The following is a 57,671-nucleotide window of genomic DNA, read 5'->3' as shown; positions in this document are numbered from 1 at the left end:
TTTTTTCCTCCGTCACTACCTCCTTTCCCCCCGGGCTCGCCTTTTGGCCCTCTTTCGGGAACACGACCCTCTACACCAATTGGATCATGAAATTCATGACTTTGTCCACCATTATTTTCTTTGGTAGTCACATCGTGTTGCGCTGACATATATATAGGTGTTACAAAAATAAACACCAAAATCAAGAATATTTTCATAATTAATTGGTTTTTAATCACATAAATGTATGATAATAAATTTTAACACCAAAATTCTAACCAAAAAAATATGCAGTTTTTCTAGGTTCAAAAAAGCAAGTATCTTAAAATAAAACCCAGTTCTGTCTCATTTAAGAAAAACTTTTTTCTTTAAAGACTAAAAAAATATCAGATAAACATTAAAGGTGATTGTTGTCCTAAAACTGTAGTTTTTCAGGTTGCGTATTTCAAATTACGATTTACCCTAAGTTATAGAGATGTAGAAGAGATAATGAAAATGCAGGTTGTTTATGTTGAGTTTACTATCCCAACATGTTAAAATTAAAAAAGCCTACTTAATATAAGTAGGCTTTTTTGTGGAGTCGATGAGGCTACAATCGAACACCTTATACCAATCTTAAACTTTCTTGACAGTCTAGAATAACAGATTTATATATTCCTTTTTAGAACTCAAGTAGTTTATTCCATCATATAATTCCAAACTTTCATTAATTACTTTTATCATTTTTTATATTTTATGTTTACATCAATAGTAAATTTTAGCCACGAGGAGATACCAGAATTCCAGTAATGAAAGATTTTACTTTAATTTATATTAAAAGAAATCTCCGAAAAAATGCAATCTAATTAAACCAATAAAATATACTGGCAAATTTAAATTAGCCTAACTTTGTTAAAAGTAATTGAAATATGATTATTTAATATTATGGAAACAAATAAAAGATTAATTTACCTTGACAATAATTCTACCACTCCTGTTGACCAACGAGTTTTCGATGTCATGGTGCCTTTTTTTACAAGCAATTTTGCAAATGCAAGTAGTACTCATCAATTTGGAGTTGGTGCTTATGAGTCGGTTAAAACAGCTCGTAAACAAGTCGCAGAATTAATTGGGGCAGAAACTAATGAAATTGTTTTTACAAGTGGTGCTACAGAAGCAATTAATATTGCTATAAAAGGTATTGTTGAAAATTATTCTGACAAAGGAAAACATATTGTAACAGTTCTTACTGAGCACAGTGCAATTTTAGATACATGTAAATATCTTGAAAAGAAAGGTTATGAGATTACTTATCTTAAGGTCATGTCAGACGGTTTAATCGATTTAAATGAGTTAAAAAATTCTTTGAGGGACGATACAGTTCTAGTTTCTGTAATGTATGTAAACAATGAAACCGGAGTTATACAACCAATAAAGGAAATATCAAATTTAGCTCACAGCTATAATGCTTTCTTTATGACAGATGCTACCCAAGCTGTTGGGAAAATTGAAGTAAATGTTGATGAGCTGGGTATTGATTTACTTTGTTTTAGTGGTCATAAAATTTATGCTCCAAAAGGAGTGGGTGCACTTTATGTGCGCCAACGACAAAATAGAATAAAAATCCCTGCCTTATTTCATGGTGGTGGACATGAGAGAGGATTGAGGAGTGGAACCTTAAATGTACCAGGTATAGTTGCTCTTGGAAAAGCTTGTGAATTATCTCAAGAAGAAATGAAATGTAATTTTGAATTTATTAAATTGATGAGAGATCATATCGAGTCACAATTACTTTTGATATCAGATACATTTGTCAATGGCAACATCTCTCATCGTTTATATAATGTTACTAATCTTTGTTTCGTAGGGGCAGATAGTGAAGCTTTAATTATGGGACTTAGTAATTTAGAAAATAATTCACCTCTTATTGCTATAAGTAACGGAAGTGCTTGTACATCTGCCAGTATAGAACCATCGCACGTATTAATAGCAATGGGTTTAGATGAAAATAAAGCGTTTAATAGTATTCGTATTTCGTTAGGAAAATACAACACTATTGAAGAATTAGATATTGTGATTAATGAAATTAAAAATGTTGTTGAAAGTTTAAGATTAATGATATTTTGAGATTAATAAATCTTCTTTTTTCATAAGACTGTGTAAAAGTTAAAGTTAAAAAAAAATGATGGGGATTTTAAACCCCATCATTTTTTAATTTACGTAGATATTGAAACACTACCTAAAATTTCAATTATAGCTTCATCAATTTTTCATTTTTTACAAACCTATTTTATCTTTTAAATCGGTGTAAAGAATTTTTATAGATCTACTTGTGAAGGGATATCTTTTTTCTTCTCCGTTATCTTCCCAATTTATATCTTTTGCTTTCTTTAAAAGCTCAATATATGTATTTTTGTCATCTTTTTTATCCTCTGGTATAATTGATAAAATATCAATAAGAATTTTCATTAAAGCCTGATAACCTACGTTTGTTTGTAAGACATTTGTTTCGTTCGTACTATCAATATCCCAATATGAAACTCCATCATTATTCGTAAATGTAGACCTAACAGCACTAAAGAAAGAATACATTATTCTAATAATCATTTTGTCATTGTTATTCGCATAATAAAGACGGAATTTTAAATTATTTGGGTTATTTTTTAAGTCTTTCCTTTCTTTGTTTCTTTCAATTTCTGAATCTCTTTGATTTTTGGAGATGTTATAAAGAATTGATTTTACCATCGTTGCTTGTGATAATGGAATATTTTCATTTCGTTTGTAATTGCCCCCAACTAATTTTATTCTATTGTAAAAAGGAGATTTTACGATACCATTTAAAGCTAATACAACTTCTAAAGAAGTCTTTTGAGGCGTATCGTCCTTGGTCAGTCCAAATAAACTAAATACTAAATTTTCAGGTACCTTAGTCTGCGTCTTATTAATTGTTGAAAAAATCATTGCTTGATATTCAAGAATTGGATCAATAAAAAATGTAACTATTAGTTCTAAATTAAGTAGTCTTTTTAAAATTGCTTTATTACTTTCAAATTCTAAAGTTTTTTCTACATTATCAGGAGATTTATACTCATTAATAGACTCATTTAATCGTTCAATTGCTCTCTCAATACCTTTGATTCTATGTTGCCCATCAATAATTGTTAGAAAAACATCTCCATTCTCTTTTTCCAATTCTTCTTTTACTATAGAGTTTAGAACTATTATAGTATCATTATTTTCATCTTCAATTTTACTATCAATTACTTCAAGAGGTATGGCAATAACAATATTTGTTGGAAACATTGCTGAAGGGTCTGTAATTAAGAAATCTGCAATTTTTTCAACCTTTAGATTGTTAGTCTTTCTTTGTATTTGCGGGTTATAATCGGGCAATATTTGAGTTTGATCAGAATAAATTCTGTCTTCTTCCTCTACTTCCTTGAAACCAACAATTAAGCGTTCTGTATATTTAGTGAAATTTTGAACTTGGCTAATTTTAAAAATACCAAGAAGAAATTCTTGATTATTTTGAACAACTTTTTTAGCTTTGATTTTATTTTCCATAATGTTAAAGATCATTCACAGCGTTTTTCATTTCCTTTACCTTATCAGTCATTTGATTAAAATAACTTTCATCTGACAGCTTTCCATTGTCAGAATTAGCCAAGACCCAAATAAGTAATGCTATCAAATATCCTGGGACAGCTGCAATTAAACTATAAGATCCAGTAACATTAAAAGAAAGTATTAAAAGAAAAATTGAAATACCAAAAAAGGCAATACTATTTATAATTAAACTAGGAACATTTTTTAGATTAAACGATAAATTTAAATCAACTAAACTGGCCGAAATTATTGCTATAGCTGTTGTTGCAATACATTTAGAAATAACAGTTACATCTAGATTCGATTTGTTTGACTCTTCATAGATTGTCAACCAAATACCAATACCTCCAAAACCAATAATAATCCAATAAAAATAATAGTTAAAAGCGGAATTCTTCCAAGGAGCTTTAAATCGCTCAAATTGTTCTTCGATAAAGTTTTTATTCATAATTAATGTTGATTACGCCTTGAATAATTCCCCAATTTTAAACTCTTTAAGGTTAGATACTAATTGATATTTCTGAATTTTCTCCATACTTGTTTTCAACTTAGAGGCTTCCTTTTCACCAATTCCCATGAACTTTTGCATCATCTTTAAATTGGTTTTATCTTTGATATCAAATAAGAATGCTGTTTCACACATACTGCTAAAATCAAAAGACGGCTGATTAAACTCTTCTATTCCTTGACTTAATAAAATAACTGAAACTCCTTTAGAACGTATTTCGCGTAGTATTTTTTCTAACAAGTCTTGTGATTTCTTTTCCTTAAATATTGTATGAGCCTCGTCAATTAATAATACATAACGCATCCCCTGAAAGTCACCTTCTATTGGTGCATTATCCATATTCATAAATGTATTATAAATGTAGTTAATTATCAAAAAAACGGATGTAAAACGAACATTTTTAGGTAAATCACCAGATAAACTTAAATAATAATTACTGTTTAAAAAATTATTTTTAAGGTCAACGGTAGTTTCAAATAAATCCAATTCACTCAAATCTTCCAAAATTTGTCTTAAAGTACTAGCCTTGTCTCCTTCGTAATCCAAGACCTTTTCATAAATTTGTTTGAATGAAGGATATTGCCCACCTTTCATATCAGCAAAAACATCTTTAGTGGCATCTTTTAACGTTTGTTGCTGATTTTTACCAATATTACTATAACTCGTAATAATATCAACAAATTTATTAATACCCATAATTTTATTTTTTTCATTGATATTATCAATAAAAGAAAGAGGGTTTACAGGAAATGGTTTGTGTGGTGCTTTGATTAGTTCACAATTTGTAGCATTGAAAAATTCGCTATTTTTCTTTTCATCTTCTTCAGTTATTCCTTTAAAATCTAAAAAAATAAAATTTACTTGCTCCTTACTTTCCTTTACTACTTGTTTTAAAATGCTATTAGCAAAATAAGTTTTTCCAGTTCCAGAATTTCCAGCTACAGCAATATGTGCATTATTATGAATTGAAGTGTCATTTAATTTGAAATAAATATCTTCATCGTCAAAAGATTTCCCAACCAATAATTTAATACTCTCAGCAAAATACTTTTTGTTAACTATTCTGTTTTGTCTTGTGTACTCATCGTAAATGATTGGATCATTAGAAATTTCATTTTCTTCAAGTTTCTCAATACCAGTCTCAATATTTTCTAAAAGGAAATCAAGTCCCGAATAATTTTTGTTTTCCTCAAATATTTTATTCATTATGGTCAAACCATGATCAATATGCATTTTGATATACTTGCCAATATCCTTATCCGTTTTATAAAGACTATAATGCTGACAAATCAAAGCAATATAATAATCACGGTATTTTCCAAATAAAATATCATCTTTATATTCTTTACCTTTACTATCAAACAAGTCTTTTTCTAAGTTAAGTTTAATATTTTTTGATAACGAAAATGAAAAGGCTATTCTTGACACGACATTTTCAGCACCTAAATTGAGACGTCTTGTTAATTCTTGGACAATTATTTTATTTGCCTCAGATGTTCTTATATTAATCAGCATTATTATACATTTTATTGTATGTTGAAATAAAGTCTTTTGGTTCTAATGGCATAAATTCACTTTTATCTTCATGAATGTTATTAATCAAAAAAGTTTTAGCAATATTATTTGATAAAATATTGTATTCTCGTTCTGTCAATTCTTTATTGATTAATGGGAAAATTACTACTTGATCTGAAATATTTGGATAAAAATACTTAACAATGTTTTCTGCATGCTGTTCATCAAATTTTTGCATAGGAGAATCAATAAATACTGGGAATTGAATATCACTTCCTTCAACTAAAGCACGAAGTAAAGCGGTAGCATACATTTGTTGTTCTCCTTTACTTAACGATTCTTTTTTAATTTCTTCACCACGAACATTTTTCAAAATAATATCTATGGTTTCACCAATGATTTCAACTTCTACTTTCTTTACAAATCCTTTTTTGTGTAGTAATGTTTCTAATCCTTCTAAGATTTGTTCTTCCAAAGACTCTTTCTTTTTACTTTTGAATTTTTCAATAAAGTCTCTTAAGTTACCAATGTTTCTTGTTATGATTTCATCTTTAACCTTATTTTTTTTAGAAACATTAAGTTTTTTGGAAAGCTCTTCGATACGTTTCCCTTTCTGAATTTTTTCATTATGAAATTCGCCAATTTCACGATTTAAAGAGTCAATAGTTTCGTCTATTCTAATAATTTCTTTATCTAAATCTTCTTTCTGTTTTCTGAACTCCGCAATCATTGGACTCTCTTGATTAGTTTCAGCATCCCTTATTTTTTTTCTAATCGAATTGAGCTCATTCCTTGCTAAATTATATTCAGAAGTAATTCTTTTAAATGATTCTTTAAAGGAATATCTAATGTTATTGAATAAAGCTTGAAGTTCATTCTGTTCCAAATCAGAAAATTCTTGAAGCATCTGAAAATCTTCGGGTAGTTCCGGAGCATCTGAAAAGAAATGTTTACGAATTAATTTCTCAAATGTTTCCGCAAAATGTTTTTCTATTTGGTAGTCAATGACCAAATCATTTGGTTTTGGCTCTTTAATTAAATCCGTTAATATTTTATTAGTAACTCCTCTTACATTTTCATCTTTAAATTTAGCCGCTTTAAAATTTGCTTCATTTACTAGTTGATTATTTACTTCTAAAAACTTCTCACCAGCAATAGCAAATGGAATAATATCATAGGAATCTTTTAATTCATTCTGAAGTTCGGCAAGTTTTTTGGTTAACCCTTCTTCTTGAGTCCTTATTTCTTGAAGTTCTTCAACAGTTATTAAGCTTCCAGACTTAATAAGCTTTTCTTGAATATCACGAGAACCTTTATTTTTTTCACTTCTCTTTTCTCTTAAATCTTGAATTACAGCTTCATTGTCTTTAATCTTGTCGTCACAATTATCAAATTCAGCCTCTAACAATCTTAGTTGACTTTTTTCTGAAGCACTTGCAGAGTCTTGTCTTATTTTCAGTTGCAGCCCTTCAAGTTCACTTTTTATATCTTCATACTTTTTGATTCCTAAAACTTCTGAATAAGCTTTGCTTAATCTTCTTTTTTGCTCAGGAGTATTTACTTCGGCAAGGCTTACTATTTTTTCTGCATCAAAAAAGAAAAATTTAGCAATTTCGATAGGCATGATAAACTCGCGAATAAATATTTCTTGTCCAACTTCCTTTGCTAATTCACTAGGATAGCCATCAATTAAAACTTCTACTTCTTCCGATGTACTTGTTTTTGTATTATAACTTCTTTTTATTACTATTTCTTTACAAGGTACTTCAGGGATATTTAAATTATGAAATGTAATAGATACATGGAATTTATAATCTCCTTCAGATTTTGATAATCTATTTAGTGAGTTTGCAATATACTTACTATAGCCACCTTGATCGTCGATTTCTTTTTTATAAATATCATCAACTTCTTGCATTTGCCTTCCATACAAACACCAAACAAGAGACATTAGAAAAGTAGTTTTTCCAAAACCATTTCTTCCACTTACGACAAAAATATTTTTATCTACATGATTCGAAAAATCAATAGGATTAGAATTTTTATAAATTCTAAAGTTATATAATTCAATTTCTTTTATCGTCATCTTTAATTGTTCACTTTTTTAGTTGCATCTATATATTGATCAAGACGATTTTCTATATCAGCTTGTAAACCTCTTTTTCTAATCATTAAAGTTTTAGTCTTCTGGAGGGCTAAAAGGTCTTGAATTAATTCTACATCATTAACATCATTTTTACAAGACTGTTTTAACAAGTCAGATTCTTGTTTGAATTTTTCTTCTTGTTTACTCATATCAATTTTAGTTTTATAAATAGAGTTGTAAATATCGGAAACCTTTGTTTTAAAATAACAATCTCTAAACCAGTAATATTGTATCATAACTAGTTCTTGGTGTGTTATTAATTCAATGCCTTCTTCACGTTGAATATCTCTTTGTGCCCTCAATATTCTAGTTAAAATTTTAACTCTAGTGTCAAAAGTATAAGGGCCCCATAAGTTTTCTGTAACAGTTTTATTCCTTCTTTCTTTTTGTCTATATTTTTCAGGATTATCTCTTGTGACGACTAAAAAATTTCTAATATCCATTAATGGAGTCATCCATTCTTCACCATTTTCTATCAAGCCTTCCATACTCTTGTCTTTACTAACAACAGTACAAGTCCAACAACCAAATCGACTATTTCCACAACTTGGTGTCGTCTCATCTATTACAAGAGGGCAATCTCCAGCGTTTGCATTCCTATATAGAGTTATTAGTTCTTTATTTGTCCCACCCCAAGGAGGAGAAACTTGATTTAAATACTGCCAAAGTTCATTTGTAGAAACATCTTTTATTGGAGCATAAACATAGGAATTTGGTAATTGATGTTTTCTTAATCGTTGTCCCTTTATTTCATGTTTTTTTATAGATTTAGCCCTATTTGCACTTTCAGCACTTCTAGTTCCCAAGAGAATTATGGCTTCGCCATTTTCATGAATTTTCTCAGTTATGAATTTAGTCGTTGGATTGATTTTTAAGCGTTCAGTACACCACCTATAAAACTTGTTTGGAGCGGGATAACCCAAACCAATAAGTTTAACCCAAAAACTCTCTTCTAATTGGGGGGTCGTTTGATGGACAGTTATAGGCAGTTCATATTGAATTGCTGCTTCCTGTATTTTTGCTAAGGTTGAGTTTATAAATTTTACGATTCTAGGATTTTCTACTAATGTATCATTACAGACCACGTAAATTCTTCTTGTTTGCCTTAGAAAAGGGTCTATTTTCAAAAGTGAACGCCATACTACTTGTAATAACATTGTACTATCTTTCCCTCCACTGAATCCTATAATCCATGGTCTTTTTGAATCATCAAATAAAAATTGATCAATTATTTCATTCTCTAAATGATTTAAGTCTAACGACATATTTTTTTTACTTAGTGTAGTTTTTATTAAAAATTCTGTAACTGACAAAGTAACAAAATATAAAAAGTTTTTTTGCATTTAATCTTAATAAAATTCATTTTTCATTTTTTTTCGTTTTAAATTTTACTTAATAGATTCATTAAGATTAAGTGAATAGTTTTTATAAAAGCAATATTTATATATAATCAGAATATACAATTCCATTGTTTACTGTCGCGAAATCAACTTATAAACATTTCATGTCAAGCAGTATAAACACTAAAAAGATATGAATATCATAGTAGTTAGATGTAATCTAAAATGTTTTTTTTAACAAAAACAGACTTAGTTGAGTAAATTAATCTAAAAAAAGAAGAAAAACTTCGCGCCCGCTTGCATGAACTGCCAATAAAGGCATGTTCTGTGCAAGCGGGCGTATCCGATAAAACGCCCCGCAATTGTCCCGACGAAGGAAGTGCAATTGCGGGGCGGCGGGCATCAGCCCACCAGTATCGGTTCTGACCTGAAATTAGCCAAATTCAAAAAGAATCCCCTTTGGGTTGTCATGCCCTCACGGAATAGCTTCCAAAGTAAAGAAGCGCCCATACTGGCTAGTGTAGCATTAATAAACAAATCCTGTTTTTCGAGTGCCTCGGCAAGCGAACAACTCGGTTCATTGTTTTCGGTCTGTGTTTCTATCAATTCCCTAAATTCATCGGTAACCATTGGAAGATTTGCCACAGTCCTATATAGATTGGAATTGGGTTGTCTGATTTCGCCAATAGTAGACAACAGCGCCTGTCCTGTATTTCGGGAATTACCAAGGTCAAGCCAATAGAGTGATTTGTTGCGTTCCCAACTGCTGTTTTCTGTGCAGTCCTGTAAAGCCTTTGCAATGTCAAATCGTGCCGATACGGTATCTACACAACTGATATACATATTTGCTTTCCCACGGTTGGGCAAGGATTTAAGATTTGCCGTAGAAAACTGCTCTGTTATGGCTTTCCAATTCGTACCGAAAAAACGATTGGTTCGGTTAATGAGTGCCACCGATTTATATAGTCCTACCTCTGCATCGGCAAAAAGCTGTCGCCCCTGATTGGCTTGAGTTATCCTATCATCATCGTATAGATTGACTTGTAATCCTGTATGCCCTAAAGCCATAAGGCTGTGGTTCATTCTTGCGAGTTCTGTAAGCATTCTGCTGCCTGTCCCTCCTGCACCAATAAGATTTATTGTAATTGGATTGGTTGGGTTTATCAGGTAATTATCGGTGTAATGCATTGGTTTTAATGTGTTCATGACAGTAGTTTTTTAAGGGTTAGACCATTTTTTATTAGTACTTTCATAGGGAACTTTTTTCGGGTATTAATAAGACTCTGCCACAATTGAATGATGTTTCCTTTCACAGGACTTTTTTCGCTAATGAGATGACTGAAATAACTATTAAAAAAATACTGCTCCCACAAGCAAATAAATTCTTCTAATCCGCAATCTGTTTTAATATTGATTGAAACGGTTCCCATACAAACCCTACCATCGGGGTATAGATTAAAGTAGGGGGCATGGTGTAAAGGGGTCGTTTCTGTAATGGCTGTAGTTGCGTCCAAAGCATATATCCAAAGTGTATTTTTAGAGGCTTTCCAAAGCAAAGCAGGTATTGACGCTTTGCCGTTTGGAATGCCTAAATTCTCGACAAAAAACAAATCTACCTTCTGGGATGGGGTATGCCAAATGGCATAAACGTCATGGTCGGGATTAATGTACAATACATTTTTAGGGAGCAGTCCTAAAGGTTTCAAAAAGTTGCGACCCAGTTCGTCAGAAGTATCTAAAGCATTGGCAAGTTGTGTACTTTCCTTTAGGCTTAAGGGATGGGCGTTGGTTGGATAACCATTTTTGTCCATGTCGTAGCTTTCCACATAAATGGTCTTGTCAGACGTATTTTTCTGATATACTACAAGAGCTTTTACAGGAGTGTACAATGTCCCGAATGTTGCTGTTATATCTTTCATGGTATATGGTTTAAAAGGGTACATAGTTCATTAATCAAAGGGAAAATTCGGTATTCAAAATCAAGCGCTTGTTTTGATGGGTTGTTTTCACTATCATAGATTTGCTGTAGTGTAGGTTCTTCGATTTCCCCACATTCATTAAATTCATCATTCACAACACGGGCAATATTCTCATACAGCATACCATCGCTATCGGCAATAAAAGAGATGTATTGTTCTGCGTGTATGATGCTATCATCTTCATCAAGTTCCTGATTTAGGGTGTTTCTAAAAATGCTGGCATCGGGATAATCACTTAACAGGGCAAAGGCTTTTTGTGCAACATTTAGGCAATCCCGACCAAAAGAAGACGTTGGCTTGTAGGTATCGATTCGCTGTTTAAAAACATTCAGATGATAAGGATTGTATATTTTTTGTAGCATTATATCCCCGTAGTAGTTTGCCTCGTTAAATTCTGAAAATTCACGGTTCGCATCTTCATTATTGCAATTTTCCAAATCATCTATCAACCATTCTTCCATACATTCATACTGATAAAATAGATAGGTATGATTCTCCCTGTAGTAGGGAATCCCTGCAATATGATAGAGATAGCTAAACACCGACAGCAGAAGTTCGGCAGTTCGTTTCTGTTTTTTGTCCTGTAACAATCTGTACAAAGGAAGCACCGGAATGTAATACAGGGTTGTACCTGTATTATAACTATGGTTGGTTGTCAATTTTACGACTCCATCATCATCCTGCATAATGACAAGTTCAATATCCTGACCTGATTTTTCAAGTTGTCTTTGAGCGTACTTATGTGCCAACAAGATATTGTACGGATAGGGTTTGCGCTCTACTTCTATCTGTTCGAATCCATATAATCCTGTCAGGATGCTCAACGAATCAAAAAATCCTTTTTCAGTTTCTTTAGAATTTGGTATTTCTTCGCCCTGTTCAAATAGTGGCAGAAACTGGTGTTTTAGAAAACCATCGGTAAGAGTTCCAAGGGTACTGACGTGGGTTTGTTGTTTTTGATTTCCTGCGCATCGGGCAAGCGGTTGGTGTTTTCTGCCCAAGCGCCTAACTGTTGGTATAGTTTCCATTGCTTTTTCGTTTTAGGCAATCTGATACTGCCTGTTATGGATTTCGTTTTCATGGTTTATCCTTTTGTTCCAATTTGTGATACAAATCTGTATTGTACGGCATCGTCATTTATTACAGGTCCTTCGATAGTTGCTGTTGTTAGTATGGGATAGGTCTGCGCATAAAAGTTCAATACCGCTTCGGGACTGAATGAGGCGCACGGATCGGCAAGTTTAATATCCTGTTCTTTATCCTTAAAGGAAAAGACTCTTTCTAATAGTGTGGCTGTTAACATGGTTCTTCAGTATTAGGGTCGTTAAAAAGGTCAATGGGAAACTTATCTGAAAGTTCTGCTTTGCGTTTGTGGATGATGTCCTTATGTTCAGGATATAGGTTGGCTTGTGGTACTTTCATCCATGCTTCCTTGAATTTGCCCAGTCCTTCGAGTTCATCAGCTTTCTTCATGGCTTCTTCGTATTTCTTCTGCATTTCAGTTTTTTCCTTGCCCATTTTAAGGATGTTGTCCTTTTCCATTTGCGAGCTGATTTTTGCCTGTGCTGCTTCTTTTAAGAACTGTTCCATATTGGCAAATAGCTGTGCCGTATCTTTTACAGTTTGTGCAATAGCTTCAAAAAATCCTGCATCCAATTCCTCGGCTGTGCCTTTAAGCAGTATGGGCGGTACTTTTTTACGCGCTTCGTCGCCAATAGTATCATTGAAAAACAATACCGATACGATAAGCCTGTCGGCAGTTTCTTTGACTATGTTTATTTTCCAGTCGCCCGCAACCTGCAAGGCGATTAGGGATTGAAAGAAATTCATAATGTTGCGTTTTAAGTGGATAAAAAATAGGTACAGGCAGGTTGTGCCTGTACCTATTGGATTAGTTTAGTAATAATGCATCTGTGCCTTTTCTCGCAAAATCCATACACAAATTGAATGCAGACTGTGTGCGTAGCTGTCCTGTTCCTCCCATTAAAAGAGAAGTTAATTTGGCTTCATCGTCTTTATAGTTTCGGACATTCTGAAAGTAACCCGTTACGGCATTGTATGCCCCGAATACCGTCCCTTTGGTGGTGTCCATGAGTTGTGCAGGGTCACTCATTGCATACTCAAAAGCGCTATCCACCATATTGGTAAAACAGGTAGAAAGTTCATGTTCTTTACCGTCCTGTATGGATTTTAAAACCTCCTTGTTGGGAACAAGAGCGAACGAAATGAGTTTTTTAACCTCTTTATCTGTGATGCGTACTTTTGTCCAATCGTTGAAAATGGATTCCATTTGTGACGATAGCATATCGGATATGCCCATTACCTTATGTGCCTGTTCCAAACGTTGTTTGGCATTAGACGTATGACGAATGCGTACCGTATTGGTTTTACTTTGCATAGCGGCATTAAGGGTATTGGCGCATACAATTCGTATAGGCGTAAAAGCGGCTGTTATGCTTCCGCTTCCGTCGTGCGAGGTGGTAAGAAACAAGTACTTTTCAATAAGGTCGTCATTGCCGACCCTAATGTAATCAGGTAGTTTAGCGGTTATAAAAATGCGTTCTCCTTTACCCAAAGCCCCTGCAGTTTCGTATAAGATGCCGTCACCGCCAACGATGCTATCGAAAAAAGAAAAAGCATCCCTATTTTGTACAATTTGATAGTCCTTACCCACTACACCCAAAACGGCATTGTTATCAGTACGTACCGTGCTGAAATAATTTGGTACTTCGATTTTATTGTGGGTGGTTTCATTATTTACAATAATTTCCTGAGAACAGGGTGTAAATAGCTTGCGTTTTTCGACTTCGTAATCTAATCCTGCATGCGCAATAGCTTCTGCGCTTGTTGGGTAGTCTGAAATTATCTGCCCTAAATTGTGCCATGCTTTTTCTTTTACGCTGAAAAAACTGTGTTTTTGACTTTGCTCGTTGTAATTTATATGATGTGCCATGATATTTAAATTTAGAATGTTACTGTTAGAATGGATTAAAAAGGCAGGTCGTCTGCGGGTTCTTGTTTTACTCCCTTGTTGGATTGGGGCGGCATTTCGGTTTGGGTCTGTTCTGTTTTTTTGGCAAAAGCCAAAATTTTAATGCTGTTGGTATGAAACGTAAGGCTACCCAAAGGTTTACCATCGCTACTGCTGTACACATTCAGACCGATACGCCCGAATAGTTGTACGAGTGCGCCTTTTTTAAGCCACTGGGCAGTCTTTGCGCTTAACCAGTACGAACAATCGATATAGGTTGTGATTTCCTTTACCTCGGAACTGTTTTTGGGTTTGTAACTGTCATTGATGACAATTGAAAAATTAACCACCTCTTTGTCACTCTTCACTTTGTAAATTGTGGCATCTTTTGTAATGCGTCCTGTGATTTCCATGATGTAAAATTTTAATGATTACTACTGTTTTGATTTCTCCCCCAATCCCTATAAAAAATTGTTTTCAAAAGAAAAAACGGGAAAAAAGAAAGCAAGAATCAAGTGACCGGTTAACGGATGCGGAGTGCTATAAGTCCCGAAGGGTGGCGCAGCCATTATGCGCATGCAGCATACGGCGGGCACTATCTTGGCTGCCCTTTTAGTCCGTTTCGAATTGGAATTCAATTCAAATTATATCACAAATTTTCAGGACGCTCTTGGGAAAGACTCCTTGCGTTGTAGCCATACTGTAAAGAATGCTTAAAGGAATATGCCTGAAGTTATTGAAGAGAAAAAGCATCAGTGATTGCAATGGAAATCCTTTTCATTGTAGAAAAGATTGGAATGAAAAGCGCGACCTGAACAGGGATGCCCAAACAGGCTAATTACTACAATTAACTATACAAAAAAGACCAGCCGTTATGCGCTGGTCTCAGGGGATGTGGTATTCGGCAATTATGATTGTGATTTTTTCCTTTATTCAAACCACCACAGTATATTTTTTTTTTGTAGGATACTGGTAAAAGTGAGTATGGTAAATATAGTAAATACTTCAGTATATAGTAAGAGAAGAAAGTAAGTAGTATTTTTATCACAAAATAAAATGTCGAAATTTGAATCTTCTCAAACAACTTAACAATTAATGGATTAGATTTATTCTACAGTTCTCTTTAAAAATCATACAGATTAGATTACAATTTTAAAAATTTGAATAATGAATATTCTTATCGTAGATGACCATCCTATGAATGTAGAATTATATGAAAATGTACTTCTACAAGATTTTGCATCCTACAAGCCTCTTGTTATTACAAAAGCATTTGACTGCAAAGGAGGTTATATAGCGACTGAGTATGCTAAGTTAAATCATGAACTATTTTTTGATTTAGCAATTCTGGATTATTCTTTACCAACTTATCAAGAGAAAAATATTTTATCCGGAGCTGACCTGGCGAACTTAATTAGAAAATATTTTGAAAACTGTAAAATCATAATTATAACATCACATACACAAAAGCTTTTAGTGTATGATATTATAAGGAAAATCAAACCCGAAGGAATTGCTATAAAATCGGATGTAACTACTTCAAGTTTTAGCGATATGATTACCCATGTTTTAGAAGGTAATCTGTATCAAAGTGTATTGGTAAAAGAATATGTTAGCGAAATTTGGAAAAAGGAGTTAATGGTAGAAGACACCAACAGACAAATTCTTTTTTACTTAGCTAAAGGCTACAGAGTTAAAGAGCTGGAAGAAGTAATACCATTAGCTGCCAGCACGATTCAAAGACGCATTGTAGACTTAAAGAAAATCTTTGGAGTACTAGATGACAGTAACCTTGTAAAAGAAGTAATTAAGCAGGGATTTTTATAATTGTTAAAATAATTAACACAAATGGGGGTTCTACTATCTCATTTGTTAATTCTGTATTTGTAGTAATTATCTGTATGGGTTTTCTTTTTACATTCGACCCTATAATATCGTAAAAATACTTTTAAATTTTAATTGAATTACTATCATTATTATTATATGATAGCGTTTTGTGTTGTTTTTTAATAAAAATGAAGCTGTTTTATGTAGTGATAAAAGTTCAAACCAATATAAAAATATTTAGTCGCGATAGATTGCGGTCTTACCTTTTATTAGACCAAAGAAAAAATGAAATAAAGGAAGCGCTAAACCCATGTGCGTTTAAGGGATTAATCAACCATTTTTAATCTATTAATTATGCAATTAGAAACATTAAAATCTACAAGATTTGAACCACTTACTAAAGAACAATTGAAAAATGTTACAGGTGGTGCAGAGAGAGAAGGAAGCAGCCAATCACCTCGAGAAGGTCAACCTATGCTGTTTGTTCATAAAGGAGTTAAGTACTATGTAAAAGCTGACAAATTTACTCAAGATTTGGATACAGGAGAATATACCTGCCTGGAGTTGCAAGACATGAAAGGCAATTGGGTTACAATAGTTTAATCTATTTTTATTAAACTGTTTATTTTTTGATTTTGGAATGGTACTTAAACTAATTAAGTATCATTCCATTTCATATTATTCAATACTATATTATTCCATATCATAAATCAATATGAAAAGACACTTTTATATATTTATTTGTTGTTTAAATCTGACTCTAAATTGCTATGCCCAGAGTGAAACCTTACTAAGAGATTACTACTATACTATAAATTTGGCGGAACTTTCAATAATTGATAATAAACTACCTGAGGCAAAAAAAAATTATGAAAAAGCATTTGGAACGGGCTATTCTTTTCCTTCCGATAAATTTAACGCGTTTGCCGTTTCTTATTTTATGAAAGATACAATAAAGTCTATCCAATACTTTAACGATCTTGCAGCACTCGGTCAGGATAAAGAAAAATTCATTAAATACTTTTTACACTCTGACCCTAAACCGAATCCATACATTGATTTTGTTACAAAAGATTATAAAAATATCCATGAGAAAGTAATGAAGAGTGAAATGCCCTTATTAGCAAAAAAAATGGATGCAATCTTCAAGATGGATCAAGACTGCAGAAATAATGGCTCCGAAGATAATCTCTTAAGTTGTGATCGAAACGTACGAGAACAATTATATGCTTTTATCGCTACTTATGGTTTTCCCAGTTATAAAAAAGTTGGTGTGCTGGAGGAAGGTGTAATTCAAGCTACCAATGTAGGTAATTTTGATATGATGCTTTGGCATGCACGTGGATTTACAGAGGAAGAAATATATAGTATAGGACTTGAAAATGTGAAAAAGGGGGTCTATGATGCCCGAAGATTCGCAATGGGATTTTTTTACCAAGGCAGTGATTATCCTGTAGCTGTTCCCTATGATCCAATTACTAAAGAGGAACTAGATGCTATCAATAAAAAAAGAGCCGAAATTTATCTAGAGCCTATCGAAGACTATATTCGTAAAGTTGCCTATCATACTAAAAATGAGCTATACTATAGAGGCGATTATTGTTTTTTAGATCCATTCCTTTGCATTTATTCGTTGAATCAACCATTGGTTATAAAAGAATGATTGTTATACAAAGCATTCGTGATGACTTTTCAACGAATGACGTTTTGGATTGGCTATATTTTTCCAAGAGTGGTCCGGTCTTACGATTAAATGACTCCATTGCTGTCGAGAGTATTAGTATCGATGAGAAAGTTCTATTTAGCTTTGAAAATACTCAATTGGATCTTGAAGAAATAAGTTCGTATTGGTACAGAAGAGGAAATTTACGCACTCCTAAAAACAAGCTAAAAAACCTTACTTATTTGGCTCAGAAACTTAGTATACCTTTATCTAAAGAGATTGATTCTGCCTATGCTAAAGTGGATTTGGCCTCAGGGAAGAATGCTATAGGTAAATACACTGATAATACAATTGACAAGATACAGATGCTGGTTCTGGCAGTGCGTTCAGGCTTAAAGGTACCTAAAAGCATTGTCACTGGGAAAACGAAAAAATTAAATGAATTTATGGCATTGTGTCCTTCGAAGATAATAACCAAAGCTATAGATATTGACCTTATGACTCTTGAAAACTATCCAGGATTTAATTGCTCATTGACTTTAGCAACTACGATTATTACTCCCGAAAGTTTTAAAAACAATAACATTGAAAACTGTACACCGGCATTATTTCAACAATATATTGAAAAAAAATATGAATTGCGGGTGTTTTATTTAAGAGGTAAATTTTATTCAATGGCTATTTTTTCACAACGAAATGAAAAAACCAAAATAGATTTTAGGAATTACGATAAAGATATGCCCAACAGAACTGTTCCCTATACGTTACCATATGAGATACAACGCAAGATTACGGCCTTTATGCAGTGTATAGGTTTAGACACAGGCTCTTTGGATTTAATCTACTCTACAGATAATGAATATGTCTTCTTGGAAGTTAATCCAATTGGACAGTACCAATGGCTGGAGAAAAATTGCAATTATCCAATAAGCAAAGAAATTGCAGAAGATTTAATGTATTATGGATAAAGACAAAATAACTTCTGAAATAAGAGAATGGATAAATGCCAATAAAGAAATACTCCCCCTTAATGTTGACTATTGGGATATTAATGTATATGAAAATAACGCAATAGAAATAACCGTAAGAGAAATGTCTTTTGGTAAATATAATTCCATCGACCTGAGTACAAATAAATTTTACAAACCCATTTCCCGAATAGTGAAACTAAAATAGAAATGTATATTAAAATATTCAGTTGTTGTACTATTACAAAAGGCAGTAGCAGAGCTGCTGTTGTAGACATACAGAGAGAACAAATTTTCTTTATTCCATTATCCCTTTATGATCTCATAGATCAACAGGTATATGCCATTAATGTGCTGAAAACAAAGCAAATTATTGAGGAAAAACATTATCCAATCTTAGATGAATATATAGAATTTTTAATCGACAATGAATTAGGTTTCTATTGCGATAGTGATGAATTAGCAATTTTCCCAAAGATGTCTGAAGAATGGCGTTTTCCTGCCCATATTACAAATTGTATAATCGATAGCAATGGTACTATTGAATTTCTTAACGAGCATTTTTTCCTGCAGCTCGAGGAACTTTGCTGCAATCATATTCAGTTACGTTTTTTTTCTCCAGTCGAGCAAGAAGATTTGGATGTAGTTCTAACGTTAATAAATGAGAATCAGATTAAATCTCTGGAAATAGTACTTCCCATAAATAATTATTTAAGAGACGAAAAAAATATTGTTCATTTTTTAGAATTCAATCGTAAGGTGAAGAATTTAATTATTACTTCAGCGGATGAATATAAAATACTACAACCAGATGATTTCTCAGGAACTGCGGTATTAACGGATAAGAATATTACAAACAATTTGCATTGTGGTTTAGTACAGTTAGAGCAATTTTCAATTAACGTTTTGCATTATACAGAATCATTAAATTCTAATACGTGTTTAAACCGTAAAATCGCGATAGATACAGAGGGCAATATTAAAAACTGTCCATCGATGAAAGAAAGTTATGGAAATATTCGAGATACAACTTTAAAAGAAGCTTTGGCTAATCCCGATTTTAAAAAATACTGGAATATAACAAAGGATCAAATCACGAAATGTCAGGACTGCGAATTTCGACATATCTGTACCGATTGCAGAGCATTTATCGACGTGCCGGATGATATTTATTCAGCTCCATTAAAATGTGGTTATAACCCTTATACCTGTGAGTGGGAAGAATGGAGTACGAATCCTTTAAAAGAAAAAGGAATCTCTCACTATGGCTTACAGGAATTAATCAAAAATCAATAAGTATTGTAAACTATAACCGGGTTATAAAATCAAAATTTAATTTTAATTTCCTTAATTATCTACCAAATTGAAATACGTTTTTTATAAACAATTGGACAAAATGGATTGTGGTGCTACCTGTTTAAGAATGGTAGCTAAACAATATGGAAAAGAGTACAGTATAAACAAATTAAGACGAATCTGTGAAACAGGTAAGCAAGGTGTTAATATGTATTACATTAGCAATGCTGCTGAACAAATAGGATTTAATACACTAGGAGTAAAAGTTAGCATTGAAGATTTAAAGGACATCCCTCTGCCTTCTATACTGCATTGGAAAAGCAGTCATTTTGTGGTATTACATAAAATAACCAATACCAAATCCAGTCCTAAAAATTGGAATTTTCTAGTTGCAGATCCCGCCACAGATGGTCTTTTGACTATTGAGGGGGACACATTTAAACAGATGTGGTTAGGAGATACTCAACATAAAGGAATTGCTTTGCTTCTGGAACCATCACTTGAATTCAATAACAGTGAAGACGAGTTTGGTCATGAAAAGCAGGTAAATAAGAAACTCTCATGGGGTAAATTATCAGGCTATTTATTTCAACACAAAGGATACTTTTTTCAGATCATCTTAGGTTTATTGGTAGCGAGTGTTCTTCAGTTAATGATACCATTTCTAACACAAAGTATCGTAGACAAAGGGATAAATACACAAGATATTAATTTTATATATATTGTCCTTGTTGCGCAATTCGTATTAATGCTGGGAAGAGCAATCGTAGAATTTTCCAGACAAGGACTACTCTTATTTATCAGTACAAGGATTAATCTTTCACTACTTACTGATTTTTGGAAAAAATTAATGCGTTTACCTATTTCATATTTTGATACCAAGCAGACTGGCGATATTATGCAGAGGATTGGTGATCAACATAAAATAGAGCGGTTTCTTACCGGAAACAGCATCAATATTCTTTTCTCATTAATGAATCTAGTGGTTTACTCATTTGTAATGCTACTCTATAGTTTTCAGGTGTTTTTAATATTTATCATTGGAAGTGCATTATATATCTTTTGGGTTACGTTATTTTTAAAACAAAGAAGAAAGCTTAATTATAAACAGTTTGCTTTAGCATCCAGAGAAAATAGCGCCACATTGGAAATGGTGCAAGGGATGCAGGAGATTAAAATGCACAATGCAGAGAAACCTTTTCGATGGAAATGGGAAAATATGCAAAGAGGGCTATTCAGTATTGGCTTTAAAAATCTATCTCTTAATCAGGCACAAACTGCAGGTGCTTTATTTATAAATGAAGGAAAAAATCTTCTTGTTACAGCAATAGTTGCTACATCCGTAATTAAGGGTGATCTAACCTTAGGAGCGATGTTAGCTATTCAATATATTCTGGGAGCGCTAAATAGTCCCATCCAGCAATTCATCAGTTTTATTCAGGAATTCCAGGATGCAAATATTGCATTAGAACGACTAAATGAAATACATCAGGAAGAAGATGAACCCGAAGGTCCCGTTTCAGGCTCAAAAACAGAAAATGCACAAATTGGTATATCAATCAAAAACTTAACATTCGGCTATTTTTCTGGCGAAGATGAACAAGTACTAAAAAATATTGATTTAGAGATTCCGGCTGGAAAAGTCACTGCTATTGTAGGGATGAGCGGAAGTGGAAAAACAACAATTTTGAAAATTCTACAAAAATTTTATGACGATAAATATAAGGGTAGTATTAGAATTTGGGAAGCACAAAATGAGCTACTATTAGCCGCCGAAAAAGAACTACTATCTAAAAATCAGGAATTAAAGATGATCATTCCTGAACACTGGAGGTCCAGAATTGGAAGTGTGATGCAGGATGGTTATATTTTCAGTGAGACTGTAAGTGGCAATATTGCTGTAGGGGTTGAAGAACCCGATAGAGCCCGTTTAGAATATGCGGCTACTGTGGCAAATATCCTGCCTTTTATTGAGACATTACCTTTAGGTTTTCTTACTAAGATTGGAATGGAAGGAAATGGAATTAGTGCGGGACAAAAACAAAGAATTCTAATAGCCCGTGCGGTGTATAAAAACCCTGATATATTATTGTTTGACGAAGCCACCAATTCTCTTGATGCCAATAATGAAAAAGTAATTCTTGAAAATCTGGAGTCTTTCTTTAAGGGAAGAACCGTCGTAGTTGTCGCTCATCGATTAAGCACGGTAAAAAACGCTGATAAAATTGTAGTACTTGAACAAGGCAAAATTGTTGAAGAAGGAACGCATTCAAAGCTAACCGCACTAAAGGGTAAATATTTTGAACTAGTAAAAAATCAATTGGAATTAGGTAATTAATTATATAGAAATGGACAACATCAAACCCAACATTTTAAGCAGATATGGAACTCCGATTACTTTTGGGATTTTATTGTTTATAGGGATTTTAACATGGTTTATTCAATATCCGGAAACAGTTTCCTCAAAAGCAAAATTGACAGGTAGTAATGCACCCAAGCCAATTATGGCAAAACAAGCCGCCAGATTAATTTCATTGGATAAAAAAAACGGTTCATTAGTAAATAAAGGTGATATTATTGGTAGCCTTGAATCAACCGCCCAGGTAGATGAGGTATTGCAATTCTCAAAATTCATTGATGAGGTTTATACACTGTTACAAGAACATAACCCTCAAACTATGAAGCTATTAATGAAAAGTGAGTTTAGTCATTTAGGAGAATTACAAGGTGACTATCAAGTATTTATGCAAGCTTATATCCCTTACCGTGATTATGTTTTAGGCGACTACTCGAACAAAAAGAAAAATCTTCTGAACAAAGACCTAAATAATGCCCACCAATCACGAAATGTGCTAAATGAGCAAAAGGAATTGTATAATGCCGATTTGCAGTTAAACTTAACTACGCTGGAAAAGAATAAGCAATTACTAAAGGAAAATATTATATCTGAACAAGAATTTAGAGAATTAACAAGCCAAAACATTGGAAAAAAGATGTCCCAACCACAAATGAAATCCAATTATATAAACAACTCTTCAGAATTAAACGGAATTCAAAAAGAGATTGTGGAATTGGACAAGGAAATTGTTTCGCAACAAGCTTTATTTCAGCAAGTAGTTTATAATCTTAAAAGTAAAATAGATGATTGGAAAAACAGGTATCTTTTAGTAGCAACTGAAAAAGGGAAGTTAGTTTTTACTTCATTTTTGCAGGAAAACCAAATAGTACAAGCCGGTAAAATAATAGCGTATATCATTCCAGAAAATAGTGAAATCTATGTTGAAAGTCTTGTGCCTCAGGGAAATTTTGGTAAGGTAAAAGAGGGACAAAAAGTATTCCTGAAATTTAATGCTTACCCTTCTCATGAATATGGTAAGGTAACCGGTAAAGTAGAATACATCAGTCCAATTCCTGCCGACAGTGGCTATTATTTGGTCAAAGTAATACTTCCAGATCACCTGAAGACAAATTATAATAAAGAGATTCCTTTTATCGAAGGACTTACAGTACAGTCTGATATTGTTACCAAGGATATGCGACTGGCAGAGAGCTTGTATTATGATGTTATAAAACAGATGAAAAAATAAAGCTAGCTTATCTAACTATGAAAACTTTCAAAATTAAAATTTAACTAAATTAAAATTTAACCACCTCTTGAAAAGGATATTATTACTATTTATTCTCTGTTATTTTGGACTATGCCAAGCTTATGCACAAGATTCTATCTGGACCTTGTCCAAATGTATTGAACATGCTCAAATAAACAATTTGTCGATTAAACAAGATGAATTGGATGCCAGAGCAGCGAAAATGATTTATCAATCCAGTAAATACAGTCATATTCCAAGTTTAAACTTATCCTCAAATTATGGAACTAGCTTTGGACGTTCAATAAATCCAACAACAAACCAGTTTGAAAATACAAAATTTTCCTCTTTAGGATTATCCGCTGGATCAAGTGTATTACTCTTTGGATGGTTTCAAAAAAGGTATGCTATACAGAGTAATGAATTAAAATATAAAATAGCACAAGAGAGCATGGAACAATTAAAAAATGATCTTTTGCTTAATGTTGCAACAGCCTACCTCAGAGCGCTATTAGCCAAAGAACAAATTACTAATGTATTGTATCAAATTGAGATAAGTACTGATAATCAGACCCGAATTGAAAAACTTACAACAGCCGGGAGAAGTAATATCTTAGAGCTTTCCCAAGCCAAAACACAATTTTACAATGACAAAGGAATATACTTAGAAGCACTACTAAACTATGAGCAATCTTTAATTGATCTCAAGGTTATACTAAATATTGATTTGCAACAAAAAATTGTACCTGTTCCTAATTTAAATGAAAGTGTATTTTTATCAGTTGAAGAAATAGACCCTGAGGCTATTTATAATAGTGCATTAACCTATATCCATTCGATTAAAAGTAGCACCTATAATGTACAAGTAGCAGAAAAAGATATCCAACTGACCAAGGCGAAAGAACTGCCTCAATTGAGTTTAAATTTTTCATCAGGTACAAACTATTCCTCTTCATACTATGAGGTACTGCCTTCAGGTGATCGTCAATTAATTTCATTCGGAAAACAGTTTAACAATAACCTATCCCACTTTGTTGGATTAGGACTTAATATTCCTATTTTTAATAATTTTTCTTCCAGAGATGCTATCAGAAGTGCTAAAATTGGTTTGGAAAAAGCTAGAATAACCGATGAAGAAAATAGACAAAAATTAAAGCAGGAAATATATAAATCCTGTATTGAGTATAAAAGAACCTTACAACAATACAATTCTTCCCTAAGTGCATTAGAGAATGCAGGAATAGCATTGAAGGCAGCAACAATAAGACAAGAAAAAGGTTTTATTTCTTATTTCGAATATCTAACAGAAAAAAATAATTTTCTTAAAATTCAAAATGAAACCACAGCATTAAAATATGAACTACAATTTAAAAAAATAACTGTTGAATATTTTCAGGGCAAATTCGTAATTTAAAACTCAAAGCTGATGATTCAACGATAAAAAATCAAGTACTAATGTATTTACAGTTATACCTGAAAATGAAAATAATTATATTGGAAAAATTAAAATTGGATCAGCAGTAAATATAAGGCTGGCTAACTTTCCTTTTTCATACCGTGAACTTTACCTGGATGTTTTTCCGTATAAGCATAGATTAACTGCATGATATAATGATTGCTTTTATAAGGCGTAATATAATCCTTAATCTCCGCTGGTTCGGTAATTCCAATATCCGAAGCGATATAGCCCATCCCATAAAAGTGTCCGTTTTCAATCCATATGCAACTATGCTCCTCTGTGGTTCGACCTTTATCGATAATAAAGAAGCTTGACCTGTTCTTTAAAACATAATCAATGGCATTTTCTATTTGCTGATTATGATGCTCAATCTCAGGCAGATTTGTGAGGTCATGTTGTTGAGGACCTTCTGCTTTTGTCGAGGTGCAGTACTTACAAAACCTGTAGTCGATCTCAAACTTTTCTGCCAAACTCTGTAGTACGTTTATGCCATCATACATTGTATTGAAAACCTCAATACAGTTCTGAAATTTATTCATCTTGCCAATTGCCAGATACTTGTAGCCATTACGTGCTTCATATTGGTAAAGCCCAAATTTTGCTTCAAAGCGTTTCAATGCCTTGTTATATATTGGCCAAAGTTTCTTAATCTCAGTACACTCTAGCAGCAGTGCCATCAACTCAGTGGCACATATCTCAAAAGAAATAGCGTATATATCCCTTAAGAAATGCTGTCTTTGGGGTGTAATTTTGTGCCCACTAAAATGTGAAGCGACACGTTTTTTTAAATTGACAGCCTTACCTACATAAATGACTTTATTAGCCTGATTATAAAAATAATATACGCCAGGTTTTTCAGGTAATTGCTCAAAGTCTCCAGGAGGCAGATTTGGAGGTAGACGCTGATCTTGTGCGGTCATCTTTACCATTTTGCCAATTTCGTCCTCTTCATCCCATTGTAGTAATCGGGAAAACAATATAGTAGTAGCATCCGCATCACCACCAGCACGATGTTGATTCTCCAAAGGTATATCCAGTGAATGACAAAGTTTCCCCAGACTATAAGAGCTTAGCCCAGGTCTTATTTTTCTTGCTGCCCGAACGGTGCATAATTTTCTTGCTGTCCATTTAAACCCAGATTGCTCCAATTCATGACGAACGAACGAATAATCGAAGTTAACATTATGAGCAACGAAGATACGCCCCGTAAGCATCTCTAATACCTTCTCCGATATGTCATCGAATATCGGCGCATTTTTTACCATTTCATTGTTTATGCCGGTCAATGCAAAAATGGGAAGAGGTATTTCCTTTTGCGGATTTACAAGTGTTTCGAAGCGGTCAATTACGTTTGTACCATCATGGATTACAATTGCAATTTCCGTAATACAACTGCCACTGGCATTACCGCCTGTGGTTTCTATATCTACTATGGCATATTCCAGTTTTTTCATCTATTATAAAACGTGATTTTTATTGCGTTCTTGCTAATGGAACAATGTGAAATATCTTATTTTTACTGTCCCATTTTATGCCGTGGCATGTTGTATTCATGCTCTTGTGGGTATGGGGCACGATGTGTCATACTCACGTCTTCCCGAATATGCTCATGTACTTTAAATTGCCTGTCGTTAGTATTAGAATAACGTGGATCCGGTATAAAGGGCATCTTAGCCATTTTAGTAACGGTTATTGTTGGAAAATGATAATCAACCTCAACATTTCCTAATAATAAATAACAGCCACCACCTTGAAAAGGATATTTTTCCAGTGAATCTGTAAAATGTGCTGTATCGAAATATTCACCCTCTACGTCAATCCAAGTACCAAAGTACATTGTTCCTCTTTTGGTAGGGACATGTTTTCTAGAAATAAGATAAGCGAGCATTTTTACCGATTTCTTATGGTTCTTTACCAAATCTTTAGCCATTACAGCACCTCTGTATGTCGTTTGCAAGAGATCGAAAGGAGAACAAGACACAGGAAAACTCAATAACTCTATTTCATCAAAGGCATCTTCAAAAGAAGAGCGTTCCAATACAGGTAGTTTATATTCTTTAACAGGTTCCTGAATGAGCATCAGATTTCTGTTTTCCGGCTTAAAATTCACCAGTATTAGTCTGGCAATTACCAGTAACTGATTTTTAGTTTTACCAGTAAAGTGAAATGCACCAATAAAAATCAAAATTTGGATGCCTTCAATTCCTATGGGAATGCGATTGATAAAATCTTCCAGAGATTTAAACTCCCCATGCATATCCCTTTCTTTGACTATAAACTGTGCTATTTTGGTTTCCAAACCTTCCAGATGCATCAAACCAAGATAAATATCAATGCCATACAAATTTGTTTCATATTCACTTTTGTTCACACAAGGATTATGCACAATAGCACCTGACATTCGCGCCTCATGAATGTATACCTCCGTACGATAAAAGCCTCCCTGATTGTTTATAACAGCTACCATAAACTCTATTGGATAGTGTACCTTCAGGTATAAACTTTGATAACTTTCTACTGCATAAGATGCCGAATGTGCTTTACAGAAAGAATACCCTGCAAAGGATTCAATTTGTCGATATATTTCTTCGCTTAACTTTATGGGATGTCCTTTTTGCTGACAGGAGGCAAAAAAGTTGTCCTTTACTTTTTGTAAAGCTTCTTTTGAACGCCCCTTGCCGCTCATGGCACGACGCAAGATATCTCCATCGGCCGCTGGCAGACCTCCATAATACAAAGCAATTTTAATCACGTCCTCCTGATATACCATAATCCCATAGGTTTCTCCTAACTGCTCTTTGAATACGTCATGAAAATATTCAAACTTATCAGGATAATTGTGACGGAATATATACTCTTTCATCATTCCTGATTGAGCTACCCCTGGGCGGATTATGGATGAAGCTGCCACCAGCGTTTTATAATTATCACATTTTAGGCGGCGTAGTAATCCACGCATGGCTGGACTTTCAATATAAAAGCATCCAATTGTTTTTCCGCGTTCTAAATATAGATTGGCATTAGCTTCATTTTTAGATAACGAAGTATTGCGTATATCTACTTTAATACCACGATTTTTTTCGATTAGTTTCACACTGTCGTCAATATGTCCGATACCACGTTGGCTAAGGATATCAAACTTTTCAAAACCTATATCTTCTGCAATATGCATGTCAAACAATACAATCGAAAAGCCTTTGGGTGGCATTTCCAGCACTGTATAGTTCGTGAGTGGCTCTTCCGAAATTATTATCCCACAAGAATGCATACTGCGTTGATTAGGGTATTTTTCAAGCATCATCCCATATTCCTGTACATACTTTACCACCGAGTTTCCATCATGCAAAGCCATTGGATTTTTAGCCAGCATATCCAGTTCTTCTTTGGGTAAACCAAAGACTTTACCGACTTCCCGAAATATAGACCGATATTTAAATTCCACATTTGTTCCACAAAATGCCACGTGATCAGCTCCATACCTATTGAAAATATATTCCAATATGGTATCACGTTCCTTCCACGACCAATCAATATCAAAATCAGGAGGGCTTTTACGGTTTAAATTCAAGAAGCGTTCAAAGTACAAATCGAGTTCTATTGGACAGATATCAGTAATGCCCAGACAATAACTTACGATGCTATTGGCTCCACTTCCACGTCCAATATGCAAAAAACCGCAACTATTACTATAGCGTATAATATCCCAGGTTATTAAAAAATAGCCACTGAATTCCAGTTCTTCAATTACTTTTAATTCCTTTTCGACACGTGCTATAGCCTGAGCGTTAGTAGCACCATATCTCCAGAGAAGACCTTGCTTAGCGAGGCTGGTAAGTAAAGCCATATCACTGGCTCTACTGTTGGTATAGTACTTTTTGTTTTTCGGGGTTTTAAAATCAAATTCGAAATTACACTGGTCTATAATTTCTTGTGTATTGCCAATAATCTGAGGATAATCGCTGAATTTTGAAATCAGTTCTTCAAGTGGTAGCATCACTTCAGAGGTTTTGCAATAATCATTCAGGGTAAGCTTCGATAGAATAACATTTGTATCAATAGCTCTTAGGATCTTATGCAGATTAAATTCTTTTTTAACCCGGAAAGTAACAGGTTGAAAAATGACCATTTTATCAAGTCTTTGTTTCCACTGGGAACCAAATAATTTAGGAAGCTCTTCGGGACGAATACCGATATACTCGTATTCTTTCAAAGTTGTCGGAGCATTCTCAAAAGAATAAATTATAAAGACCTCTTTGAATTCAGGCGCTTCTAAAGGTAAAACTGTATTGTCGAAATTATGCTTGGTCAAAAAATGATTCATTTCTGCAAGACCTTCAGCATTCTTGGCTAGCCCAATATAACGCAATTCATTATTGCAGCGAAATTCGATACCAACAAGCGGTTTAATAGCTACTGCTTTACATGCTTTGATAAAATCATAAATACCTGTAACTGTATTTATGTCCGTGAGTGCTATAGCTTTCACATTGCATTGCACAGCTTGCTGCACCAAGTCAGTCAAGGGTATCGTACCGTAACGCAGCGAATGGAAAGAGTGACAATTGAGGTACATGGTACGTTAGTGTTTACGTTTTAAAATTTCTGCTTTGTTGTTGGGTTTGAATGTAGCACCGGCACAACGCATCACGGCATCGAAACCATAGCGGCTTTTCATTTTATCCATTGCCTGATATAATGCTAACATTTCTTCTGTATCCTCAAAGAGATTGATTTGATAGGTGCCACGAACCAGTCCACTAAAACGAATTCCTATCAATCTGAGACGCATACGGCGTTGGTATAGTTTATCGAATAAATCGGTAATACTTTTGGTTAATATATGATCGGCAGAAGTATATTGTATCCTGCATTGTTTGGTTTCTGTATCGAAATTAGAGTACCGTATTTTAATAACTACAGTAGAAGTCAACCACTGCTCAGATCGCAATTGAAATGCCAGTTTTTCCACCATACCCACTAATATTGATTTGAGTCTTTGAATGTCGATTGTATCCTGGGTGAAAGTATGTTCTGTTGAAATTGATTTACGCTCTGTATAAGGTTCAACAGGGTTATTATCTATACCGTTGGCTTTCTTCCATAGCTCAACACCATTTTTACCGATCATTCGCTGTAATACCTCAGCAGGCATTTCTGAAAGGGTCTGGATTGTTCGAATACCAATTCTGGATAATAATTGAAAAGTAACATCACCAACCATAGGGATTTTCTTAATTGATAGTGGATTTAAGAAGGGCTGAACCATTTTTTCGGTTATCTCCAGATTCCCTTTCGGTTTTCCCTCTCCAGTAGCAATTTTAGAAACGGTTTTGTTTATAGATAAAGCGAAACTTATTGGTAGACCTGTTTCTTTAGTAATTGACTGAGCTAACTCATTGGTCCATTTATAACCTCCATAGAATTTATCCATCCCACTAATATCAAGATAGAACTCATCAATACTTGCCTTTTCCATAACTGGGGCTTTCTCTTCGATAACCTGGGTAACATCATGGGATAATTTAGAATACAATTCCATGTCACCTTTCATCACTCTTGCTTGTGGACAAAGTCGAAGCGCCATTTTAATAGGCATGGCGGAACGCACTCCAAATGTGCGTGCTTCGTAAGAGCAAGATGCTACCACTCCACGGTCGCCACCTCCAATAATCAAAGGAATTCCTTCTAGTTTTGAGTTCCCCAGTCTTTCACAGGACACAAAAAAAGTATCTAAATCCATATGTACAATTGCTCTTTCCATCGTCGTCTCATTTTATACATGACAAAATTAGTACAGATTATAACAAAATGATTTACATTTGTTGTTACAAATTATAACAAAATCGACATGTCTTTATTTTCCGACAACATCAGAAGCCTTAGACTGAAAAAGAAGATTTCACAGGAAAAAGTCGCTGAAAGCCTTCTAATAACGCGAGGGAGATACGTTAAATATGAAGATGGTAGCTCTGAAGCTCCCTATGAAATATTAAAGAAAATTGCCCATTATTATCATATTAGTATCGACCTGTTACTTTCTGTAGATGTTCGGAAAATCCCCATTGATGATCTATTGAAATTGGAAGGTAATCGTTTAGTGCTTCCCATTACAGTAGATAAGGAAGGAGAAAGTTTTATTGAAGTCGTGACCCAAAAAGTAAAAGCTGGATATTTAAATGGTTATGCAGATCCGGAATATATTGAAAACCTACAACAGATTTCATTGCCTTTTTTAGGACCGGGAAAGCATAGAGGGTTTCCTGTTGAAGGCGATTCAATGCCTCCACATGAAGAAGGTTCTATCATAGTTGGCCGCTATGTAGAAAGGCTGGGAGAAGTTCTTGATGGCAAAACGTATATCTTAATTACAAAAAGTGACGGTATGGTATATAAACGACTCAATAAAAATAAAAAAAACATACTCGTTTTAGAATCAGATAATAACTTTTATCCACCATATGAAGTAAAAGCTTCTGACATTCTTGAGATATGGGAATATGAATGTAATATTGGACGTTCAGATAAAAAACAAGCACCGACAGAGACAGAAAGTCTAAGAGAATTAGTTATGGAACTAAAAAGAGATGTAGTAAAAATAAAAGACTCATTACTTTAGATATACTTTTGATTTACTTTCGTTAAATTTTTTAACTCTCAATTTATACATTATGATGACTGAGGAGGGAGTTCGTTTTCAAGGTTATATTCCTTAGCCAATTCTCTATACTTTTCCATTGAATTTTTCTTTTCTGCTACAATTGAACTTATACTACCTTTCAAACTTACTGCAGGGGAATTTATAACATCAAACATTCTATGGGTTAAGTTTAAAAGCTTACCCAAAAACAATATTATTTCTTTTGCTAAATCTAAAAAAAGAGTAATTGTTGTAAGAGGTATTAAATTACTAATATTATCACTGCCATCTTCATGCACATAGATTTTATCACGCTGTAGTTTTAAATTGTCTATTGATTGCTTTTGTTCCTCTAATACTATTTCCCACTTTTCAATTTGTAAAGAAGGTACTTTGAGTTCACTATATTCACCATCTTTTTTCAGTTTTTGAATAATACTATATAAACTGAATTTTTCTTTTTCTTTCAATAATTTGGCTAATTCTATTATCGTCATTTGCCAGTAAATAACTCGAGAATAATAGAAAAAAGTATTCATTTGTTTTTCATACATAACATCTTGATCGATTTCATTTTCTTGCAAATACTTAACTATTAAATAAGCTTCCTGAGCTTTGATTGTAATATTATTAATGATTGTGATTTCTTTTTCTAGATTACTTCTTCTTTGAATATTCATATTATTTGGTATATTAACTTATTATTGAAGTCGTTTAAGTGGATTTTAATATGGAATTTAAAGGTAAAAAAATGCTAATAATGCTTCAATTCCTTTGGAATTAAATTATAGAAATTCTTCATATTCATTTCCATTACACTCAAAACAAATACCATCCATGTAGTAATGATATTGAGGTATATATCCACTACCATTACATCTATTACATTTTTTTAAACTCAATTCTGTTTGCATTAAATCATTTAAATAAACTGGAATATTTTCGGTATCGTGAATTTTTTGGTGACAATTTTTACATAAGCTAATTAGTGCTTCTGAGGGATAATCCCATGGCAGCCTATTTTTTATATAATATTTATGATGAACATGTAGAAATATTGGCTGATAATCAATATGCAATGGATTTTCAATTCTATCAGGTATTGGAGCTACTAGATTCATTTCTTCAAATAATTTTTTCACACCTTCTTTGACTTTTTGAATAAATTCTTCTTCTTCCTCTTTTGTATAATTAATGTAAGATTGCCCGTTAATGTATTTAGATTGTCTGGCATTACACTTAACACACATTTGATTATCACGTTCAATTATCTCAGAACGTTTTTTTTGCCATTCACTTGTATTAAGCTTCTCTACATAAGTTATGTATTCTTCATTTAGTTTTTTTTCATAAACTAGTGTATTATAATCGATATATGACCTTTCCATATTGACAAGTTTTTATTATCCTAAACTTTAATATAATCTGCTAATGTATTGAATATTAATGACTGTTAAAGAAGCTTTTTGTCTATGCTATTTCTAAGCCTTATTTTTTCTTAATTACCAAATAGACCTGTCTAGGATCATTAAGTAATCGCTCCATTTCAGAATGAATTATATCCTGAATGTCCTGTTTTATTTGCAGGTAATTGCGCTGGATCATTGCGTTGTCCAATTTGCGCACCGGAGGTATTTCTTTATAGCTTTCTTCTTCTTTTTTAATTGTCTCATGGTCATTTACAATTTCGCAGTGGAAGGTTTTTAGATCAATTTTACAATCAGGATCGTCGGCGACCATCCCCACAAATTCACCAGAACTAAGACCGGAAATTTTGGAAGGTGGTACTGCCGATTCCAATTGTTTTGAACGACTGATTGAAGTATCCCCGCTATTGATTGATAGGCTTTCCCTGTCTTGCATAATCTTTCCAAAACGTTCCGATAATTGCTTGGAAGTATCTCCAGTTACCTGTCCACTAATGATATTTCCGGTAATGTTCATAATTACATCAGCCTGTTCCCGACCATAGTCTTTTCGCAACTGACTAAAGTCCTGAATTCCCAAACAAGTTGCTACTTTATTACTCCGTGCGGTGGCAATCAGGCTATCTACATTGTTCAGGTAAATGGTAGGAAATTCATCAAAGATGAGGCTGGATTTCATTTTACCTTTTTTGTTGACCAGCTTCACAAGTCGGTTTACATACAGCGATAAAACAGCTCCGTAAATTTGTATTTTCTGAGGGTTATTCCCCATGCATACAATCTTAGGTTCCTGCGGATTATTGATGTCTAAAGTAAAGTCATTTCCCGATAGTACATAATACAGTTGCGGTGATGAAAGCCTTGCCATTGCTACCTTTGCTGAAGCAATTTGTCCTTCCAATTGCTCCATAACATCATTAAGGTATGCATTCACAAAGGGATTAATGAGAACCTCAATTTCTTTTTCGCTTCTAAGCAATGTAAAGAGGCTATCATAGTCGACCTGCATGAGTTCAATTACATGAGGCAGGGTACAAAATGCTCCATCTTTATATCTTCTGAGATACCATATAATAGCAGATAAAAAGTTAATAGGTGATTCCACAAAAAAGTCCCCTTGCCGTTTGATCCATTCTCTGTTAAGCCCCATTAAGATCGTTCGCGCAGACTCGGAAGCATCGGTAATATCTTCCATACTCTGAGGATCTAAGGGATTACAACGGTGCATGATTTTATCAAAATTTATAAAATAACATTTGGGCAATACTTTATAAACATGCTTGTATTTTTCAAAGGTATTATAGACTATTTTGGATAAATCATCGTACTTAAAATCATAGACGAACATACTGAATCCTTTTTTGATATGCTGAGTAATCACATGTCGAATTACAAAATAGGATTTCCCTGAGCCAGGAGTCCCCAGAACCATCAATGCCCTGAAGGGATTAATAATGTTTATCCAACTGCTGCGTATTTTATCTTTTAAATGGTAACGAGCTGGCAGGTTAATGGAATATTCATTTTCCAGGAGCCGCTCTTCCTGAGGAAAGGTCTCATTTTCTTTATTAAAAATATCCTTCTGGTTAAGTCTATTTTTTATAATTCGGGAAAGTAAAGTACCTCCTGAAAGCATCAAAAGAAATCCTATTATGGTCATGCCCATATAAATCGTAGCAGCAGGTACAATTTCAATTTTTAAAAGCAAGGAAAGATAACTGATGAAATAAACCAACAACCCCGTAATTATATAAGCAAAAGCTGTTTTATAATTGAGTTTTTCATCCTTACGTCCTTTAGCACCAATGAGTGAAATAATTAAAAAGCCTAAGGCAAATAGTTTGGATTTATGAAAATTACTGAATAATCTGGTGTTGTATATATTGCCTAGAATTTTATCACTGAATGCACTAACAAGATGCCACTCTCTAAAAGCGGCATAACAATAGTAATAAAAGTGTATGCTTAAAATAATGATACTGATGAGTCTTGTCATATCCAAGATCTTTCGTAGCGCCTGTTCATTTTCTCCTGTCTGCATCGCCATGATTTCAATTTTTATTGATTATCAGATTGTCCTCTTCTTTTTTTCTTTTTTTTCTTCCCTTTAAGCTGATTGGGAATGTAGTTTGCTGTCTGCTGGGATTCTGTAAGTATATCTGCGAGTTGTCCCATTAAGCTATTGGATCCAACGTATTTATTATTTTGGAAATCACTACCAAACAGCGTTGCCATAATTTCCGAATTAGGTGTTTCAAATGTGATACTTTGCAATTTTTCAATATTGGTTTCAGTTGTTTTTTGTTCTACCAAACGAATTGATGTACAACGTTCCTGTATAGCTTTAGCACTATATTCTTTACCTAGTGCACTGCCATTAAAAACACATTTGGTGGTATGATCTACATAGGTAATTCCGTAAAGTAATCCTTCTGTATTCTTTCTAAAAACCATATTGATTCCCTCTTTTTGTAATAGACCCTCCAATTCAGTCAGTGACGTTTTTGTTCTTAAAAATGCCTTGTCAATAGCATTTTTTATTCTGCTCTTATCCGAAGTTTTAGTAGTAGCATTTGATGTGAATGTTTTCTCCAAAAACTTTAAAGTTGGTTTGTTGTAAAAGAGACTAGCTTTTATGGGTACTCCAATAGGTTTACCTTTTTCATCCAGTATCCGATACATCAATCCTCCAGTTTTAAATACCTTTGAATTTTCATCACCCCGGTCTGCTAAAACATTATATTGTTGTAAGACGGCATTGAGTTCTGCAAGGCTGGTATATTTATAAGTAGCGAGCACTTCTCCTAGCACATTGTTTATTGCCCTTTTGGATTCCCCTCGTGCATATTGAATTTTGCCTGCGGAGATCGATTGAAGTTTGGGAATCTGATTATTCTTGTTTCCTTGCGCTTTAACAAGCCCGAAAGAATCCTCGATTTCTTTTCGGGCATTTTCAGATTGATTTCTACCTATATTTTGCATATCAATTCTACTTCCATCAGCCCTTATTTTTATTGAAACAATATGCAGATGGGGATGTCCTGAATCATAATGCTCGTATACTAAATAAGGTTGTTCCCCAAAACCAATTTTTCCCATATATGTATTGGCTATGTCCATCAGTTTCTCTTTAGAATGATTTTCTGACGGATCAAAATTCAACGAAATGTGTACACTATTTCGCTTTACATTATCATTCAATGCAGTCTGTTTTAAGAACCTGTTTAGTTTCATTGTACCACTCATTTTATCTACATCCATAGGATAATTTCCTTCACCGATACATACTGCTATACCTTGTTTTACTTTGTTTTCATTATAGTTAAAAATGTTGTGTATCGAATGTCCTGTCTTTATGATTGCAACCATTTTTCAGAGATTTTTTGGATGGCTTTTTTGATTTCTTCCACCTTATTCCAGAGGATTTTTTTCTCAAGTTCATAGCTGATAATCCAATTTTTAAACTCAGAGATTTGCTGTAGAGTATGGAGTTTTTTTACAACCTGATTAAAGTTGTTACCAATGGCATTTAACTCGCTTCGCAATCGTGTAATCTCTGCTATAAATTCATCAGTCGATTGGTTGCGATAATTGGTTGTTATAGGCTTACTAAATAGATTCCTACGAATGTAGTCGCTTAGCTTTTGGCACGTACTGGCTTTCCATTTACGTTCAATTTTCGCATATTCTTCGGGTGTAAATCGTAACCCCACAATGCGTGTTCTGTTTGAATTTTCTCTTTCCATCATCTCTCATTTTCATTATTTTCAAACTCTTTTTATCCTTTCAGTGTCACTGCCCACGACTTCGGAGTATAGGGCAGCAAGATTCGGTTGTTTAACAACCGGACATCTTGCCGATCACAGGAACGTTGTGATCTTCGTGCTACTTTAAATGTCTATTAGACATTCCAGTATTTCTAAAACCTTCAAAACTCAAAGTTTCCATTTATAACCTCTTTTTATAAAATTGTATTTCCCTGCTATTACTTTAGTCCTTCATTCCGGCTGTAGCTGATGGAATTAAAATATCAGTAGCTTTTATAAAAATCATTTCAGTGCTATTTTTAATACTCAAGGAAAGTGCACGCTGCCGATCCTATTTTCACTGTTGTGAATACTCAACAGCCAAACCAATTCAAATTCACTTTTTCGCATTAAAAAAAGGTGCTCTTTCAAAGCACTAAACCCATTTTAAAACAATAAAGTCCTGACTGTTTTCAGGAAGGTTTTTATTGTTATTTTCTGATGTAAAAAAAAGTTAATGCACTACTGTAATTAAGTCCGCTTTTGAAACAGCATGTCGGATAAAAAAATAGTCTTAAAAAGTATTCTTAATCTATTATTCCTTTTAGTCTTTTTTATGTATCCTGATTCCATTTAATGAGAGAAACGTTCTTGCCTTTATTTACTCTCATACTCTATTTCAAATACGAAGTTAGATAAGCGGAATGAATCCTACCCATCATGGGTATATTATGCCCATGATACTTTGACAATGGCTTTATACCTTTGTAAAATCGATTATTAACTTAAAACGTGGAAATTATGCTAACAACAAATGATGTGGCCCAGGTACTCGATACTATACTTAGTATCCCTGGCATGAATGAGGTAGTGAAGATTGATTTGAAAATTTCGCGAAAGAATGTACTCTTATTAAATCATGTTATTGAACGCGGTTTATCTGTGAAAGACAGTGAAAAACCATCAATTCTTTTAAAGAGTATTCCAGATGAAAATCTGCATGAATTAAAAGTACTTGCGGAAGAATGCCTTCAAAAAGCAGGTCTGATAGAATTCAGTGAAAAACTAACTACTCTGAGTGAAACCAGTAAGTAAATCAAAGCCATTTAATTCAAAATGAAGTGATGCCATTCAATAGTAACTATTGAATGGCATTTTTTGTTATCATGAATTCATTTTGTAAGAAATGAAACGCTCTTTTTGCTTTTGATTGTAAAATGGCAGGATTTTCTAAATTTTTAGGATGTTTTAGCAGGATTTTCGCAACACGCTGTAAAACAAACTTCTATAATTTTGTTTGTGTTTCATTTTCAACTTATTTACCCAAATCTTAAATACTTATCATTTTACACCTTACAGAAACTGAAACTGACATCAAAAGTATGTCAAAATTTTTACCCGTAAAAGAACATGCTAGTCAATATAATTATAATATAAGGTTATGTGTTTTTACATACCCTATAACTGTATTCGTTTTAAACTAAATATTTAAATGTCATGAGACTGAATAGGAATAGTAAGAGAATCATTGTAGATGTAATTTGCATGCTATATGTCTTTTTATTTGTGTACGCTGCCTCAAGTAAATTATTTGATTTTGAGAACTTTCGTGTACAATTAGGACAGTCTCCATTATTGAGTGCATTTGCCGATTGGATTTCTTTACTTGTCCCCATTATAGAACTCTTAATCTGCGTGTTGCTTATTATTCCGAAATCCCGTTTTATTGGACTGTTCGCATCGTATAGTTTAATGGTTATGTTCACATCTTATATTTTCATAGTACTTCATTATACGGCTTTTGTACCTTGTTCTTGTGGAGGCGTTCTCGAAAAATTGAATTGGACACAACATTTAATTTTCAATTGCATTTTTATTGCAATGGCAATATTGGCAATAATTCTACATTACTCCAAGGATGAATCAGTAAAAGATAAAGTAAAATCAAAAACATTTTTTTTAGTGTTTTTCATTACTACATTTTCTAGTATCGCTATAATAATTATCTTATTCTTAATGTCTGAGAATATCATTCATTACCATAATAAATTAACCAGACGTTTTCCTCATACGCCAATTCAGACAACTAATAATATCAACCTTAAACTTAATTCTTATTATATAGCAGGAGTTGACAGTCATAATATATATTTAGGAAATACTACAGCTCCTTTATTGATTACTGTACTGGACAGAGAACTACATCAAACCCAAAAAAAAGTTATTGATCTTGACCAAAAAGATCTTCCTTTTCAAGCAGTAAAAATTATAGTACAAGCACCTTACTTCTTTGTGGTGGATGGAAGAATACCATGTATTTACAGAGGAAGCATAAAAGATTGGAAAGCCAAAATTAGAAAAAAGGGAGGTGAGTATTTTACAACCGCTGAAGCAATCGATTCTACTGCAATTGCAGTGCGAACTCATTCCTCTATAAATGGTGAAAGTATTTTAGGTGTAATTGATTTAGTAGACCCTGCACAAACAATTTTAAATCCTCAAATTCTGCAAAAACAATTTGATGGTGTATTTGACACAGACGGTCAGCTACTGTATAGCGGCGGTCTCAAAAGAATTATTTTCCTCTATGCATACCGCAATCAATTTACGGTTGCAGATAATGATTTAAAAATTGATTTTAGGGGCAACACCATTGATACTATAACACGCGCAAAACTGAATATTGTAAAAGTTGAGAAACACCGCCAAAGAAAATTTGCAAAACCGCCTTTGTTCGTTAATAAAAGTAGTGCCGTTTATAATGACCTTTTGTATGTCAATTCAGCAATTCCAGGACGATATGAAGAAGATGATATATGGAAAAGTGCCAGCATAATAGATGTTTATGATATCATTCGTAACCGATATCTGTTCAGTTTTTGCATCTATGATATAGAGGGCAAAAAAGTGAGAAATTTTGTTGTGTATGACAATAAATTGTTTGCCTTGATAGGCAACCATATTGTTCGTTGTGACCTCGATAAAAAAATTATTTCTAAGTATAAAAAATAAATGAACTGTATTAAAAATCTATTGGCCAATAGCAGGGATCTGATCGAAAACCTGTAAAAAAGAGTAGATCATTAACTATAAATTTTATTATTATGAAAACTAATTTTTTAAAATTCGTATTGCCAATGGCTGTAGTAGCACTTGGATTGACTAGTGCTATGAGTACAAGCGCTATGGATAAAAGTAGCGAAGAATTGGCGCCAATTATGGGCTGGAAACATGTTTCTGGTCCGGATCCTTGTGAAAGAGTACAAATATGTTCCAATTCTGGAAATTTTGACTGCACCGCTCCTGATGGTGAGCAACTTTACGCCAAACCGTTTTCAACATGTTTAACTCCCCTAAAAAGGAATGTACAATAGTTGATCTTTTGGAGTAAATTTTGATGCCGCCTACTAATTAGACGGCATCATTTTTTATTAGCCAAAGAAAATTTTTTTATTGGTATCCATTTTTCATCCAATCTTTTGGTTTATCATTTTTTAAGTAATGATCAAACCATTGCTTAATGCGTTCGTTAAGATCTTTTTGATTTTCCTGCTTTGATAAACTGTGCCCTTCTTCAGGATACACAAGTAGGATATGAGATTTATTAAGCCTTCGTAAAGCCAAATAAAACTCCATGCTTTGAAGGTAATGTATATGCCTGTCTTGCTCACCTGTCCATCCAAGTAAAGGTGTCTTAACATTAGCTGCTTTTAAAACTGGTGAATTGTTCAAGTAGCTATCCGTATCTTCGAATAGCGATTTACCAATGCGCAATTGATCGTATTCAGCACGATAAAAATCTGGTCTGCTAAAAGTGCTTCCTACGTAAAGATAACTACTTACAAGATCAGTCCATGCTGCACCAGAAACGGCTGCTGCAAAACGGTCTGTCTGTGTTATAATCAGATCCGTTGCATATCCTCCAAATGAATGCCCAATTAATCCAATTTTTTTTTGATCAACAAAACCTCTCGCAATAACTGCATCAACTGCTGATAAGACGCATTGGGTCGCCGATTGTCCTACGTTCCCTTTTTCAAAAACCATATCAGGGAGAAAGACAAAATACCCTTGTGTAGTAAGGTTTGTAATATTGAAACCATCTCCTGTATAAGAAGTAGGATTCACATAATTATTAAAGTATTGAAATTGTCGTTCGTAGATGTGCACCACCATTGGGTACTTAATTCCTTGTTGGTATTCGGCTGGAAAATACAAAATACCGGATAATTTTTTACCTCCAACATTAAAGTGAACAGCCTCAGTTTTACCCCAGTAAAAATACTTTTGTTGGCCGTTTGTTTGGAAAACTTTTTCCGACGACTTCTCGTAAGACATAAGTGTTGGAGCTACTTCATAACTCTGTTCTACATAAATATAACTATCCCTATCAAGAGCTTTCGTTATTTGATTAATCTTTTTTGATTCCCAAACCATTTTTTTTTCTCCAGTTTTAAAAGTCCACTTGAAGAATCCCGATGCTCCTGAATTTTTATCCACAGCATCAAGTAGGAGTCCTTTTTCTAATTGCAGAGATATACCCTTAGTTTCAATTTCATGCTCTTGGTAAATTGGGGCTGGTTTTAGGTGTTTAATACGGTAGGTTCTTTCTATTTCTCTACCTCTGGTCAGCCGTTTTTTAATTTTACCATCCACTGATATTTGCCATAAATCATACTGATCGTACAGGACAATATAATTGTCCTGTACCGTCCACCCGGCATTTCCATAAGGAGCTGCTTCAATGGGTTTATCCTGATCCTGTCGAAAAAAAGACAATGGTATTGAAGCAGTGATGTTGGCATGCGTGTCAGTATTTATATCATATATCCACCAGTTTCCTTCTTTTGGATAGGCAAGATATTTTCCATCAGGGGAAGGAATTGTTAGGTTATCACCTGAGTATTTTTCTAGAATTCGTTTTCTTTTTCCTGTTTGTAGATTTACGACATACAAATCAAAAGGACCATCAAAATTACTTTGAGGTTCATATGCTATAGGATCATAAATAAATGCATTTTTATAATCACCACTTAGAAATCCTTTTGGGATTTGTCTATCGGTAATTTGGACAAATCGGTTACTTTTTACAAGCCAGACTGCCATCTTATCCATAAGTGTATATTGTCCAACATACTTCCTATGATCAAAGAGGAGCTTATCTGTAGTATTCCAAACCTGTACAGCCTTAGGGTCAATATTTGGGTAATGCCTTATGTCTTCCTTCATCCAGAAAAAAATACGATCCCCGTCATCCGATATCGTGAGGGATTGATACGTTTCATTTGAAACTTTCATATCTTCTGGAAAATTATGCTGTTTACGTGAATCAAAACAATGCAGTTTACCGCTTACTATATTGTAACTAAAAAGTTGAGGAGCTTCTCCGATATTTTCTACGAAAGCAATTGTAGTACCACACCAGTTCAAATTCTGAAATTTTCCTTTACTGTCAGCTAATATACTATGGCTTTTCACTTCCTTTCCAAAAGTTAAATAGCCGATTTCATTCCCCTTTGTAGATTCTGTGCAATAGAGTAAACCGTTGCGATTGGGCTCAAGATGCCATTGGTTTACATTAGGTATTTCAAGCTTTTTTTTTCCTTTTAAGTCTTGGACTACAAGTAGTTGTTTACCATTGGATTGTTTTAGCAGTAGTAACAAAAAACTGTTGTTATCAGAAAAGAAAAAATCATGAACATTTGCTATTTTTGTTAGTGTACCATTCTTTAGATTAGTAACAGTAAGTGTATCATTAGCAATGCATGCAAACTCTGACTCGCCGTTAAAAACTCCGTCTTTCGCACTGGGAAAATTGTATGTGATGTTGCCTTTAGTAGTTTTTACAAACAACGTATCTTTTTTAGATTCATACATCAATAGATAGCTTACCCATACACCATTATTTGATAATTTTCTTGTTAGTAGCTTATTCCAAAGATGATAATCGGTTTTGCTCAATGCACGTTTTGGTATTTCCTGTCCCCAAGAAGTGGTAGCCATTACCCAAACTATAAAGCATACAAAACCCCTTAAAAAAGATTTATGTTTCTTCAATGTATCTGATATTTGTATTTGATTAATATCCTGCATTTTGGGGAGCTAGATTTGGATTGAGCAATAGTTCTGATTCCGGAATTGGTAATAAACGGTCTGTTGTTCCCCATTGGGGTTTTACTGACGATAATGAAGTATCTAAACGACCAGTCCTTTTTAAATCGAAAAAACGATGTCCCAGTTCTGTAAAAAACTCCAAACGGCGTTCTATCAATACCTCTGTTATAATTTCTTCTGCGTTAGTAGCAGAAGTATTATTTAATCCTGCTAAGTTTCTGGTTTTGTCCAAGTCTTCTTTTGCCCCAATAATATCACCCTGATGCGCACGTGCCTCAGCTCTTATGAGATATTGTTCAGCCATTCTCAACACAATGGAGTATTCAACTGAAGAACCTGTATTTGACCGTTCTTTATACTTGTTGGCATGATACCATATGCTTGTACCATCAGTAACTGCTTTTAGCCAATTCCCCTTGCGTAAATCCTGAGTAGTAAAAGCTTTGACTAATTCATAGCTTATAGCTAATGATGACGGTGGACCTTGTGTAAAAACAAATGTTTCAGCCTCATGTGTATTCATACCATCGATTGCCGGCATCAATTGCCATATCGTTGCAGTACTTCCTTTAAGAAATACTGAACTAAGATCTGTCGACCATATATACAAATCCGTTTGGTTCAATACAGAAGAGGCGGCATCTGAAGCCTCATCCCATTGCTGTAAATAGAGACATACTCTCGCTAATAAAGCCTGTGATGCCCATTTATTTGGACGAACCCGCTCTGAACCGATATATTCTTCTGGTAACAATTTACTTGCCTGCTCCAGATCTTTTTTGATTAAATTATATACTTCATTCTCAGACATTCGATGTACAATACTATTTTGCTTGTAGTCTGTCGTTATGATGAATGGAATATTTCCGAAAACATTAGTGAGATACAAATGAATTAATCCCCTAACAAATAATGCTTCTCCCATTAATTGATCTTTATCTTTTGATTCTAGAACATCAGATATAGAAACACCTTCAATGATTGCATTAGCGGAATAGATTTGATTGTAACTGCTTGTCCACAAATCTAAAATTTCTGTATCGGAAGCCAATAGCGAATTATTATAGAAATTAGCCTGACCACTATTAGATACACCATAAAATTTAAGTTCATCTGTATAAAGTCCAAGCTGACTTGAAATGCCTGATGGTCCCCCAGTAAGTAAGCCATTTTCACGAATTTTAGTATATATGTCTACCATTGCAGCATTTGCGGTGACTTTGTCTTTAAATACGTCTTCGGCATTTAGTTGTGAAGTAGGCAAATCTACATCAACAAAATTGTCGCATCCTGTTGCAAAACAAGAAAGCATACTACATACTACGAATAAGAATAAGGTTCTCAAATTATAATTTCGGTGATGCTTTAGACCTTGCAATAATTTACTGTTTTTCATAACGTTGTTTTTTGAGGTTAAAAAGTAACTTGTAGACTCGTTGTGATAATACGCAATGGCGGTAAATATCCGGATGATCGAAACTCAGGGTCAATACCTTTATAAGGCGTTATGGTTAGTAAGTTCTGCGCTTGTAGACTAATTTTACAGAAGAATTTCTTAGTCCAGTCTCGAGGTAAATCGAAAGAGATTGACACATTCTTTAAACGGATAAAAGAGGCGTCGCTTATTGCTGCATCGCTTTGAGAGTACCTTATACTTGCAGCTCTTTTCTCAGCATTACTATTGCTATAAGATTGATAAGGACCTTCATCCCCCGGTTTTTGCCAGTGATTAATAACAGCCTCGGGTTGGTTGACCATAGTTCCCGGCATTGATGTTCTGAAATTTTCATTAAAATTCTGCTGTTTCACAAACAGCAACATAAAATCTAATTGCACATTTCCATATCGTATTTGATTTTGAAATCCGCCATAATATTTAGGACTCAGATTTTTAATAATCTTTTTATCATCTGCTGCTGATAAATTTCCATCGTCATTATAATCTTCAAATTGATAAGTACCTGTGGTTTGATTAAGTCCTGTATAATGATAGACTTTTACGATATTAACGGGTTGCCCAATTGCATATTGATTTTTATAAGGTGAGCCTTCTAAACCCGGAAAGGAAAGCAGTTCATTTTTGGCACTGGTAATATTGAAATTACTAATCCAACTAAAATCCTTGCCTTGTATATTTACTGTACGTAGGCTAAATTCCAGTCCACTGTTTTGAACTTCGGCATCCAAATTGGCTCGCAACTCTGCGAATCCAGTTGTTCCCGGCAATGGTATTCCTACCAATTGGCTTGAAGAACGATTACGATACCATGCTATTGTAGTGGAAATACGGTCATTCAAAAAACCCATTTCCAGAGCAGCTTCCAATTTTCGATTGGTTTCCCATCCAAAATTCGGATTATAAAGACGGGTTGGTTGCAAGCCATTAATACCCTGATAAGTATATCCCGAAGTGCTATAGGTATCCAAATATTGATAATCCCCAATCTGGTCATTACCGCTGGTTCCATAACTAGTCCGTAATTTTCCAAAGCTTAAGAAATTTAGATTTTGCTTTATAAAACTTTCGGCTCCAAAAAGCCATGCGGCTCCAACGGCTCCAAATGTGGCAAATTGTCGACCGGGTCCGAAACGGCTCGATCCATCCCTTCGACCTGTAAGATTTAAAATGTACTTTCCTTGCCAATTCAGATTAACACGCCCAAAAAATGCCTGATACTTGTACAAGGTTTCGTCACTATTTAAAATAAGGTAGTTTGCTGCTGAAGCAGGATTCTCAATCAGGCTATTACTGGCAAAGCCTTCTGCGGCGCTCACCAACTGATTGCTTTTTTGTTGCTGGAAAGTTGCTCCGGCTAGCACTTCAATTTTTCCTTTACCAATTGTATAACCCCATCCCAATTGCGGTTCTGTAATCCACGAATTACGATTGACTGTATTTGAGAACATGGCTGAAACTTCACTTCCAAGTCCATATGCAGGATTGTAAATCGTAGAAGGAAGTAAATTCATCTGACTTTGACGAAGGTCTGTATAACCAAGGCTGGTTTTTGTAGTAAAGCCCATTCCTAAATCATAAGAAAGCAGAATATTAGTGAGAAAGTCATACGTTTCTCCTTTTATTTTCCCTTCAAGTTTTGCCAGAGGATTTTCAAATGTATTATTCTCCCAATTAAGTTTTCCTGCAGAATCATAAAGTGACGGGGCATTAGGTACCAAAGTAATTGCATCACGTGTGAGGTCTACCGAGGGCAGATTATTAAATTGCGCTGTATAGCCTGTAGTAAAAGTAACTTTGAACCTTTGATCTAACGATTCATGGTTTAGATTAAAATGTCCATTGGCTTTGATGTAATCAAAATCTCCGGGATATACTGTAGTTTCTTTATTGTAATTTCCACTCAATAAAAACTGCGTTTGGGCTGAGCCACCCGATAGTGACGACTGAATATTCGTGTAACTGGCTGTACCACCTATAAGCAGCTTCTGCCAGTTGGTATTCCGATTTTGATCCCAAGTTCCATTAACATCATAAGCATCCGCTGGATAGTCTGTAACACCATCATTGGCAAAAGCTTCTCTGCGCATTGCTAAATATTGCGGTGTATCCATAAGACCGATAAAATGGGCTACCTCTCCATATCCGTTTGAATAACTAGTACTAAATGATGTTTTGCCTTCTTTTCCTTTTTTAGTGGTTATAAGAACAACACCGTTTGCACCACGAGAGCCATAAATAGCAGTAGCATCGGCATCTTTTAGTACTTCGATATTAGAAATATTCCCCGGATTGATACTATTGAGCGGGCTATTTTGTGCAGGCATATTTCCTGATGTATAGGAACTGCCGATCTCCTGAGAAGAATAAGGAACACCATCAATAATGTACAAGGGACTGTTACCATCCAGCCTCAAACTATTTTGTCCACGGATTTCAATATCAAAACCTCCACCCGGCATACCCGTATTTTGAGTTATATTCACTCCAGCCATTCTTCCTTGCATCGTAGCAAGTACATTTGTAACTGGCTGCTTTTCGATGTCTTTTGATGATATTTTAGTAATACTTCCGGTACGCTCGCTATCTTTTACAGAGTAGTAACCTGCATTGATTGTTACTTCCTGAAGATTGGTTGCGTCTATCTTCATTTCCAGATTTATAATAGATTGTGAACCAATAGTGATTTCCACCGTTTTATACCCGATATAAGAAAATATCAATATGTCTGTATTGAAAGCATTGATAGTATATTTACCGCCAAGATCAGTAACGGTTGATATTATAGATCCTTTTATTCCTACTGTAACACCTGGCATAGTACCGACACCATCAGTGATTGTACCACTAATTTGCAACTGCTGCTGTGTAGGGGAATATTTTGTTGTGGGTTTAGCAAAGATGTCAGGGCAAGTTAGATATATCGCTGAAATAAACGCATACCACAGAACCTCCCGACCCTTGCAAAATGAAATATTTTTCATAATTTTGGATAAGATTAATAAACACAAGTTTTTTAATTATGACTCTCTACTCTTGTCGCAAACTGGTGAGTAGAGGGTCTTTTTTTATGGCGTTTCGATTTAATATTTTTATTAAATCACTAGATCCATTCCTTTTTTAATTGCCTGCAACTGTACAGTTACTAACTCAAAAATTAAAATAAGACAGCGCAGGCATCAAAAAACAAAGCAAGAATTTTATATCATAAGTACACAAGTTTAGTATTGGTTAAACAATTAGCTAATTGCGACACTATGAAATTAAAGAAGTAATACGCGATGAATAAAAACTGAGAAATCAAAAAAGCCAAAAAAAGGCGTGGGTTTAAACTCAGCTTATTGCCTTCAAGGTACTGGTATACCGGGAACAATAAGTGAGCCCACGCCAGTATGACGTGAGCATCTACACTTATCTTCTCGTTCCTACTTAAAAGTACCAGTTTTTGAAGGCGAGATTCAAAGCGAATGCTTCATATATTTTATAAGAAGTATCGCAAATATAAATAATCAATTACAAATATAATAAAATATTATCAACCTGTCACGATAGTGACAACAATATTTGTGAATAATTTCTTTTTTTGCTATGATGGACAAGGAAAATGAAAATAATAGAAGAAGTTTAGAAGAAGCTGGTAAAGTCTTTTTACTTGACAAATTTGTATGCAATTATATACGCACTAATTGGATTGATCCGAATAAATCGATTAATGGACAAAGTAAGGAACTAGGTGTTCATAGACATATCATAACGAAGATAAATGATGTAGATGGATACAGAATTCCTATGTCTACATTAGCAATTATGTGTTTCAATAAAAAGATTTCCCTTTCCGCTTTTTTTAAAATAATTGAAGAAAAGCATGGCACTAAGATTAATGATGATTTTGTAGCAAAAACTAAAAAGTCAAATAGTAAAAAATGAAAGAAGTCAATCTAATTCTAAAGTTGGAACATTGTTTTGTTTAGCTAAGGAGTTACATGTTGATATTAAGGAATTATTCAATTTTGATTAAATCGGAAAATTAAAAATTTAGACTAGATAAGATGCTTTGGCATCTTTTTTCGTTTTTATAGAATTGTATAATAGATTAAAAACAGGTGTTTTCACCTATTAGTGATTCAGTTTGCTTTACATATATTTAAGTAAAAGTAATTGGGGTTTAATCCGCACGAATAAAAAACATTGAAATATGCAGTACTTTGTATTAATACTATTTTTGTTAGTTCCACTTACTATTTACATTTTCTTTAAAAAAAACAGAAAAATGACTTACAAAGATGAAGTTCTTGAACTTTTAAAAAAGACTGATATTAATGAAGGGGACATATTTGATTTTGGAGAGACTCCACACGAACATGAATTTGCTGAAACCTATCAGTTTTATCGGGGTATTTTGACATGGGCATCAAAATATGATGTAAAATCAAGTTCAATTTTTTTTCAAAATGATACTTCTCCAAATGCACGTGCAAAAACATTCAATAAGCATGGTGTCATAGCAATTACAAGTGGTCTAATGATACGTCAGATTAATGACTTTTTAAAAAATGAGGAACTCGATAAAAAACTAAAGGAAAGATTTGAAAAAATACATCCTTTTTTAGATAATCCAATTCATGTACTGATGTACCAACAAGTACAGCATTCTACTTTTTATCATGAATTAGGTCACCTTATTCAACAATCCGAAGAACTTCAAAATTGGATGCAGGAAACGAGTACAAGTAATAATTTCTCTTTAACAAGGCATAAACTTGAATTAGACGCTGATAGCTTTAGCGCACTCTCTTTGGCTGCACATATACAGCAATATGGATTTAAAATATTTGGAGAAACAATTGATACTGAAAAAATGGAATTACTTGTTGAGCTATTTAGTGCAACTGTCCTGTTATATTTCCTTACATTTTCAAACGCAAAAAGAGAGATATATTATGAAGAGAACTCTCATCCTCATCCACTTGTTAGAATTATAAATGTCTTACTCATTATATCAGATTATTTAGGAAAGAGCCCGAAACTAAGTAAAAAAGGCATAATTATTAATCCTCGAAAAATAATCCGTGGAACAATTGATCTTGTAGAAAAAATTGAAAGTGAAATTTTTAAAAATGAGAAATCAGATGATTTAAACATAATTTTGTCTAAAAACAAAACTGAGATTATAAATTATTTTACAAAACTTAGAGCGCATAAAGTCGAAGATTGCAGGGAAGCCTCTGATGTCTGGAATGAAAAGATTCCCACTTAATTTTTATAAAAATCTTAATTAGTTTTATTAAAAACAATACAAATAATTTATGACACCATCAGAAAAATATGTTGCCGAGCTATGTGAGAAATCTTTTTTACCATTATACATTAAACTAATTTCCATTTATGAATAGTGTTCCAAATTTGTCTGATGAAGTAAAAACTAGCTTATCAAGCTTCTTTAAAAGTACTAATGTTTTAATAGAGAAGGAAATTATACGAAGCTCTAAATACACAGCAGATATAGCCGAATACTTATGTGGTAAATTATTTGGACTTACCTTAAACGAAAACCAGAGAGCAGTGGGGCACGATGCTTTGGATATTCAGGGAAATAAAATTCAGATCAAAATTAATAACAGCTCTAAGAAAACTAATCAGGATGTTGGAAATAAATCAGAATATGATTTTCTTTATTTGGTTGTGACCTCCAACAGTCTTATGTTTAATACTAAATATTCTAACGTTTTTTTATTGTTTTACGTAATCGCAAGCGAAGATATACCTGGAGATAAATACATCGCAAAAAACTTTATCAAAAGCCTTAAACCTGCTATTGCTTTAGATAGCCAATTTGAAATTATTTAAAATACTAACACATTTAATTTCAGTTCTACAAACTAAAAATCAAACAACTAAAATGAACATAGACAAAACTAAAATTCTAAATAACATTTGCTACACTGAACTAGTTTACAATAGAATTAATAAAAAACTAAAAAGTAACCTGACAAAATCTGAAATTGAAACAATGCTTTTTGACATTATAAATGAAACTCGAGAAAAATTCTTTCAGAAAATTGGGAAAAACTTTTATATTTCAAACACAGAAAATAACATCCGAATTACGATAAATTCATACACTTACAGAATTATCACTGTTGACCGAATTACTAAAATTGAAAATAAACTTATAAAAGACAAATAAAAAGAAGTTTTATGCAATCAACAGATTCAGAAAATATAGTTTCGAGAATAAATTCAAGCGTATTTTTTAAAGAGTTTACTTTTAGTAAAAATGACTTTAAAGAACTTGATACAAATCAGCAATTAGAGTTTGCTGACAATGTTGTTTGGCTAGATGATTTATTTTTTATATTCCAGATCAAAGAAAGAGAAAATGGAGCCTCGAGTGACGAAAAGTGGTTTGAGAGCAAAATAAGAAACAAAGCTGTAAAACAGATAAAATCGACTTTGAAGTATATTTCAAAGTATCCTGAAATTTTTATTGAAAATGAGAAAGGACATAAGCTTGATGTTACGAAAGCAAAAGCAAATACTAGTGTCAAAAAAATAATCATTTATTCTACAAATGAAGATTTTCCTGAAGAGTTGAGAAATCAAAAATTTTATGAAAGCACTGACGTAGGATTAATTCATTTATTTCATTCTGAAGATTATTACTGGATTTGCAAATACTTAATTACGCCAACAGAAATAAATGAATACTTGAATTTTAGAGAAGACCTTTTCTTATTTGATAAGATAAGAAGTAATGCTTTAGCAGAGCAATACTTTTTAGCTCATTTTTTGGAAACTCCATATGCTGATCATTTTAATGCGGAATATATTAATAACCTCAAAAATGAAAATATAAAAACAGAAGAATTTGATGTTTCATTTATTATAAATAATTTCAACAAAAATATTAAGCTAATAAATCATCAGACTGAATATTATCCGATTATTCAGGAAATAGCGAAACTAAATAGAACAGAACTCATCGAATTTAAGAAGCGTGTTATACGAAGTATGGAAAAAACTGAAAGTATAGACTTAGTAACTCCATATAGAATTTATTCACCAAGAACTGATTGCGGATTTGTCTTTATTCCGGCACATTCCAGTCGATCTCAACATTGGAAAAATACACTTTCGAATTATACGATGGCACATAAATATGATAGTAAAGCAAGAAAATGTATTGGTTTAGTTGTTTATAAAGACAAAGAACAGTCAGATAATTTTGAATTCTTCTGGCAATTTATTGAGGGGAAATGGGTCTTTGATGAAGAATTAGATATTCTAATTGCTAAGGATAATCCATTTAGAAAAATAAAAACAAAAATGGTCAATAATAGGTATAAAATGTAACATCACACAGTCTTAATATAAAAAATGAAAAAGTATGATCAATCTAAATTTGAATGGAATTAGTAATACATTAAATGAGAATAATTTTCTAAATGTTTCGGTTAATTTAAACAGGAAGAAAGAAGAGGAAACTGTAGAACCTGCAATTCCGATTGTAATTGAAACCCCCACATTTAAAGATCGAAAAACTACTTTAGAAACTTCAGACATTGAATTGATAAAAAAAATCAAAGATGACGTCATAGTATATTTGTTTATACAAAAAGAAAAAGATTATAGTGCTTGGAGTTCAATTGCACCTGTAATAATAGAAAAAGGAAGTGGGAAAACGTATCAATACCGCTCAATTAACTTTGCTCTTGAAGGTGCTGGTGGTGGTTTATCTAGTACATCTTCGTTGTTTTATTATTTAAGAAAACATATAGAAAAAGGTTTTCAAGTCTTAATTGCACCGAAAGTTACAGATAACTCATTGATGAAGGCTTTTGAGTATGTTGATAGTGGCGTTAAGCTAAATGACTTATTAGATAAATCCATAGATTTACATAGTTACAGAAAGCATTCATTCGAATATATATACCAACAATATCAAGAACTGATTACAAAGCATAAATTAGAAGAATAGCATTAGTTCTTCTTACATTTATTAATAAAAAACAAACCTCGCTTAAAATATCTAAGCGAGGTTGTTTTTTACCCAAAATATTACTTCTTAGACTCTTCTATAGAAACTTTTCTAAATTCTTTTAATAGCTTCTCCAACTCTAAAGTTGATTTACGAGCTCTCGCTCCTGCAGCTTTAACACCTTTCTCTATTAGAGAGTCAGATTCTGTTTTAAATGTATCAAATTCAGCATTGATTTTTTCGAATAAATCTTTCATGATTTTACTATATTAAATTAGGGAGCCAAAAGTAATGGTTTGTTCGTTATGTATCGCACCAGAAACGAAATTACATAGAAAAACTCGACAAAATAGAAATAGTACAGATCTAAATTAATAAAATTCAGCCCAGTACAGAAGGACAATTAAAGTTATATTACTGATTTCTTTCGATACTCTCTCCTATTACAAGTACTTTTATTGGCAGCATGATCGACTTAAGCAATAAAAAGAAGATAAATTAGATAAGATTATTAGTACCATATTTCAACAAATTGAATCCCTATTGTGCAATCAGGTAAATTTATAAGATTGTTTTCATGTATCATGTCTGTTTGTGTTTGTAAAAAGTACCAAGGCTTATTATTATAAAACCCACCTTGAACAGCCATAACTTCGACTTGATGATTTCCAGACTCTTTAACATAAAACGATTTCTCTCCTCGCAGAATCATGCTTACAGCCTCTGCCTTGCTCAGAGACCAAAATTTTTCATTGTCAATACCACCAATTGAAGAAATTCTTTTCTCTCCGTTTCTTAATGTTTTTGATGTACATGTAACCTGAAGACGCGAATTAGAAGGTGGAGCCATTCTAATAAATTTTCTATGCGCATATGCTTGTCCATGGAGATTGTAAGCCCATTGAGGCATATTCCATAAATTACCATTTAATTTTATACGATTACCTTCAGAAAGCCACGGTGCCTTTTCAAAAGTATCTGCTAGTTCTCCTTGAGTAAAGGTTTGAGAGAAAACGCCCATATACTTATCAGGTGGAATATCACCTAAATCTAAATCTGATAGTATAGTTTTAATACTTAATCCAGTAGCTGCAAAATTAAAAATGTCTTGCACTGGTTTTAGTCGCCTATCCAGAATGCGTTTAGTTGCAATTGCATTTGTTATGGGAGTTCCATTATCCGCCTCTCTTTTAACTTCTGTTAAAACATCAATAATAAAACCGTTAATACCCAAACTTGCGAATACATTTCGAACAGTTGTCTTGATAAGGTTTTGAATTGTTAAATAGGCTTCAACTATTGTTTCATTGTCTGTTTCATTTTCTTCCATTAAAATAGCGAAACACATAATTATTCCCGGGATCTTTCCTATCTCCTGACCTGGAACAAAGGTATTCGAAACAGTAATTGGTTTTAATGAAGTCTCCCATTTACCAATATTATTTGGTATCCTCCTTGTTCCACGAAGAATTGAGCCACCAATATTACCATGGTTTCCGCCTGGAAAGTGATAAATAGCATTTTCTAAATTATTTTTTTCAACCAAATAATTACCTTGCTGGCCAAAACCTTCATCATCAATTTTAACTAGAAACACCCATAAGTATGGTTCTGACTCTTCATCAAAAAAGTCGTCAATATCATCTCCCTGATAACAAAATAATGAATCCAGATTGATTGTAAGATTGAAATTGTTAGGTCCTAATGACATAATATCGATTGAGTTAATGTGAATAAAATGGATCATTAACAATGGAAAAGAAAAATATTAACTATTCGATTCTTTAAGTCTTGCTATAGTTTTTTATGTAATTACACGTCCCAGTACCTATCTCACTAATAACATAACATTTTCCATATTACCAATTTACGAAATAAAAAAATAATTCCACTCACTTCTGTACAGTTTTTTTATAAAACTTAATTTTAATTCTATAGTTAATCTACAACACAAAATACCCATAAGTGCTTTTTACGCAGATTATTACAAAAAATTCACATCTCGAAACGCATGCTCATAGTGCTACAGTTCTAATACATTTCTCAATTCCTTAGTCAAAGTAAATTTTCCGCAATTTGTTTTAATTAAATTAGGGAGGTAAAAATAGGAGTTTACATACCATAAAACAAAATTCTACTTAAATTACTTGGATATAAAATTAGTACCTATTATTCTGTGGTGAGCTCTTGTTTTCATCTTAAAAAAAATCAGAATCAGCACAATAGTTACGAATATCATAACGTCGTTCTTCACAATCTTACCATATTCAAATAATCCTGTAAGTTCCACTTCCGTCAAAATCATTTTCTGAATTCATATTTGCTAGTACTAAGCCAATGTCTGTTGAATTGAATTTCGAAACTAATTTTTCCCAATATTTTTCATTTATTAATTCATCTTTTGAATCAACTAAATCCTCATAATTATAATCCTTAATCAATTCCATTAATATATCTTCTAATATAAGAGCTATTAACCCTGTATCTGTAGAAAAGAAAGAAGCATCTCCTTCTATAACTTCATCATAGTCCATCTTTTTTATTTGAGTAACAAAAAATGAACTTTTATCTGATTTATATTTAGCAAAGGGTGTATCTGTATATGGGAAAACACTATTTCTTATCGCCTCATCCTTAGGCAAGCCATTAGTACTTGATAATTCTTTTTTTATGTCACTTAAGTAAAGAGCATCAATTATATAATATGATTTATCAATATTCAATTCAAGCGGTTCATTATTAATGGATATATTTTTCATTTTATTTTTATAAAGTATACAATATGAATGTTTAGCTCAAAACAATTTAATACAGATTCATCTTAATCAAATATTTGAAATGGTCACACTGTAAATAAAAAGTAAAGAATGAGCAATATTACTCTTCTTTACTGTTAGATTTACTGTTAGAAATTTTATCAATTGTAAATCTATTTGATAATAATAATGATATTTTACCTATTTTATATAATCTTTCTTTATCAACATCATTATTTAGAGCCCAACTAATCCACTTTCGAATTAAAAATTCCCAATAAATCCATCCTAGTGCTCCACCAATAAATATACTGAAAACATTATTTAAATTAATTATTGTAACTAAAACAAACCAAACAGATAGAATTATTATAATTGCTGGTATGTTAACCCATAAATAGCCTTTCATTATGAGTTCTTGATTTGATATTCCTTTATTTTTCATCATTAAAATTTATTTCTTTTAAAACTTCTTTACTAATCCAATAAAGTTTTCCATTTCTTTTTACTGACCTACACCTAGTTTTTATAAATTTAACAACATCCGAATAATAGCTTTTCAATTCCGTAGTCGCTTTAAATTCTTCTGTGCTATTGAGATGTATAAACCTTGGATAAAAATCTAGTTCACTGCGTTTATAAGGTATTGTAGCATCTTCTGCATGTCCCAAATAAAAAACTAAATCTAAATAAGGCCCACCGATTCTTTGACTTATTTTATATCTAGCATTATTTTCTATTATTATTTCTAAAAAATCCAGATCTTCAATAACATAACTCGAATCTAATAAAAAATACCTAATATCTTTATTTTCCATGCATTTGTTAAAATCTTGCACGTTTTCCACCGTTTTATATTCTTTACTTTCATATAAAACATCAGGAATTATCTTTGTCAATCTAGACAGAATAAAATTTATTAATTCTTTTCTTTCTTCATCATTTACATAAAAATTGAATAGTGTCATAATTATTTACCTACTTTATGAGTTTCACTTGGTATATTTAACTTCTTATATTCAGCTTCACGTTCAACATTTCTTTTACTCTTTGGTCTTCTTTCTGCTTCATATATTTTTTTAGTTGTACCTGTTTCTTTACCTACTACTTGTACATCAGGTCTTCTATTTGAACCTTCTACCTTAATTTTTTTCTCTGTCACCACATCATCATTAGGATACTCTTCTTTAGCTTTTTTCTCAAGTTCCTTTACTTTTTCTTGATGATCTGGCTTTCCTTTAGCGCCATCTGGGTTCGGAACTTTTTTATCTGATAACTTTTGATTTGCTTTATCAGTAATTGATTCCCGCGCTGCACGAAGTCTCCCGACTTCGTGCCCGTTCCAATATTCTATATCGTTTTACTAATCCGGCAGACTTATCTTGTCGATTATCTTTGCCGGTGCGAAGTCAGGAGACATTCGCCAGCACCTTATAAGAACTCTTCGCAGAGCTGGGTTAAAACATTTAAAAAAAGCAATATATTCACAAATATCTGAGCAATAGGATACATTACCATTTTTTAATTAATAAAAATCTAATTCTATGGAATTATTATAATTTACTTGCAATCCCGTTATACCACAGTCTAATAAAAAATCTATTAATTTTTCAGAATAAAAAGGCTTACCTGATGCTTGAATCTTGACAACGTCCTTACCTAGAGATTCTTTAGGAATAGAGATCCTTTCAAAATCATAAATTGGTTTTTGTTTTATAAATTCTTTAAACTCTTCATAACTATTAATGTTGTGATATTGAACGTTATAATTACGAGGTTTAAATCCAGTATACAATATCGATTTTTCAAAATTAATTTGATCAAGACAAACTGTTTCGATAAACAACATGTAATATTTTTCTATTACGCTATCTATAGCTACTTCAAAAGTAGTATAACTACCAATATTAAATGCTTTTAAAATATTGATATATTTTTCACTATATACTCCATTCAAAAAAGAAATATTCTCAGTGTAACCCATAATGTCAGTTACTTTTGCTTTTTTAAGCAATTTTGCTTTGATTACAGGTATTTTTAAATTTTTAATTTCATTTTGTCTTTTCCAAAAATCAGCATTTTGAGTGCTGAAAAAAGATAAAAATTCTTTAAAGGTAATATCTTCTTGCATTGACTTTTTTGCTATCTCGATTTGATGAATCCCATTGTTAACTCCAATTATTTTTGGTTCTGCTGATACATCGATTTGATAATACTTCATTATTTAATTTTTATTTATGGTATTCTACTCAATAATAAAACCTCACCATTTCTGAGGAGGTTTAATTGGTTTAAGGGATTTACTTTCTGGGCACGGAAAGGATTTCCGCTCTATTGTTGCGCTGTCTCGTCCTAAAATAAGTTTACATATTTTGTCGTTTGCAGCTTCTAGACTTGCTCTTTGTAGGTTTCGTAAAACAAAATCATATTTAACAAAAATCTAATTCAATTGACTTATCATAACTAACATACAAGTTAGTGATATTGCAATCTAATAAAAAATCTATTAGCCTTTCTGAATAGAAAGGCCTTACAGATGCTTGAATATTAATAACATCTCTTCCTAAATATTCTTTGGATATAGATATTTTCTCAAAATCATGGATGGGGTAAATATTTTTAAATTCATTATATCCTTGAAAATTATCAATTTTTTTATATTCAACATTTTTCCGAATTTTATGACCTGTATAAATTATAGATTTTTTAAAATTAATATCTTCTAATGTAATAG

At 33.1% G+C, this 57,671-nt stretch carries 52 protein-coding genes (1 of these 52 running past the window's edge); 20 read left to right on the top strand and 32 right to left on the bottom strand.

The features are described from left to right. Window positions 1–197, bottom strand: the 5' end (the start) of a protein-coding gene (locus IW20_RS19250) for a hypothetical protein (RefSeq protein WP_123869415.1). It extends 730 nt beyond the left edge of the window; only the first 197 of its 927 coding nucleotides appear in the window; the start codon lies at window positions 195–197; its stop codon lies beyond the left edge, outside the window. A 706-nt stretch (window positions 198–903) separates the two neighbouring features. Here IW20_RS19250 and IW20_RS19245 point away from each other — a divergent pair. Then, window positions 904–2,085 carry a cysteine desulfurase family protein gene (locus tag IW20_RS19245; protein ID WP_035626214.1) on the top strand — a complete coding sequence of 394 codons (1,182 nt, stop codon included), beginning with the start codon at window positions 904–906 and terminating at the stop codon, window positions 2,083–2,085. Window positions 2,086–2,235: 150 nt separating this feature from the next. On the opposite strand, the gene IW20_RS19240 is transcribed toward IW20_RS19245, so the two are convergent. The 12 genes from IW20_RS19240 to IW20_RS19185 all read right to left on the bottom strand — a co-directional run bounded on the left by IW20_RS19240 (window position 2,236) and on the right by IW20_RS19185 (window position 14,436). Beyond that, window positions 2,236–3,522 (bottom strand): DGQHR domain-containing protein, encoded by a 1,287-nt coding sequence (locus tag IW20_RS19240; protein ID WP_165571462.1) that lies wholly within the window; start codon window positions 3,520–3,522, stop codon window positions 2,236–2,238. Between the two features lie 4 nt (window positions 3,523–3,526). Next, entirely contained in the window at window positions 3,527–4,012 is a 486-nt protein-coding gene (locus tag IW20_RS19235; protein WP_035626208.1) for a hypothetical protein, read from the bottom strand. 12 nt (window positions 4,013–4,024) lie between these two features. Beyond that, entirely contained in the window at window positions 4,025–5,587 is a 1,563-nt protein-coding gene (locus IW20_RS19230) for a helicase HerA-like domain-containing protein (protein ID WP_035626206.1), read from the bottom strand. Continuing rightward, window positions 5,577–7,673 carry a DNA sulfur modification protein DndD gene (gene dndD, locus IW20_RS19225; protein ID WP_035626204.1) on the bottom strand — a complete coding sequence of 699 codons (2,097 nt, stop codon included), beginning with the start codon at window positions 7,671–7,673 and terminating at the stop codon, window positions 5,577–5,579. The genes IW20_RS19230 and dndD overlap by 11 nt, the downstream gene beginning before the upstream one ends. A 2-nt stretch (window positions 7,674–7,675) precedes the next feature. Beyond that, the gene (gene dndC / locus IW20_RS19220) at window positions 7,676–9,076 is read right to left on the bottom strand and encodes a DNA phosphorothioation system sulfurtransferase DndC (protein ID WP_240478515.1); all 1,401 of its coding nucleotides are present in this window, start codon (window positions 9,074–9,076) and stop codon (window positions 7,676–7,678) included. Window positions 9,077–9,475: 399 nt separating this feature from the next. After that, a complete protein-coding gene (locus IW20_RS19215; protein ID WP_035626202.1) occupies window positions 9,476–10,279 on the bottom strand; it encodes a PRTRC system ThiF family protein in 804 nt (267 codons plus the stop codon). Further along, a complete protein-coding gene (locus IW20_RS19210) occupies window positions 10,276–10,992 on the bottom strand; it encodes a PRTRC system protein B (RefSeq protein ID WP_035626199.1) in 717 nt (238 codons plus the stop codon). The genes IW20_RS19215 and IW20_RS19210 overlap by 4 nt, the downstream gene beginning before the upstream one ends. Further along, the gene (locus IW20_RS19205; RefSeq protein WP_051885986.1) at window positions 10,989–12,080 is read right to left on the bottom strand and encodes a type 1 periplasmic-binding domain-containing protein; all 1,092 of its coding nucleotides are present in this window, start codon (window positions 12,078–12,080) and stop codon (window positions 10,989–10,991) included. Before IW20_RS19205 ends, IW20_RS19210 begins: the two co-directional genes overlap by 4 nt. Before the next feature lie 56 nt (window positions 12,081–12,136). Beyond that, on the bottom strand, window positions 12,137–12,355 hold the full coding sequence (locus IW20_RS19200; RefSeq protein WP_035626196.1) for a PRTRC system protein C: 219 nt from the start codon (window positions 12,353–12,355) through the stop codon (window positions 12,137–12,139). Beyond that, on the bottom strand, window positions 12,349–12,882 hold the full coding sequence (locus tag IW20_RS19195) for a PRTRC system protein E (protein WP_035626193.1): 534 nt from the start codon (window positions 12,880–12,882) through the stop codon (window positions 12,349–12,351). The genes IW20_RS19200 and IW20_RS19195 overlap by 7 nt, the downstream gene beginning before the upstream one ends. A 61-nt stretch (window positions 12,883–12,943) precedes the next feature. Next, complete coding sequence (locus IW20_RS19190) at window positions 12,944–14,005, bottom strand: DUF932 domain-containing protein (RefSeq protein ID WP_035626191.1); 1,062 nt, start codon at window positions 14,003–14,005, stop codon at window positions 12,944–12,946. A 35-nt stretch (window positions 14,006–14,040) separates the two neighbouring features. Further along, the gene (locus IW20_RS19185) at window positions 14,041–14,436 is read right to left on the bottom strand and encodes a single-stranded DNA-binding protein (RefSeq protein ID WP_035626188.1); all 396 of its coding nucleotides are present in this window, start codon (window positions 14,434–14,436) and stop codon (window positions 14,041–14,043) included. Window positions 14,437–15,190: 754 nt separating this feature from the next. Between IW20_RS19185 and IW20_RS19180 the strand changes: the two genes are divergently transcribed. From IW20_RS19180 to IW20_RS19140, 9 genes are all read left to right on the top strand, one after another. Beyond that, on the top strand, window positions 15,191–15,850 hold the full coding sequence (locus IW20_RS19180; RefSeq protein ID WP_035626186.1) for a response regulator: 660 nt from the start codon (window positions 15,191–15,193) through the stop codon (window positions 15,848–15,850). Between the two features lie 354 nt (window positions 15,851–16,204). Next, on the top strand, window positions 16,205–16,453 hold the full coding sequence (locus IW20_RS19175) for a bacteriocin (protein ID WP_035626183.1): 249 nt from the start codon (window positions 16,205–16,207) through the stop codon (window positions 16,451–16,453). Between the two features lie 112 nt (window positions 16,454–16,565). After that, window positions 16,566–17,513 carry a hypothetical protein gene (locus IW20_RS19170; protein ID WP_131494836.1) on the top strand — a complete coding sequence of 316 codons (948 nt, stop codon included), beginning with the start codon at window positions 16,566–16,568 and terminating at the stop codon, window positions 17,511–17,513. Further along, window positions 17,510–18,481: a grasp-with-spasm system ATP-grasp peptide maturase gene (gene gwsG / locus IW20_RS25560; protein WP_051885984.1), complete on the top strand. Its 972-nt coding sequence runs from the start codon at window positions 17,510–17,512 to the stop codon at window positions 18,479–18,481. The genes IW20_RS19170 and gwsG overlap by 4 nt, the downstream gene beginning before the upstream one ends. Next, the gene (locus tag IW20_RS19160) at window positions 18,474–18,689 is read left to right on the top strand and encodes a hypothetical protein (RefSeq protein ID WP_035626179.1); all 216 of its coding nucleotides are present in this window, start codon (window positions 18,474–18,476) and stop codon (window positions 18,687–18,689) included. Before gwsG ends, IW20_RS19160 begins: the two co-directional genes overlap by 8 nt. A 2-nt stretch (window positions 18,690–18,691) precedes the next feature. Further along, window positions 18,692–19,777, top strand: coding sequence for a grasp-with-spasm system SPASM domain peptide maturase (gene gwsS / locus IW20_RS19155; protein WP_035626177.1), 1,086 nt, complete (start codon window positions 18,692–18,694; stop codon window positions 19,775–19,777). A 67-nt stretch (window positions 19,778–19,844) separates the two neighbouring features. After that, on the top strand, window positions 19,845–22,115 hold the full coding sequence (locus IW20_RS19150; RefSeq protein WP_035626175.1) for a peptidase domain-containing ABC transporter: 2,271 nt from the start codon (window positions 19,845–19,847) through the stop codon (window positions 22,113–22,115). 10 nt (window positions 22,116–22,125) lie between these two features. After that, window positions 22,126–23,364, top strand: a complete 1,239-nt coding sequence (locus IW20_RS19145; RefSeq protein ID WP_035626172.1) for an HlyD family secretion protein — start codon at window positions 22,126–22,128, stop codon at window positions 23,362–23,364. Between the two features lie 67 nt (window positions 23,365–23,431). Next, window positions 23,432–24,778, top strand: coding sequence for a TolC family protein (locus IW20_RS19140; protein ID WP_081912519.1), 1,347 nt, complete (start codon window positions 23,432–23,434; stop codon window positions 24,776–24,778). A gap of 122 nt (window positions 24,779–24,900) precedes the next feature. On the opposite strand, the gene IW20_RS19135 is transcribed toward IW20_RS19140, so the two are convergent. The 3 genes from IW20_RS19135 to dinB all read right to left on the bottom strand — a co-directional run bounded on the left by IW20_RS19135 (window position 24,901) and on the right by dinB (window position 30,584). After that, the gene (locus tag IW20_RS19135) at window positions 24,901–26,277 is read right to left on the bottom strand and encodes an exonuclease domain-containing protein (RefSeq protein ID WP_035626167.1); all 1,377 of its coding nucleotides are present in this window, start codon (window positions 26,275–26,277) and stop codon (window positions 24,901–24,903) included. Window positions 26,278–26,339: 62 nt separating this feature from the next. Next, window positions 26,340–29,396, bottom strand: coding sequence for a DNA polymerase III subunit alpha (locus tag IW20_RS19130; protein WP_035626164.1), 3,057 nt, complete (start codon window positions 29,394–29,396; stop codon window positions 26,340–26,342). A gap of 6 nt (window positions 29,397–29,402) precedes the next feature. Next, entirely contained in the window at window positions 29,403–30,584 is a 1,182-nt protein-coding gene (gene dinB / locus IW20_RS19125) for a DNA polymerase IV (protein ID WP_035626161.1), read from the bottom strand. A gap of 87 nt (window positions 30,585–30,671) precedes the next feature. On the opposite strand from dinB, the gene IW20_RS19120 reads away from it, so the two are divergent. After that, window positions 30,672–31,439, top strand: coding sequence for an XRE family transcriptional regulator (locus IW20_RS19120; RefSeq protein ID WP_035626158.1), 768 nt, complete (start codon window positions 30,672–30,674; stop codon window positions 31,437–31,439). A gap of 50 nt (window positions 31,440–31,489) precedes the next feature. Here IW20_RS19120 and IW20_RS19115 read toward each other — a convergent pair whose 3' ends face one another. From IW20_RS19115 to IW20_RS19095, 5 genes are all read right to left on the bottom strand, one after another. Next, complete coding sequence (locus IW20_RS19115; protein ID WP_035626156.1) at window positions 31,490–32,140, bottom strand: AbiU2 domain-containing protein; 651 nt, start codon at window positions 32,138–32,140, stop codon at window positions 31,490–31,492. 105 nt (window positions 32,141–32,245) lie between these two features. Further along, a complete protein-coding gene (locus tag IW20_RS19110; protein ID WP_035626153.1) occupies window positions 32,246–32,848 on the bottom strand; it encodes a hypothetical protein in 603 nt (200 codons plus the stop codon). A gap of 100 nt (window positions 32,849–32,948) precedes the next feature. Further along, window positions 32,949–34,928 (bottom strand): conjugal transfer protein MobC, encoded by a 1,980-nt coding sequence (gene mobC, locus IW20_RS19105; RefSeq protein WP_035626389.1) that lies wholly within the window; start codon window positions 34,926–34,928, stop codon window positions 32,949–32,951. 17 nt (window positions 34,929–34,945) lie between these two features. Further along, window positions 34,946–36,256 (bottom strand): relaxase/mobilization nuclease domain-containing protein, encoded by a 1,311-nt coding sequence (locus IW20_RS19100; protein WP_035626149.1) that lies wholly within the window; start codon window positions 36,254–36,256, stop codon window positions 34,946–34,948. Then, a complete protein-coding gene (locus IW20_RS19095) occupies window positions 36,241–36,633 on the bottom strand; it encodes a plasmid mobilization protein (RefSeq protein WP_035626145.1) in 393 nt (130 codons plus the stop codon). The genes IW20_RS19100 and IW20_RS19095 overlap by 16 nt, the downstream gene beginning before the upstream one ends. Window positions 36,634–37,434: 801 nt before the next feature. Between IW20_RS19095 and IW20_RS19090 the strand changes: the two genes are divergently transcribed. The 3 genes from IW20_RS19090 to IW20_RS19080 all read left to right on the top strand — a co-directional run bounded on the left by IW20_RS19090 (window position 37,435) and on the right by IW20_RS19080 (window position 40,007). Further along, complete coding sequence (locus IW20_RS19090; RefSeq protein ID WP_035626142.1) at window positions 37,435–37,728, top strand: hypothetical protein; 294 nt, start codon at window positions 37,435–37,437, stop codon at window positions 37,726–37,728. Between the two features lie 402 nt (window positions 37,729–38,130). After that, window positions 38,131–39,645 (top strand): MauE/DoxX family redox-associated membrane protein, encoded by a 1,515-nt coding sequence (locus IW20_RS19085; protein ID WP_035626140.1) that lies wholly within the window; start codon window positions 38,131–38,133, stop codon window positions 39,643–39,645. Window positions 39,646–39,737: 92 nt separating this feature from the next. Further along, window positions 39,738–40,007 carry a DUF6520 family protein gene (locus IW20_RS19080; protein WP_035626138.1) on the top strand — a complete coding sequence of 90 codons (270 nt, stop codon included), beginning with the start codon at window positions 39,738–39,740 and terminating at the stop codon, window positions 40,005–40,007. Window positions 40,008–40,083: 76 nt separating this feature from the next. On the opposite strand, the gene IW20_RS19075 is transcribed toward IW20_RS19080, so the two are convergent. From IW20_RS19075 to IW20_RS19065, 3 genes are all read right to left on the bottom strand, one after another. Next, a complete protein-coding gene (locus tag IW20_RS19075) occupies window positions 40,084–42,636 on the bottom strand; it encodes a S9 family peptidase (protein ID WP_165571461.1) in 2,553 nt (850 codons plus the stop codon). 76 nt (window positions 42,637–42,712) lie between these two features. After that, entirely contained in the window at window positions 42,713–44,143 is a 1,431-nt protein-coding gene (locus tag IW20_RS19070; RefSeq protein ID WP_035626133.1) for a RagB/SusD family nutrient uptake outer membrane protein, read from the bottom strand. A gap of 17 nt (window positions 44,144–44,160) precedes the next feature. Then, window positions 44,161–47,187: a SusC/RagA family TonB-linked outer membrane protein gene (locus tag IW20_RS19065; RefSeq protein ID WP_035626131.1), complete on the bottom strand. Its 3,027-nt coding sequence runs from the start codon at window positions 47,185–47,187 to the stop codon at window positions 44,161–44,163. A 604-nt stretch (window positions 47,188–47,791) separates the two neighbouring features. On the opposite strand from IW20_RS19065, the gene IW20_RS25555 reads away from it, so the two are divergent. From IW20_RS25555 to IW20_RS19035, 6 genes are all read left to right on the top strand, one after another. Next, a complete protein-coding gene (locus IW20_RS25555; RefSeq protein WP_051885981.1) occupies window positions 47,792–48,130 on the top strand; it encodes a hypothetical protein in 339 nt (112 codons plus the stop codon). 343 nt (window positions 48,131–48,473) lie between these two features. Beyond that, complete coding sequence (locus IW20_RS19055; protein WP_035626130.1) at window positions 48,474–49,460, top strand: hypothetical protein; 987 nt, start codon at window positions 48,474–48,476, stop codon at window positions 49,458–49,460. Window positions 49,461–49,588: 128 nt separating this feature from the next. Beyond that, a complete protein-coding gene (locus IW20_RS25550) occupies window positions 49,589–50,050 on the top strand; it encodes a hypothetical protein (protein ID WP_051885978.1) in 462 nt (153 codons plus the stop codon). Between the two features lie 52 nt (window positions 50,051–50,102). Next, the gene (locus IW20_RS19045; protein ID WP_035626379.1) at window positions 50,103–50,390 is read left to right on the top strand and encodes a DUF3781 domain-containing protein; all 288 of its coding nucleotides are present in this window, start codon (window positions 50,103–50,105) and stop codon (window positions 50,388–50,390) included. 11 nt (window positions 50,391–50,401) lie between these two features. Beyond that, on the top strand, window positions 50,402–51,556 hold the full coding sequence (locus IW20_RS19040; protein WP_035626126.1) for a hypothetical protein: 1,155 nt from the start codon (window positions 50,402–50,404) through the stop codon (window positions 51,554–51,556). 34 nt (window positions 51,557–51,590) lie between these two features. Next, window positions 51,591–52,181, top strand: coding sequence for a hypothetical protein (locus IW20_RS19035; RefSeq protein ID WP_035626123.1), 591 nt, complete (start codon window positions 51,591–51,593; stop codon window positions 52,179–52,181). A gap of 80 nt (window positions 52,182–52,261) precedes the next feature. On the opposite strand, the gene IW20_RS19030 is transcribed toward IW20_RS19035, so the two are convergent. From IW20_RS19030 to IW20_RS26405, 8 genes are all read right to left on the bottom strand, one after another. Then, a complete protein-coding gene (locus tag IW20_RS19030; RefSeq protein WP_035626120.1) occupies window positions 52,262–52,438 on the bottom strand; it encodes a histone H1 in 177 nt (58 codons plus the stop codon). Between the two features lie 254 nt (window positions 52,439–52,692). Continuing rightward, window positions 52,693–53,892, bottom strand: coding sequence for a DUF3892 domain-containing protein (locus IW20_RS25545; protein ID WP_051885975.1), 1,200 nt, complete (start codon window positions 53,890–53,892; stop codon window positions 52,693–52,695). Between the two features lie 556 nt (window positions 53,893–54,448). After that, entirely contained in the window at window positions 54,449–54,940 is a 492-nt protein-coding gene (locus IW20_RS19020; protein WP_035626116.1) for a hypothetical protein, read from the bottom strand. Between the two features lie 118 nt (window positions 54,941–55,058). Continuing rightward, on the bottom strand, window positions 55,059–55,385 hold the full coding sequence (locus tag IW20_RS19015; protein WP_089052126.1) for a hypothetical protein: 327 nt from the start codon (window positions 55,383–55,385) through the stop codon (window positions 55,059–55,061). Continuing rightward, window positions 55,372–55,905: a hypothetical protein gene (locus IW20_RS19010; RefSeq protein WP_035626111.1), complete on the bottom strand. Its 534-nt coding sequence runs from the start codon at window positions 55,903–55,905 to the stop codon at window positions 55,372–55,374. Before IW20_RS19010 ends, IW20_RS19015 begins: the two co-directional genes overlap by 14 nt. Before the next feature lie 2 nt (window positions 55,906–55,907). Continuing rightward, a complete protein-coding gene (locus tag IW20_RS19005) occupies window positions 55,908–56,099 on the bottom strand; it encodes a hypothetical protein (protein ID WP_123869413.1) in 192 nt (63 codons plus the stop codon). 363 nt (window positions 56,100–56,462) lie between these two features. After that, window positions 56,463–57,158, bottom strand: a complete 696-nt coding sequence (locus tag IW20_RS19000; RefSeq protein WP_035626105.1) for a hypothetical protein — start codon at window positions 57,156–57,158, stop codon at window positions 56,463–56,465. Between the two features lie 208 nt (window positions 57,159–57,366). Next, window positions 57,367–57,671, bottom strand: a 305-nt coding sequence (locus tag IW20_RS26405) for a hypothetical protein (RefSeq protein WP_035626103.1), incomplete at its 5' end; no start/stop codon positions are given.

This window comes from Flavobacterium hydatis (assembly GCF_000737695.1).
Lineage (GTDB): Bacteria > Bacteroidota > Bacteroidia > Flavobacteriales > Flavobacteriaceae > Flavobacterium > Flavobacterium hydatis.
Note: the sequence above shows the minus strand (reverse complement) of the source record. Positions and strands in the feature narration are given on the sequence as shown.

Coding starts and splice junctions, on each gene's coding strand:
- IW20_RS19115 (WP_035626156.1), bottom strand. CDS start 32,140: ATGAATATTCAAAGAAGAAGTAATCTAGAAAAAGAAATCACAATCATT.
- IW20_RS19010 (WP_035626111.1), bottom strand. CDS start 55,905: ATGACACTATTCAATTTTTATGTAAATGATGAAGAAAGAAAAGAATTA.
- IW20_RS19245 (WP_035626214.1), top strand. CDS start 904: ATGGAAACAAATAAAAGATTAATTTACCTTGACAATAATTCTACCACT.
- gwsS (WP_035626177.1), top strand. CDS start 18,692: ATGTATATTAAAATATTCAGTTGTTGTACTATTACAAAAGGCAGTAGC.
- IW20_RS19170 (WP_131494836.1), top strand. CDS start 16,566: ATGAAAAGACACTTTTATATATTTATTTGTTGTTTAAATCTGACTCTA.
- IW20_RS19120 (WP_035626158.1), top strand. CDS start 30,672: ATGTCTTTATTTTCCGACAACATCAGAAGCCTTAGACTGAAAAAGAAG.
- gwsG (WP_051885984.1), top strand. CDS start 17,510: ATGATTGTTATACAAAGCATTCGTGATGACTTTTCAACGAATGACGTT.
- IW20_RS19135 (WP_035626167.1), bottom strand. CDS start 26,277: ATGAAAAAACTGGAATATGCCATAGTAGATATAGAAACCACAGGCGGT.
- IW20_RS19180 (WP_035626186.1), top strand. CDS start 15,191: ATGAATATTCTTATCGTAGATGACCATCCTATGAATGTAGAATTATAT.
- IW20_RS19055 (WP_035626130.1), top strand. CDS start 48,474: ATGACTTACAAAGATGAAGTTCTTGAACTTTTAAAAAAGACTGATATT.
- IW20_RS19175 (WP_035626183.1), top strand. CDS start 16,205: ATGCAATTAGAAACATTAAAATCTACAAGATTTGAACCACTTACTAAA.
- IW20_RS19075 (WP_165571461.1), bottom strand. CDS start 42,636: ATGGCTACCACTTCTTGGGGACAGGAAATACCAAAACGTGCATTGAGC.
- IW20_RS19145 (WP_035626172.1), top strand. CDS start 22,126: ATGGACAACATCAAACCCAACATTTTAAGCAGATATGGAACTCCGATT.
- IW20_RS19080 (WP_035626138.1), top strand. CDS start 39,738: ATGAAAACTAATTTTTTAAAATTCGTATTGCCAATGGCTGTAGTAGCA.
- IW20_RS19030 (WP_035626120.1), bottom strand. CDS start 52,438: ATGAAAGATTTATTCGAAAAAATCAATGCTGAATTTGATACATTTAAA.
- IW20_RS19070 (WP_035626133.1), bottom strand. CDS start 44,143: ATGAAAAACAGTAAATTATTGCAAGGTCTAAAGCATCACCGAAATTAT.
- IW20_RS19210 (WP_035626199.1), bottom strand. CDS start 10,992: ATGAAAGATATAACAGCAACATTCGGGACATTGTACACTCCTGTAAAA.
- IW20_RS19185 (WP_035626188.1), bottom strand. CDS start 14,436: ATGGAAATCACAGGACGCATTACAAAAGATGCCACAATTTACAAAGTG.
- IW20_RS19235 (WP_035626208.1), bottom strand. CDS start 4,012: ATGAATAAAAACTTTATCGAAGAACAATTTGAGCGATTTAAAGCTCCT.
- dndC (WP_240478515.1), bottom strand. CDS start 9,076: ATGCAAAAAAACTTTTTATATTTTGTTACTTTGTCAGTTACAGAATTT.
- IW20_RS19200 (WP_035626196.1), bottom strand. CDS start 12,355: ATGTTAACAGCCACACTATTAGAAAGAGTCTTTTCCTTTAAGGATAAA.
- mobC (WP_035626389.1), bottom strand. CDS start 34,928: ATGCAGACAGGAGAAAATGAACAGGCGCTACGAAAGATCTTGGATATG.
- IW20_RS19000 (WP_035626105.1), bottom strand. CDS start 57,158: ATGAAGTATTATCAAATCGATGTATCAGCAGAACCAAAAATAATTGGA.
- IW20_RS19085 (WP_035626140.1), top strand. CDS start 38,131: ATGAGACTGAATAGGAATAGTAAGAGAATCATTGTAGATGTAATTTGC.
- IW20_RS25550 (WP_051885978.1), top strand. CDS start 49,589: ATGAATAGTGTTCCAAATTTGTCTGATGAAGTAAAAACTAGCTTATCA.
- IW20_RS19040 (WP_035626126.1), top strand. CDS start 50,402: ATGCAATCAACAGATTCAGAAAATATAGTTTCGAGAATAAATTCAAGC.
- IW20_RS19215 (WP_035626202.1), bottom strand. CDS start 10,279: ATGAACACATTAAAACCAATGCATTACACCGATAATTACCTGATAAAC.
- dndD (WP_035626204.1), bottom strand. CDS start 7,673: ATGACGATAAAAGAAATTGAATTATATAACTTTAGAATTTATAAAAAT.
- IW20_RS19090 (WP_035626142.1), top strand. CDS start 37,435: ATGCTAACAACAAATGATGTGGCCCAGGTACTCGATACTATACTTAGT.
- IW20_RS19195 (WP_035626193.1), bottom strand. CDS start 12,882: ATGAATTTCTTTCAATCCCTAATCGCCTTGCAGGTTGCGGGCGACTGG.
- IW20_RS19095 (WP_035626145.1), bottom strand. CDS start 36,633: ATGGAAAGAGAAAATTCAAACAGAACACGCATTGTGGGGTTACGATTT.
- IW20_RS19130 (WP_035626164.1), bottom strand. CDS start 29,396: ATGTACCTCAATTGTCACTCTTTCCATTCGCTGCGTTACGGTACGATA.
- IW20_RS19020 (WP_035626116.1), bottom strand. CDS start 54,940: ATGAAAAATATATCCATTAATAATGAACCGCTTGAATTGAATATTGAT.
- IW20_RS19230 (WP_035626206.1), bottom strand. CDS start 5,587: ATGCTGATTAATATAAGAACATCTGAGGCAAATAAAATAATTGTCCAA.
- IW20_RS19015 (WP_089052126.1), bottom strand. CDS start 55,385: ATGATGAAAAATAAAGGAATATCAAATCAAGAACTCATAATGAAAGGC.
- IW20_RS19205 (WP_051885986.1), bottom strand. CDS start 12,080: ATGGAAACTATACCAACAGTTAGGCGCTTGGGCAGAAAACACCAACCG.
- IW20_RS19190 (WP_035626191.1), bottom strand. CDS start 14,005: ATGGCACATCATATAAATTACAACGAGCAAAGTCAAAAACACAGTTTT.
- IW20_RS19160 (WP_035626179.1), top strand. CDS start 18,474: ATGGATAAAGACAAAATAACTTCTGAAATAAGAGAATGGATAAATGCC.
- IW20_RS19035 (WP_035626123.1), top strand. CDS start 51,591: ATGATCAATCTAAATTTGAATGGAATTAGTAATACATTAAATGAGAAT.
- IW20_RS19045 (WP_035626379.1), top strand. CDS start 50,103: ATGAACATAGACAAAACTAAAATTCTAAATAACATTTGCTACACTGAA.
- IW20_RS19110 (WP_035626153.1), bottom strand. CDS start 32,848: ATGGAAAGGTCATATATCGATTATAATACACTAGTTTATGAAAAAAAA.
- dinB (WP_035626161.1), bottom strand. CDS start 30,584: ATGGAAAGAGCAATTGTACATATGGATTTAGATACTTTTTTTGTGTCC.
- IW20_RS19100 (WP_035626149.1), bottom strand. CDS start 36,256: ATGGTTGCAATCATAAAGACAGGACATTCGATACACAACATTTTTAAC.
- IW20_RS19240 (WP_165571462.1), bottom strand. CDS start 3,522: ATGGAAAATAAAATCAAAGCTAAAAAAGTTGTTCAAAATAATCAAGAA.
- IW20_RS25555 (WP_051885981.1), top strand. CDS start 47,792: ATGATGGACAAGGAAAATGAAAATAATAGAAGAAGTTTAGAAGAAGCT.
- IW20_RS19065 (WP_035626131.1), bottom strand. CDS start 47,187: ATGAAAAATATTTCATTTTGCAAGGGTCGGGAGGTTCTGTGGTATGCG.
- IW20_RS25545 (WP_051885975.1), bottom strand. CDS start 53,892: ATGTCATTAGGACCTAACAATTTCAATCTTACAATCAATCTGGATTCA.